The 57,016-nt window shown below is 54.0% G+C and carries 42 protein-coding genes and 1 riboswitch; of the genes, 24 read left to right on the plus strand and 18 right to left on the minus strand.

Annotated elements, in window-relative coordinates; all coding sequences use genetic code 11:
- Positions 1–31 precede the first annotated feature (31 nt).
- From L579_RS19975 to wbaP, 6 genes are all read right to left on the minus strand, one after another.
- Entirely contained in the window at positions 32–784 is a 753-nt protein-coding gene (locus L579_RS19975) for a glycosyltransferase family 2 protein (RefSeq protein WP_021185975.1), read from the minus strand.
- 70 nt (positions 785–854) lie between these two features.
- Positions 855–1,772: a glycosyltransferase family 2 protein gene (locus L579_RS19980; RefSeq protein WP_021185976.1), complete on the minus strand. Its 918-nt coding sequence runs from the start codon at positions 1,770–1,772 to the stop codon at positions 855–857.
- Between the two features lie 288 nt (positions 1,773–2,060).
- A complete protein-coding gene (gene wzc / locus L579_RS19985; protein WP_021185977.1) occupies positions 2,061–4,238 on the minus strand; it encodes a tyrosine-protein kinase Wzc in 2,178 nt (725 codons plus the stop codon).
- A 12-nt stretch (positions 4,239–4,250) separates the two neighbouring features.
- A complete protein-coding gene (locus L579_RS19990; protein ID WP_021185978.1) occupies positions 4,251–4,685 on the minus strand; it encodes an arsenate reductase/protein-tyrosine-phosphatase family protein in 435 nt (144 codons plus the stop codon).
- Between the two features lie 9 nt (positions 4,686–4,694).
- Positions 4,695–5,834, minus strand: a complete 1,140-nt coding sequence (locus L579_RS19995) for a polysaccharide export protein (RefSeq protein ID WP_036627640.1) — start codon at positions 5,832–5,834, stop codon at positions 4,695–4,697.
- Between the two features lie 153 nt (positions 5,835–5,987).
- Positions 5,988–7,421: an undecaprenyl-phosphate galactose phosphotransferase WbaP gene (wbaP, locus tag L579_RS20000; RefSeq protein ID WP_021185980.1), complete on the minus strand. Its 1,434-nt coding sequence runs from the start codon at positions 7,419–7,421 to the stop codon at positions 5,988–5,990.
- Positions 7,422–8,208: 787 nt separating this feature from the next.
- On the opposite strand from wbaP, the gene L579_RS20005 reads away from it, so the two are divergent.
- Positions 8,209–9,780, plus strand: a complete 1,572-nt coding sequence (locus L579_RS20005; RefSeq protein ID WP_021185981.1) for a TerC family protein — start codon at positions 8,209–8,211, stop codon at positions 9,778–9,780.
- 33 nt (positions 9,781–9,813) lie between these two features.
- On the opposite strand, the gene asmA is transcribed toward L579_RS20005, so the two are convergent.
- The 3 genes from asmA to udk all read right to left on the minus strand — a co-directional run bounded on the left by asmA (position 9,814) and on the right by udk (position 12,940).
- Entirely contained in the window at positions 9,814–11,613 is a 1,800-nt protein-coding gene (gene asmA, locus L579_RS20010; RefSeq protein ID WP_021185982.1) for an outer membrane assembly protein AsmA, read from the minus strand.
- Between the two features lie 21 nt (positions 11,614–11,634).
- On the minus strand, positions 11,635–12,216 hold the full coding sequence (gene dcd / locus L579_RS20015) for a dCTP deaminase (protein ID WP_021185983.1): 582 nt from the start codon (positions 12,214–12,216) through the stop codon (positions 11,635–11,637).
- Between the two features lie 82 nt (positions 12,217–12,298).
- Positions 12,299–12,940 carry a uridine kinase gene (gene udk / locus L579_RS20020; protein WP_021185984.1) on the minus strand — a complete coding sequence of 214 codons (642 nt, stop codon included), beginning with the start codon at positions 12,938–12,940 and terminating at the stop codon, positions 12,299–12,301.
- Between the two features lie 239 nt (positions 12,941–13,179).
- Between udk and L579_RS20025 the strand changes: the two genes are divergently transcribed.
- The 3 genes from L579_RS20025 to yegD all read left to right on the plus strand — a co-directional run bounded on the left by L579_RS20025 (position 13,180) and on the right by yegD (position 17,937).
- The gene (locus tag L579_RS20025) at positions 13,180–13,794 is read left to right on the plus strand and encodes a phosphatase PAP2 family protein (protein ID WP_021185985.1); all 615 of its coding nucleotides are present in this window, start codon (positions 13,180–13,182) and stop codon (positions 13,792–13,794) included.
- A 159-nt stretch (positions 13,795–13,953) separates the two neighbouring features.
- A complete protein-coding gene (locus L579_RS20030) occupies positions 13,954–16,518 on the plus strand; it encodes a diguanylate cyclase (protein WP_021185986.1) in 2,565 nt (854 codons plus the stop codon).
- 66 nt (positions 16,519–16,584) lie between these two features.
- The gene (gene yegD / locus L579_RS20035; RefSeq protein ID WP_021185987.1) at positions 16,585–17,937 is read left to right on the plus strand and encodes a molecular chaperone; all 1,353 of its coding nucleotides are present in this window, start codon (positions 16,585–16,587) and stop codon (positions 17,935–17,937) included.
- 82 nt (positions 17,938–18,019) lie between these two features.
- Here yegD and L579_RS20040 read toward each other — a convergent pair whose 3' ends face one another.
- Entirely contained in the window at positions 18,020–19,357 is a 1,338-nt protein-coding gene (locus L579_RS20040; RefSeq protein WP_021185988.1) for a carbohydrate porin, read from the minus strand.
- A 247-nt stretch (positions 19,358–19,604) separates the two neighbouring features.
- Positions 19,605–20,567, minus strand: coding sequence for an aldo/keto reductase (locus L579_RS20045; RefSeq protein ID WP_021185989.1), 963 nt, complete (start codon positions 20,565–20,567; stop codon positions 19,605–19,607).
- 242 nt (positions 20,568–20,809) lie between these two features.
- Between L579_RS20045 and L579_RS20050 the strand changes: the two genes are divergently transcribed.
- The 12 genes from L579_RS20050 to L579_RS20105 all read left to right on the plus strand — a co-directional run bounded on the left by L579_RS20050 (position 20,810) and on the right by L579_RS20105 (position 39,332).
- Complete coding sequence (locus tag L579_RS20050) at positions 20,810–22,054, plus strand: MdtA/MuxA family multidrug efflux RND transporter periplasmic adaptor subunit (protein ID WP_021185990.1); 1,245 nt, start codon at positions 20,810–20,812, stop codon at positions 22,052–22,054.
- Positions 22,054–25,176, plus strand: a complete 3,123-nt coding sequence (locus L579_RS20055) for an MdtB/MuxB family multidrug efflux RND transporter permease subunit (RefSeq protein ID WP_021185991.1) — start codon at positions 22,054–22,056, stop codon at positions 25,174–25,176. Before L579_RS20050 ends, L579_RS20055 begins: the two co-directional genes overlap by 1 nt.
- The gene (gene mdtC / locus L579_RS20060) at positions 25,173–28,250 is read left to right on the plus strand and encodes a multidrug efflux RND transporter permease subunit MdtC (RefSeq protein WP_021185992.1); all 3,078 of its coding nucleotides are present in this window, start codon (positions 25,173–25,175) and stop codon (positions 28,248–28,250) included. The genes L579_RS20055 and mdtC overlap by 4 nt, the downstream gene beginning before the upstream one ends.
- A gap of 15 nt (positions 28,251–28,265) precedes the next feature.
- Positions 28,266–29,675, plus strand: coding sequence for a multidrug transporter subunit MdtD (gene mdtD / locus L579_RS20065; RefSeq protein ID WP_021185993.1), 1,410 nt, complete (start codon positions 28,266–28,268; stop codon positions 29,673–29,675).
- Positions 29,672–31,057: a two-component system sensor histidine kinase BaeS gene (gene baeS, locus L579_RS20070; protein ID WP_021185994.1), complete on the plus strand. Its 1,386-nt coding sequence runs from the start codon at positions 29,672–29,674 to the stop codon at positions 31,055–31,057. Before mdtD ends, baeS begins: the two co-directional genes overlap by 4 nt.
- Before the next feature lie 9 nt (positions 31,058–31,066).
- Positions 31,067–31,774, plus strand: coding sequence for a two-component system response regulator BaeR (gene baeR / locus L579_RS20075; protein ID WP_021185995.1), 708 nt, complete (start codon positions 31,067–31,069; stop codon positions 31,772–31,774).
- Between the two features lie 143 nt (positions 31,775–31,917).
- A complete protein-coding gene (gene yegQ / locus L579_RS20080; protein ID WP_021185996.1) occupies positions 31,918–33,291 on the plus strand; it encodes a prephenate-dependent tRNA uridine(34) hydroxylase TrhP in 1,374 nt (457 codons plus the stop codon).
- Between the two features lie 233 nt (positions 33,292–33,524).
- On the plus strand, positions 33,525–34,424 hold the full coding sequence (yegS, locus tag L579_RS20085; protein ID WP_021185997.1) for a lipid kinase YegS: 900 nt from the start codon (positions 33,525–33,527) through the stop codon (positions 34,422–34,424).
- A 236-nt stretch (positions 34,425–34,660) separates the two neighbouring features.
- Positions 34,661–35,671 carry a Zn-dependent oxidoreductase gene (locus tag L579_RS20090; protein WP_021185998.1) on the plus strand — a complete coding sequence of 337 codons (1,011 nt, stop codon included), beginning with the start codon at positions 34,661–34,663 and terminating at the stop codon, positions 35,669–35,671.
- An 80-nt stretch (positions 35,672–35,751) separates the two neighbouring features.
- Positions 35,752–37,035 (plus strand): MFS transporter, encoded by a 1,284-nt coding sequence (locus tag L579_RS20095; protein WP_021185999.1) that lies wholly within the window; start codon positions 35,752–35,754, stop codon positions 37,033–37,035.
- A 53-nt stretch (positions 37,036–37,088) separates the two neighbouring features.
- Positions 37,089–38,546, plus strand: coding sequence for a mannitol dehydrogenase family protein (locus L579_RS20100; RefSeq protein WP_021186000.1), 1,458 nt, complete (start codon positions 37,089–37,091; stop codon positions 38,544–38,546).
- 99 nt (positions 38,547–38,645) lie between these two features.
- A complete protein-coding gene (locus L579_RS20105) occupies positions 38,646–39,332 on the plus strand; it encodes a GntR family transcriptional regulator (RefSeq protein WP_021186001.1) in 687 nt (228 codons plus the stop codon).
- An 83-nt stretch (positions 39,333–39,415) separates the two neighbouring features.
- On the opposite strand, the gene fbaB is transcribed toward L579_RS20105, so the two are convergent.
- The 3 genes from fbaB to thiM all read right to left on the minus strand — a co-directional run bounded on the left by fbaB (position 39,416) and on the right by thiM (position 42,198).
- Positions 39,416–40,468, minus strand: coding sequence for a class I fructose-bisphosphate aldolase (gene fbaB / locus L579_RS20110; RefSeq protein WP_021186002.1), 1,053 nt, complete (start codon positions 40,466–40,468; stop codon positions 39,416–39,418).
- A gap of 147 nt (positions 40,469–40,615) precedes the next feature.
- Entirely contained in the window at positions 40,616–41,416 is an 801-nt protein-coding gene (gene thiD, locus L579_RS20115) for a bifunctional hydroxymethylpyrimidine kinase/phosphomethylpyrimidine kinase (protein WP_021186003.1), read from the minus strand.
- Positions 41,413–42,198, minus strand: coding sequence for a hydroxyethylthiazole kinase (gene thiM / locus L579_RS20120; protein WP_021186004.1), 786 nt, complete (start codon positions 42,196–42,198; stop codon positions 41,413–41,415). Before thiM ends, thiD begins: the two co-directional genes overlap by 4 nt.
- Before the next feature lie 33 nt (positions 42,199–42,231).
- Positions 42,232–42,328, minus strand: a riboswitch (TPP riboswitch).
- A gap of 228 nt (positions 42,329–42,556) precedes the next feature.
- On the opposite strand from thiM, the gene L579_RS24220 reads away from it, so the two are divergent.
- Together L579_RS24220 and L579_RS20125 are read left to right on the plus strand one after the other, a co-directional pair.
- A complete protein-coding gene (locus L579_RS24220) occupies positions 42,557–42,721 on the plus strand; it encodes a PAAR domain-containing protein (protein WP_235056629.1) in 165 nt (54 codons plus the stop codon).
- Positions 42,722–42,744: 23 nt separating this feature from the next.
- Positions 42,745–43,797: a hypothetical protein gene (locus tag L579_RS20125; RefSeq protein ID WP_021186005.1), complete on the plus strand. Its 1,053-nt coding sequence runs from the start codon at positions 42,745–42,747 to the stop codon at positions 43,795–43,797.
- Between the two features lie 516 nt (positions 43,798–44,313).
- Here the strand turns inward: L579_RS20125 and L579_RS20135 are convergent.
- Positions 44,314–44,502, minus strand: coding sequence for a DUF3606 domain-containing protein (locus L579_RS20135; RefSeq protein WP_036627648.1), 189 nt, complete (start codon positions 44,500–44,502; stop codon positions 44,314–44,316).
- Between the two features lie 490 nt (positions 44,503–44,992).
- Here L579_RS20135 and L579_RS20140 point away from each other — a divergent pair, with 490 nt between their 5' ends.
- From L579_RS20140 to L579_RS20155, 4 genes are all read left to right on the plus strand, one after another.
- Complete coding sequence (locus L579_RS20140) at positions 44,993–46,387, plus strand: chitoporin ChiP (protein WP_021186006.1); 1,395 nt, start codon at positions 44,993–44,995, stop codon at positions 46,385–46,387.
- 51 nt (positions 46,388–46,438) lie between these two features.
- On the plus strand, positions 46,439–49,102 hold the full coding sequence (locus L579_RS20145; RefSeq protein WP_021186007.1) for a beta-N-acetylhexosaminidase: 2,664 nt from the start codon (positions 46,439–46,441) through the stop codon (positions 49,100–49,102).
- A 335-nt stretch (positions 49,103–49,437) separates the two neighbouring features.
- Positions 49,438–49,641 (plus strand): hypothetical protein, encoded by a 204-nt coding sequence (locus tag L579_RS20150; protein WP_021186008.1) that lies wholly within the window; start codon positions 49,438–49,440, stop codon positions 49,639–49,641.
- Between the two features lie 86 nt (positions 49,642–49,727).
- Positions 49,728–50,687: an AEC family transporter gene (locus tag L579_RS20155; RefSeq protein ID WP_021186009.1), complete on the plus strand. Its 960-nt coding sequence runs from the start codon at positions 49,728–49,730 to the stop codon at positions 50,685–50,687.
- Positions 50,688–50,799: 112 nt separating this feature from the next.
- Here the strand turns inward: L579_RS20155 and ahpF are convergent, their stop codons facing one another.
- Together ahpF and ahpC are read right to left on the minus strand one after the other, a co-directional pair.
- Entirely contained in the window at positions 50,800–52,368 is a 1,569-nt protein-coding gene (gene ahpF / locus L579_RS20160; RefSeq protein ID WP_021186010.1) for an alkyl hydroperoxide reductase subunit F, read from the minus strand.
- Positions 52,369–52,446: 78 nt separating this feature from the next.
- A complete protein-coding gene (gene ahpC, locus L579_RS20165) occupies positions 52,447–53,010 on the minus strand; it encodes an alkyl hydroperoxide reductase subunit C (RefSeq protein WP_013509781.1) in 564 nt (187 codons plus the stop codon).
- 225 nt (positions 53,011–53,235) lie between these two features.
- Here ahpC and L579_RS20170 point away from each other — a divergent pair, with 225 nt between their 5' ends.
- The gene (locus L579_RS20170; protein ID WP_021186011.1) at positions 53,236–53,679 is read left to right on the plus strand and encodes a GNAT family N-acetyltransferase; all 444 of its coding nucleotides are present in this window, start codon (positions 53,236–53,238) and stop codon (positions 53,677–53,679) included.
- Between the two features lie 4 nt (positions 53,680–53,683).
- On the opposite strand, the gene apbC is transcribed toward L579_RS20170, so the two are convergent.
- On the minus strand, positions 53,684–54,796 hold the full coding sequence (gene apbC / locus L579_RS20175; RefSeq protein ID WP_021186012.1) for an iron-sulfur cluster carrier protein ApbC: 1,113 nt from the start codon (positions 54,794–54,796) through the stop codon (positions 53,684–53,686).
- A 153-nt stretch (positions 54,797–54,949) separates the two neighbouring features.
- On the opposite strand from apbC, the gene metG reads away from it, so the two are divergent.
- Positions 54,950–56,983, plus strand: coding sequence for a methionine--tRNA ligase (gene metG / locus L579_RS20180; protein ID WP_036627651.1), 2,034 nt, complete (start codon positions 54,950–54,952; stop codon positions 56,981–56,983).
- Positions 56,984–57,016 lie beyond the last annotated feature (33 nt).

A 57,016-nucleotide genomic window follows, 5' to 3' on the forward strand; every position in this document is an offset into this window, starting at 1 on the left:
TTTCCACCTCAAACGTAAATGATGCCAGCTATTAACGATGCTTCAGGGTGAAAAGCACACCATTCACCATATACCAGCCGTAATAGTAATAAATTTTTAAGGGATTGTTTTTATAGATAATTCTTAATAATTCCAGATGCCATTTCGCTGCTTTGTTTTTATTACGAGACAGCGAATCGCCCAGTTCGTAATAGTTCACCAGCGTTTTCTGGATCACCCTGGCTTGCCTGTAGCGGAGAAACAGTTCGTAGAGGAACAGGAAATCTTCATGGCCTTTACGCTGGAAGAAGATGCCCTGCGGGGGACGGCGGAAACAGACGGATGAGAAGCAGACGCGATACTGCTTCTTCACGAAGTTTTCCTGTTGCAGATAGGGTTTGCTGTAGTTGATGTCGTGATCAGCGCTTTGGGTTTTGTAGTGATAATGGGTAATGACGAAATCGTCACCTGCCGCCAGCGCGGCGGCCTGCTCCGCCAGTTTTTCCGGGTGCCACTCATCATCACTGTCGAGAAACGCAATGATCTCTTCCTGCGCGGCGCGCAACCCGACATTACGGGTTTCTGCGGCCCCGAGGTTCATCTCATTGTCCAACACAGTGATGCGCGCATCCTGGCAGTGCTCACGCACCAGCGCCAGTGAGTCATCGGTCGACTTATCGTTGATGAGGTAGATGTGCCAGTCGCTATAGCTTTGATTCATTACCGACTGCACGGCACGCAAAATGGTCTGACGTGCGTTATACATCGGCATGACAATGCCAATGGTGCCAACATGATTTTTCATCTGAATACCCGTGAGAGGAGATGACAGGAACCAAAAAATGCTCCAGAGATCGGAGCCAATAAATACGCAATCAAGAAACGGCTCTGCTGCCGAAAAACCGGGCTTTCACCTTATCCATCAGGCGGCTGAGAAAGTAGGCCTGGTTGTCCTTGTTGGTCAGGAAGAAGTAGCGTGCAAAACTGAGGCTCGCCTGCAATGAATTGCCATCCATTTTGTAGCGCAGTGGCAACTTGAACGCTTTGTAGGTGTGGATATCACGCGCAGTCAGGTAGGGTTTCATGGTGTCGAGCCAGAAGAAGGAGTATTTCACCGACTCCCCTTTATGTTTCGAACCGAATTTGGTCACCAGATGGTAGGTCGCCAGCGGCTTATCGATCATCACAAAGGCATAGCCCATGCGATCGGCGCGGATGCAAAAGTCGTAATCCTGATGGCGGATATAACGGGCATCAAACTTGATCTTTTCAGCATCACCACGTCTCAGCACGATGGTACTGGTCTGAATAAAGCCATAGCAACCAAACAGATATTCAGCCACCGTCTCTTTTTTGCCCGGCGGCTGCATCGGCATGACTTTCAGGAAGCTGCCATCCTGATGGATGTTTACCTGGCTAAAGATGACATAGCGGGATTTGCCCTGCGCCTCAAGGCTGGCGATGGTGCGGCTGACTTCCAATAGCTTGTCCGGATGCCACTCGTCATCCGCATCAAGGAAGCTGATAAAATCACCCGTGGCAAGTTCAATGCCCTTATTACGCGCACCCGCACCGTTCAGTTTGACGTCCGACAGTTCCAGCCGGATATCCAGGTCCTGATAACGATCGCTATGTACCACCTGCGCCAGTTCAGTCGCATCGGCCGATTTGTCATCCACGATGATGACCTCAAAATTGCGATAGCTTTGCGCATTGACGCAATCCAGCGTGGTCACAATCGACTTCGACGCGTTATAGGCGGGAATTACAATTGAGAAACGGATGTCCTGCATTGCCAGCACCTCTTAAACAGCTGTTCCAGGGTTAACGGTAACCTCTGCGGGCTGAAGAGAGGAATTGGCTTTATTCCTAAAAATCATAGCGTTAGTTCCATTCTTCATTTGCAGATACGTACCATTACGGAATTACTTAAGCGTGTGCTGTGTGTAACGTCATGCCAGACGGCATGAAAAAAATGAACGGCATCAATTCATCGCGCATTTAAAAACCAGGGCGCGCGATAAATCGCGCCGCTACATAAAAATGGGGCGGATAAACCGCCCCGGAACTTTGCGTTTTAATTAGCTTTTCGTTTCTTTGCCGTATTCGTAGTTGTAGTAGTCGTAGCCATAACCGTAGGCATTCGACGCTTTACGTACCACGGCGTTGAGGATAACGCCTTTAATTTCGATACCGTTCTGTGCGAAACGACGGTAGCTGACATCCAGTTCCTTGGTGGTGTTGGTCTCGAAGCGCGCCACCATCAGTGAGGTTCCCGCCAGCTTACCGATAATGGAGGCATCGGTGACGGCCAGAATCGGCGGTGTATCGATCAACACCAGGTCATAGTTCTTACCGGCCCACTCCAGCAGCTCACTCATGCGGCGGTGCATCAGTAACTCTGACGGGTTCGGTGGCACCTGACCACGCGGCAGGAAATCAAACCCATAAACACCTTTCTGAATCATGGCTGGCGAGAATTCAGTCTTACCCGACAGCACATTAGACAGACCAACCTTATTCTCCGCACCAAGCAGTTCGTGGGTATAACCACGACGCATATCACCATCGATGAACAACACGCGCTGACCGGCTTTTGACACCAGCGTCGCCAGGTTGGCGCAGATAAAGGTTTTACCAATACCCGGGCTGGCACCGGTGATCATCAGGATGTTGTTCTTCGCTTCCATCATGGCGAAATGCAGGCTGGTACGCAGGCTACGAATCGCTTCGATGGAGAGGTCAGTCGGGTTACCCAGCGCCAGCAACGTATTGTGCGGGTCGCTTTTCTCCTTGTGACCACGACGCGCCAGCGCTTCGGTATCCTTCTTACGCTGCCAGTCCGACAAGGGAACACTGGCGTAGACATTCATGCCCAGCTCTTCCAGCTGTTCCGGGTTCTCGATACCGTGGTGGAACAGCGCTTTCAGCAGCACCAGACCGACTGACAACATCAGACCAACAATCAGGCTGGCGGCGATAATCAGCAGTTTCTTCGGTGCCACAGGTGACGCGGCCGTCTCTGCCTGGTCGATAATACGCACATCGCCAACGGTACTGGCTTTACTGATACCCAGCTCTTGCTGACGGTTCAGTAACTGCATGTAGATTTCCTGCCCTGCCTGCACATCACGGGTCAGACGCAGAATCTCCTGCTGGGTTTGCGGCATCTGGGCAATTTTCTTGTTCAGATTGGCCTGCTCATTTTCCAGCGTTTTGCGTTTTTCCAGCAGCGCGCGGTACGTCGGGTGATCTTTGGTATACAGCTGTGACACTTCCGCTTCACGGAAGGTCAGCTCGTTAAGCTGGCTCTGGACGCTGACAGACGAGTCCAACGCTGATTTCGCTTCCAGCGACATATCCACCGATTCGTTTTCACGGCGGTAAGCGTTCAACTTGTCTTCTGCCACATTCAGACTTTCACGTACTTCGGGCAGCTGATTTTTCAGGAAGTCGAGGCTCTTCGCCGCCTGCTCCGATTTGCGATCAACGTTCTGCAACAGATAGTTGTTCACAATCTGGTTCAGGACACGACTGGCCTGATCCTGGTCTTCGTCCTGGTATTCCAGACCCAGTACGCCGGTATCTTTCCCTTTATCAGCCACGGTCAGGTTAGCCAGCACCGCTTTGATCGCCTGCAGATCGCTCAGCTTGGTGACATCAAAGCTGGTGCCGGTATCAGCCTCAATACCGCTTACCAACATGGTCACTTCGCCGTGCTGCTCCAGCTGGCCCACGCGGCCTTTGAACAACTCATCGCCGTCGCTGGTGACGGTGTAGGTCTGCGGACCAGTCACTTCCAGCTGTACGGTGCGTTTCTCAATTGAGCGCGGGATTTCCAGACGGGTAATGGCGATTTGCGCGGGTTTGTTGCCCATCAGGCGCGACAAACCTTTACCAATAATCGGGAAATAGTTTTGTTGCACCACGGTATCCAGACCGAGGTCATTTACCGTCTTACCCAACACCATGCGAGATTCAAGAATCTGAATTTCGGTATCTGAAGCCGGGGTTGAAGGAATAATGTCCTGTAAGTCATTCAATACCGAGTTGGTATTTTTTTGCTCGACCTGCACCATGGCATCGGCGCTGTAGATCGGTGTCGCGAACAGTGTGTAAAGGGTGCCCGCTAGCATGAAGAAGGCGGTAACAGCGACAATGATCCAGCGATGGTCAATGAGCTGTCCCACAAGATGCGCCAGATCCCATCCATTCGAATCCTCTTTCGGCGCTGTCATAACCTTGTTTTTTATATTCATGGATAATCCCAACTATCGGCTTAGTACGTTGACCCATTTCTGGGTAGCGTTTTCCAGTAACCCGTAAACCTCTTCAAAGGCCTCACGGCTTTTTTTGTACGGGTCCGCTATTTCCTGTTGGTTGAGCCAGTGCCCAAGCAGCATGGTTTTCCCGCGCGCGGCTGGATCGATGCGATTTACCTGTTCAACATGACGCTTTTCCATCACCAGGATCAGGTCATAGTCACGACACATATCTGCCGTTAACTGTTGAGCATGATGTCCCGCCAGCGAGAGGCCATGTCTGGCGGCCACATCACTGGCGGTCTGGTCTGCCGGGGAGCCACGCAAGGCACCCAACCCGGCAGACGCTACCCGGGTTTCAGGTAAAGCGCGTTTGAACAGACGCTCCCCGGTAGGGGAGCGGCAAATGTTGCCGACACAGACGACTAACACGGACGTAATCATGGTTAAACCTTAGTCTGACCAGTTGCGGAAACGCAGTGCTGCGGAGCTTGCATCATCAATACCCACAATGGTCGGTAACAGCGCGGAAATCACACGGTTCCAGCGGGTGAGCGGAGTGGAGGTGACATAAACAATGTCATACGGCTCCAGTTGGAATTCGGTGCCCATCACCATCGACGCCGCATCTTTGGTATTCAACTGATAGATGTTGGCAATCTTGGTGCGGTTGCTGCCACGAATAGGACGAATAACAAATACGCCGGTGGCATCGGCTGTGGTCTGATCCATACCCTGCGCATTGCCCAGTGCTTCGGCTAGCGTCATACCGCTGCGGTCCATCTTCAGCGTGGTCTGCTGCTTCACTTCGCCCATCACGAAAATCTTCAGATCATCGTTACGTGGCACGTAGAGAATATCGCCCGGATACAGCAGATGGTTCTGGCTCAGGTCACCGTTTTGCATCAACGCCTGCAACGAAATACGCTGCTCGCGGCCATTGTGCGTCAGCACCACATTGCGCCAGTCGGCATCGGCGGTCAGGCCACCGGCGGCGTTGACGGCATCCAGCACGGTAAGGGGTACGTTGGTGATCGCCTGCTGGCCGGAGGTGGTCACTGAACCACTGATGTAGGTTTTTTGTGAGCGGAAAGCCGCGACATTCACATCCACCTGTGGGCTTTCGATGTACTGCGCCAGACGACGTGCGATTTCCGCACGGATTTCGGTCACCGTTCGACCTGCGACGCGCACTTTACCGATATACGGATAGAAGATGGTACCGTCTGCCTGCACCCAGTTACCGGTGTCGCTGGCACTACGATACTGACCTGCCGGGGTGGTTAATTCCGGGTGATCCCAGACCGTTACGTTAAGCACGTCGCCAATGCCAACACGATATTCGTAGTTCTGAATTTCGTTCTGCAACATTGGGTTGGCTTGCGCAACCAGCGGTTTCGGGCGCATCTGCTCAACCAGACGCGGCGTTAAAGGAAAGACGTTAACGTATTTGTCGATGTCAAAATTGCTATCCTGTTGTTCAATGACATCTTTTCCGCTAGTGGAAAGGCGCTGACCTGGTTCGATCGTGCACCCGGATAGAATAGTGGCGGATACCAGTAACGGTATCATTTTAATTTTCATTGTAATCATCTGGATCTTCGCTATCAGTTAATGATTGATAGAGGCGAAAACGCCGCTGTGTAAGCGTCTTACAAAACAAAGACTGACGGGTTAAACACCGAAACTGTGGGTCATTATCATTTGCTCCCTATGCTTTCTGTTGTCACCCTGCCCTCGCGTCTATCAATAGGCGCCATCGCGCTTGAGCACTACGCCAACGGTCTTAAACAGAATCGCGATGTCATTCCATAGCGACCAGTTTTTGACGTACCACGAATCGAAATAGACACGCGTTTCATAGTCAACGTCGTTACGACCGCTGACCTGCCACAATCCCGTCATGCCTGGTTTCGCCATCAGGTAATAATCGACATCACCGGCATAACGGCAGAGTTCATCTTCGATAACCGGACGCGGTCCCACGAGGCTCATATCGCCACGGACCACGTTCCACAGCTGCGGCAGCTCATCCAGGCTGGTTTTACGAATAAAGTGACCAACCTTTGTGATGCGCGGGTCATTTTTCAGCTTGAAGTCCTTGTCCCACTCGGCTCGGGCCACCGGATCGGTACGGAGCACCTCTTCCAGCACCTCTTTGGAGTTGATCACCATGGAGCGGAACTTCAGGCATTTGAATTTTCGGCCATTCATACCGACACGTTCATGACCATAAATTGGATTGCCACCGTCACGTCCGACAAGGAACCCTAACACCAGCAGGGCTGGGGACAGCGCGATGATAATGCTGAGTGCACCGACAATATCGAACGCGCGCTTCAGGCAGCGTGAGGTGCGTTTTGCCAGGTTGTTATTAACGCGCAAAATCATCACTTCATGGCTGAAGATATACGCCATATCGGTGCCGTAGAGCGGTACACCACGCAGGGTCGGGATCACTGACACCGAACGGCAGTTGTGCATCGCCAACGTCTTCAACCAATTATCGCGGTACTGACTCTGCTCAAATTCAACGGCGACAATAAACTGCGTTTCATTGTTGGTAAGTTGCCAAAGTTCGTGTTCGCTGCGTAGCACCGGCACACCTTCGATGCTGGCTTGCGGGCAACTGCCATCAACATCGAAAAAGGCAATTACATCAAATCCCATCACCTCTTCGCTTTGCAGCGCCTGCCAGGCTTCCACGGCATTTTTGCTGCTGCCAATGATGATGGTCTGCTTTTTCCACAGTCCAAACCGGTTCAGCACACGTTTTGCAATGGCGCGCCCCAGCGGGATTAACATTAATGCCAGCAGCCAGGTCAGTACCCAGACGAAACGCGACATTTGCCATTGCGACAGTGCGGTAATGGACAAATCGATAACTGAGAAAATAAGAATGGTACGAAAGATCTCTTTCAACTCGAACCAAAAAGGTTTGCGATAGGTGAAATGACGCAGCCGCACCCAGAACCAGCCAACACAAATAATCGACAAACAGATGTGCGTGGCGATTTTTAAATTGAGGTCTTTTTCAGAAATATCTGCCAGTGGGGAATTCGTGAGCGAATTAATGAGTGCCAGAGCAATAAACAACGCCGCGTTGAAACAAATTAAATCCGAGCACGCCAGTAAAATTTTAGTGAGAAGACTTTTATAGGTAAATTCGTTATCGCGCATAATTAACTCTTTATTTTATTTCCCTAATCCTTAACGCCTCTGGCCTGTGTAATAAACGAGCGATATTGAAACTGTCATAGAACAGGCAATCTGCGGGGAAAATCTCTGGCGTTCATGTCAATTCCCTTACCGAGAAAGAAAATTGTGATAAATACCAACAGATTAGTCTGAATTCCTTCAACACTCTTGCAGACCAGATTCCCAGTTTAAAAAGTACTTCGGACACGCTACCGCCCTTGGCTGTCGCTGCCAATACCGCTTTACTTGCCCTAATTTCCCGTCCGTGGTTACCGGTTTGCCATGACAATAACTGGCCTTAACCGGGACACGATCACAATTCTCAACATTAAGAAGCTAAACAAGACGCTATTAACTACATAAGCGCAGACATTTACTAACACGTTGCTATACTAGTTATTACTGGCTTGTTTACAAGTAGACCCCGTGTTCCCTGCTCTCTTTTAGGAAAAAGACTACCAGTCATTAGTATTGATGCCATCCCTTTCAGGCCATTCCCACGTAAAAATCAGAAAAGTTCGATATTCAACTTCTGAGCAATTCGCATTAAAAACGAACGCAGTCACGCCCCGAAAACAATTAACCACAACAAATTCAGGTATGCGGTGTTTATCCATACATTCAACTTATCTGTCAAAAAAACCCTCTCGGATTATTCCTTATTACGCTGCTGCACTACGGAAATCGGCAAGGTCGGGGTATTTGTTCCCCTCACAGGATTAACTATGATAAGACTAAGCTCATTCTCAGACATTCAGGTGATGAAAGCATGTTGGAGTGGATCGCTGATCCCTCGCTCTGGGCAGGATTAGTCACGCTAATCGTTCTTGAGCTGGTTCTGGGCATTGATAACCTGGTTTTCATTGCCATTCTGGTGGAAAAACTACCCCCTGTGGTGCGCGATCGCGCTCGCGTGATTGGTCTGCTGCTGGCGTTGCTATTGCGCCTGGTGCTGCTGGCTTCGCTTTCCTGGCTGGTCACGCTGACCCAGCCGCTGTTTACCCTGTGGCAACACAGCTACAGCGCCCGCGATTTGCTGCTGTTTGCCGGAGGGGTATTTCTCCTTTATAAAGCCACCACCGAACTGAATGACCGTCTTGAAGGCAGCGACGAGGACAACGGTCAAACCAAAAATGGCGCTAAATTCTGGCCGGTAGTCGCGCAAATTGTGGTGCTGGATGCCATTTTCTCGTTGGATGCGGTGATTACCGCCGTGGGGATGGTCAATGAATTGCCGGTAATGATGACGGCGGTGACCATTGCTATCTTGCTGATGTTAATGGCCAGCAAACCCTTAACGCGCTTCGTCAATAGCCACCCCACCATCGTGATTCTCTGCCTCAGTTTTCTGCTGATGATTGGCTTCAGCCTTGTCGCTGAAGGACTCGGTTTTATCATCCCGAAAGGTTACCTGTACGCCGCTATCGGTTTCTCGATTCTGATTGAAATGTTTAACCAGCTGGCGATGTTCAACCGTCGTCGTTTTCTCTCCGCAGGCCGTCCCTTGCGCCAGCGTACCGCCGAAGCCGTATTACGTATTTTGCGCGGAGAAGCACAGCGAGCAGAGCTGGACGCCGATACCGCCTCATTGCTAAGTGATGAAGAAGGCGCGCTGTTTAACCGACAGGAGCGACGGATGATCGCACGCGTGCTGGGGTTGGGACAGCGTCAAATCAGCAGCATCATGACCTCACGTCACGATATCGAGCATATTGATCTGAGTGAAGATCCAGCGGAAATCATGGCCAAGCTCGACCGTAATCAACACACGCGCATTTTGATTACCGAAAAGGGCAATGAACCGCTCGGTGTCGTCCATGTGATTGATTTAATGCATCAGTCGCTGCACGCAAAATCACTGGATTTACGTTCACTCATCCGCCAACCGTTGGTTTTTCCCGAGCGCGTCACACTGCTACAGGCACTGGAGCAATTTCGTCAGGCACGCACGCATTTTGCCTTTGTAGTCGATGAGTTTGGCTCGGTGGAAGGTGTGGTTACCTTGAGTGATGTGATGGAAACCATTGCCGGCAATCTCCCCAATGAAGGGGAAGAGATTGATCCCCGCTACGACATCCAACCCGGCCCGCAAGGCGGGTGGATTGCCAACGGACATATGCCGCTGGAGGATCTGGCGACCTATGTCCGGCTGCCGCTGGATGAAAAGCGCAATTATCACACACTGGCCGGTTTGCTGATGGATAGCCTCCAGCATGTGCCGCAGGAAGGTGAGGAGTTGCAGGTGGGGGATTATCTATTGCGGACATTGCGGGTGGAAAATCATCGCGTCCAGAAGGTAGAGATTGTGCCGCTGGACAGAATAGGCGATCCACTTTCGTAACAGCGCGATAAATCGCGCCGTTACGTTGGTCAATCAGGGTTTCTTCTGTGATGATTGCTGACGATCCAGCCACTGTTCCAGTCGGTTCTTCGCTTCGCTTTGCAATTGCTGGCGCAATACCTGATCTACCGGCAGCGAGTACTGCAAATTATCCCACGGCCCGTACATCCGCAGGGGGATGGTCTGCTCATTCATGACCGCAGCCAGCTTCTCGTCCCCTTTCCAGCCACGCAACATCATATTGATGGTCACATCCAACTGACGGGTAAGCAGATTGATATTCCCCTGGCTCTGTACCGCCAGATGATTGCTGCCGCCCTGTAAATCAGGCAGCGTGACAACACCTTTATTCAGGCTGATGCGGCCACTCAGTTGCTGGATGCTCTGATCTTCACCTTCATCATTGCTGAGGCGATTGCTGACGCGCGCCACGGCACGGCTCACCATCTGTTGCAGATTAAGCTGCGCGAGTTGCAGGTTGGTCGCCGTCAGCTCTGCACTACCCTGCCACTTCTGTTTAGCATCATCAATGCTCAGACCACTGCCGCTCAAATCCCCTTGCAGAGATACCGTCCCCTGAAGCACTTCCGGCAAGGCAAACGCCTTCAGCAATGGCGCAATCGCCACCTGCTGCAATTCGGGTTGCAGTGTCACCGTGGTGATTGGATGACGAATATCGACAGTGCCCGGAATAGAAAATTGCCCGTCACCCAACTTGCCCTGTAATTGACTCAGCGTCATCAACCCTTCCTGGTTGCTCGCCGTCAGTTGCAACTGACTGAGCGTCAGGCCACGCCATACCGCCTGATCTGCCGTCAGGTTGAGCGCCAGATCCATCATATTCAGCGGAGAATCGCTATTGTCACGTTCGCGTGGTTCCGCAATCACTGGCGTGCGTATCACAGTGGCATGCTGCGCGGCACTGCTATCAGTTGCCGGCGCACTGACCATCAGGTTATCGAGGTTAAGCGCCGTCGCATGCAATTTAAGATCAAGCCGCTGCGGCAGCATCAGGCTCCCTTCAGCACTGCCATCAAGAGAACTGTCGTTGGCGCTCAGCTGCAATTTATTTAAGGCAAACTGCTGCCGGTCACTGTTCCACTCACCCTCACCGCTTAACGTCCCTTTAATCCCCTGCGTCGGAAGATTCGCGCCATCAAGGGTGTAATCCAGCGCATCAATGCGCCCACTGAGACGATGGGGGTACTGAGCCGCATCGAACTGCCCTTTCAGACTGACAGTGAAATTACGCTGATTACGTGAAACACGGGTGCTGAGATCGATGCTGGCTTGTTTGCTGGCATCCTGATTCAGGCTGAGATTGAAATCGCGGAAGTTATATTCGTCGCCACCCTGCTGCTGCCAGATAAGCAGGCTATCAGCAAGTCGTAGCTTACCAATATCGAAAGACCAGCCATTGCTGCTGGTAGTCGGCTCGGTATCACGCGGCCCCACAGGTGAGCCAGTGGGTTTTTGCGCATCGCTGTCGGGTGTGACACGAATGATGGCATTCTTCAGCATCACCTGACTGACGCTGAGTTGATGAGAAAGTAATGGCCAGAGATTCACGTCAAGACGCATATTCTCGGCGGTAACCAGCGGCTGGCTGGCACCCGGCGCTGTCAGGCTCATACGCCCCGCGAGAATACTGAGCTGCGGCCATACATGCCAACGTAAATCGCCGTTAACCTGAAGCCGATAACCACTTCGTTGTTCCACCTGATGTACCATATAGGTACGAAAGTCGTTGGGGTTTACCAGCAACACCAGAGCGGTCATTCCCGCGACGACCACCACTAACAGGATGGCCAGCGTGGTTATCAATCTTCTCATTACTTCCTCAAAGTTTGACGATCAATCTTTGTCGATACGGCTGGCATCAGCACCCTGCTGACCGCGATATTTCGCATCTTCACGACGATTGTAAGGACGCGCTGCCGGACCAGAGAGCGGCTCAAAGCTTAATGCCCCAATCAACATGCCGGGACGCAACGCCAGCGGCAGCTTACCCGAGTTGTAAAACTCCAGCACAATCCGTCCCTGCCAGCCGGGATCAATACGGTGCGCCGTAACATGCACCATCAATCCCAGACGCGCCAGTGATGAACGACCATCCAGCCAGCCGACGAGATCATCGGGTATCGTCACCGACTCCAGCGTCACCGCCAGCGCCAGTTCCCCCGGATGCAGAAAGAAGGCTTCCCCTTCCGGCAGCACGATTTCATCGCTCATCACGCGGTCCAGCGCAGCACTCACCTCATGCTTCGGACCACTTAAATCGATAAAAGGTGCAGTGTGACCGCTAAACGTGCGGAACTGATTGCCCAGGCGCACATCTACGGTGGCCCCATTAATACGTTCAACCGGTGGACGCGGTGTGATCGCCAGCTTACCGCTGTCCAGCCAGGTTTCTATATCGCGATCGCATAATCTCATCGCTGTAACTCCATGATTTAAGTGTAGCGAAAGGCTGCCATTTGGTGACAACCTGAGCCGCACACGTCCATCCGGACGCGGTTTATTCGAAGAACTGGTTAATTTTTGCCTTGAGGATATCAATAGCAATACGGTTTTTCCCGCCGCGCGGCACAATAATGTCGGCGTACTGCTTGGAAGGCTCGATAAATTGCAGGAACATCGGGCGCACGGTTTTCTGGTACTGGCTCATCACCGAATCCATCGAACGACCACGTTCATTAACATCGCGTTTCATACGACGCATCAGACAGATATCCAGCGGGGTGTCGACAAAGATGGAGAAATTCATCTCCTGACGCAAGCGTGCATCAGTCAGCAACAGAATCCCTTCCAGAATGATCACTTTTTTCGGCTTCAGATGGATAGATTCAGAGGTACGGGTGTGCTCGACATAACTGTAAACCGGCAGATCAATGTTCTGGCCTGCCTTCAGCGCCTGCAAATGTTGCAGTAACAAGTCATGATCCATCGCGCTGGGATGGTCATAATTGGTTTTTACCCTCTCTTCCATTGTGAGATGACTTTGATCTTTGTAGTAGGCATCTTCCGGGATCACCCCGATATGCTCGTCACCGACCTGGTCACGGATTTCACGGTAGAGCGTGCTGGCAATAAGACTTTTTCCGGATGCGGATGCACCTGCAATGCCAACGATCACGCACTGATGAGACTTGTCAGTCATACTTTTTTAAGACCTGATAACTGGAGCCTGTTGAAGCATATGCTTCGACGGGCCGATAATGAGAGGGTTTGGTTGGCGGCAATTATAGGGATTTCACCGGTTTGATGCCAGAGAAATGCAGCCGACACCTTTTCAGATTATCCCCTTTTGCAGCGGGGCGCATAATCGATACACTGTTCTTCATGCCGACGCGGTATGCAGCGTTGCGCCTGTTCGATTGTAAGCCCGCAAGGAGAAGTATGAGCTGGAAAACCCTGACGTATTTCGGTGACAGTATGTTGCTGATCCCCACCGCGGTGATCATCGCACTGGTGTTGCCGTGGAAAAGCGACAACCATCGTACCGTCTGGTACTGGTTGCTGGCATTTGGCCTCGCGGGTTTGCTGGTCAGCATCTCGAAAATCATGTTTCTCGGCTTTGGCATCGGCAGCGCCAGATTTAACTTCACCGGATTCAGTGGCCACAGTGCCATGTCAGCGACGCTCTGGCCGGTGATGATGTGGCTGGTGTCCGGTCGCTGGTCTGGTTTCTGGCGGCTGTGCACCATTGGTGTCGGCTACCTGATTCCGATGATGGTCGGATTCTCGCGTTTGGTGATCCATGCGCATTCGCTCAGTGAAGTGCTTGCCGGCCTGATGCTGGGCTTTACCCTCAGCAGTGCGTTTCTGCTCAGCCAGCGCGACACCGCACTTAAAGGTTTTAGTCTGCCGCAGATGGGTATCGCATTTCTGGTACCACTGTTACTGATGAGCCACGGGCGGGTTGCGACCACCCAGCAATTCCTTGAACGCTTCTCCGCTGACCTCGCCGGGCTGGAAAAACCTTATACTCGTGCGGATCTTTTTCGTCAGTGATCAGTCAGCCCTTTGTTAATAAAGGGCGATTCAATGCGTTGAATAAGGTAGAAAAGTGAATTCGCGGCAGACATCTTTTCCAGATGTGCTAGCATGCCAGTTAGAGAATGACTGGCGCATTTTTCGTCGTGTTGCGAATGCGCGCTGCTGGATTCGTGCATGACCCTCGAAATTTTAACCTCGCAGGATGGCTCAAAGAAACATTGGCTCAACGCCCTCTACCTGGGGGTAGTTGCGTTTGTGCTGACGTTATTCTGTCTGGAACTGATCATTGTCAGCGGGCGTATTTCTCCGTTGTGGTTCTCCACCGCATTAATGACCATTGTGGTGTTCCGCGCCCCGGTGCACCGCGTGCCGCTGTTATTATTAGGCTGCATGGTGGGTACTGCGTTAGCCAACCTCCTGGTGATTGGCCCGGCGGTCAGCAACCTCAAATTTGCCCTGCTTAACATGTTACAGGCGCTGATGGGCGGCATCATGCTGCGTGTGCTGCTCGATCGGCGCGCGCCCCTCGACTCACTGCTGGACTGGGGCCGTTATGTGGTCACTGCCGGTATTATCGCGCCTTTTGTCGGCGGCTTGCTGGCACTGTGGTTGTTAAGCGTCAGTGGCACCGCCTCGCTGCCGTTTTTCTCCACCTGGGTGATTTCTGAAGTCATTGGTATGCTGGCGCTGGGTCCGGTGTTGCTGCTGTGGCCGTTAGGAAAGCAGGAAAACCCGGTTGCGCGCCATCGCAGTATAGAAACAGTCCTCACCCTGGCCTTTACCCTGCTTGCCAGCTACCTCAGCCTGCGTTATCTGCCGTGGCCCTTCACCTTTATTGTGGTGATCCTGTTTTGGTGTGCGATACGCTTACCCAAGTTCGAAGCCTTTTTACTGTTCCTGCTCAACTCCAGCTTTATCTCGCTGCTGCTGGCATTCAACCTGGTCAATCTCGGTCACGATGACCGTATGCTGGGTCAGGCTGGAACCTGGCTGCCCTTCCTGTTGGTGCTCATCCCCAGCCACGTTATGGCGCTGGTGATGGATGCATTCCAGCGTGAAAAAAATCATATCGCTGAGAGCGAAACCCGCTTCCGTAACGCTATGGAGTATTCCGCGATCGGCATGGCGCTGGTTTCCCCGCAGGGTAATTGGTTGCAGGTCAACCAATCGCTGTGCCGAACCCTGGGCTTTCCGGCGGAAGAGTTGCGTAAGCTCACTTTTCAGCAAATCACCCACCCTGACGATCTGAATAACGATTTACAGCAACTCAGGCGGCTGCTGGAGGGTGAAATCATGACTTACACCCTGGAAAAGCGTTATTTCCGCAAAGATGGCGAAACGGTATGGGCGCGCCTGACCGTGTCAGTGGTGCGGGATGCCCAACAGCAACCGCTATATTTCATTTCACAAATCGTTGATATCTCTGAGCTTAAGCAGAGTGAGCAAGTGAATCGACGCCTGATGGAACGCATTACCCTCGCCAATGAAGCGGGCGGCATTGGCGTGTGGGAATGGAACCTGGTGACCGGTGAGCTGATGTGGGACAAACGCATGTATGAGTTGTTTGCGCTGGCACCGCATGAAGTCCCTACCTATGACCTGTGGTTACAACGGGTGCACCCGACAGAACAAGAATATGTCGCGCTGACGGTGCAGCAGGCGATTGAACGCCGCAGTGCGTTTCATATGGAATACCGCATCGGATTATCGGAGGGGATTCGTTATGTGCGTACCGAAGCCAACCGTATCCTCAGCCAGGATGGGCAGATCGAACGTATGCTCGGTATCAGCCAGGATATTACCCACCTGCGCGCACTGAACGATGCCTTATTCCAGGAAAAAGAACGCATGGCGATTACCCTGGATTCGATCGGTGAAGCGGTGATCAGCACCAACGATGAAATGCAGGTCACCTTTATGAATCCGGTGGCAGAAAAGATGACCGGCTGGACACAGGATGCCGCAGCAGGGATGGCAATCTCCGAGTTGCTCAACATCACGCATGGCCCTGCCGGAGCGCGGATCCACAATCTGCTGTTGTGCCAGCTTCCGGCAGAAAAAACCACGCCAGACCTGGAAGAAGAGCTGGTGTTGCACACCGCTGACGGGGGCGTATTCGAAGTCCATTACAGCATCACCCCACTGAAAACGCTGACTGGCGAGAGTATTGGGGCAGTGATGGTCATTCAGGACGTCAGCGAATCACGCAAGATGATGAAGCGTCTGAGTTATAGCGCCTCTCACGATATGCTGACGCGTTTACCCAATCGCCTCAACTTTGAAAGACAGTTGAAACGTTTGCTGAGTGATGCGGCGGTTAACCAGCATCAGCATGTGCTGGTATTTATCGACCTCGACAAATTTAAAGCGGTGAATGATACCGCGGGCCATGCTGCCGGAGATGCGTTGTTGCGCGAGCTTAGTGAGCTGATGCAACACCATATCCGTAGCAGTGATTTCCTCGCCCGCCTCGGCGGTGACGAATTTGGCTTGCTGTTGCCGGACTGCGAGGTCGATGACGTGCGCGAGGTGGTGCAACGGTTGGTGACGGCGATCAATCAGTATCGTTTTATGTGGCTGGACAGTATCTATCAGGTCGGTGCCAGCGCCGGTATGACGCAGATTGACGAGCATAATTGCATCAGCAATCTGGTGATGTCCCAGGCCGACGTTGCCTGCTACAGCGCCAAACACGCCGGACGCGGGCAATATCATGTTTATCAGGAAATACAGATGTAATCTGCCTTGCCTGCCCGCGCGAGCTGCGCTAAAGTCGCCCCCTTTTTTCCGGCATGGGGGACAATAATGTTTATCGGATTCGATTATGGCACCGCCAACTGTTCCATCGCAGTCAGCGATGCGGGCACACCACGGCTGCTGACGCTGGAAAATGGCCAGCGCCTGCTTCCCTCCATGATTTGCGCACCCACCCGCGAAGCTATCAGCGAATGGCTTTACCGTCACCATCAGGTGCCGACTCCCGATAGCGAAGGTCAGGCGTTGCTGCAACGCGCGTTGCGTTTTAACCGTGAAGAAGACATCGATGTGACCGCCAGCAGCGTCCAGTTTGGGCTTACTGCGTTGCAAAACTATATGGTTGACCCGGAAGAGGTGTGGTTTGTTAAATCGCCCAAATCCTTTCTCGGGGCCAACGGCCTGAAACCGCAGCAGATCGCGCTGTTTGAAGATTTGGTCTGCGCCATGATGCTGCATATCCGCCAGCAGGGTGAAAGCCAGCTCGACCAGCCAATTGATCAGGCGGTGATTGGTCGTCCGATTAACTTCCAGGGTCTGGGCGGAGATGAAGCGAATGAGCAGGCGCAGGGGATTCTACTGCGTGCGGCTAAACGCGCCGGTTTCCGCGATGTGGAATTTCAGTTTGAACCGGTGGCCGCAGGTTTGGATTTTGAAGCCACACTGACCAAAGAGACACGGGTGTTGGTGGTCGATATCGGCGGCGGTACTACCGACTGCTCGATGCTGTTGATGGGACCGGAATGGCGCAATAAAGCCGATCGTCGCGCCAGCTTGCTGGGGCACAGCGGTTGCCGCGTGGGCGGAAACGATCTGGATATTATGCTGGCGTTCAAAACCCTGATGCCGCTGCTCGGTCTTGGCGGTAACACGCAGAAAGGCATCGCCCTCCCCGCCCTGCCGTGGTGGAACGCGGTGGCGATCAACGATGTTCCGGCACAAAGCGAGTTTTACTCTGCCGCCTGCGGCAAGCTACTGCGCGACCTGGTACGTGATGCCCAGGATCCTGATCAGGTCACATACCTGCTGAAGGTATGGCAACAGAAACTGAGCTATCGGCTGGTGCGTGCGGCGGAAGAGAGCAAGATCGCGCTTTCCGATCAACCGGTTACCTCCGCTTCGCTGACATTTATTGCTGCGCAGTTGCAGACGGAAACCAGCGCGGCACAGCTGAAAGAGGCGATCAATCAACCGCTGGAACGCATTCTGGAACAGGTGCATCTGGCACTGGCGACCTGTGAGACCAAGCCGGAGGTGATCTATCTGACCGGCGGCAGCGCCCGTTCACCGGTGCTGCGTGCAGCGTTACAGCAGGCATTACCGGATACGCCCATTGCCAGTGGCGATGATTTTGGCTCAGTTACCGCAGGTCTGGCCCGTTGGGCCGAGATTATGTTCGGTTAACCAAACATAATTTTCGTCGCGGCGCGATTTATCGCGCAGAATTGGAGGCGTCCCACCGGACGCCTCTTTGGTAAGTGATTAATCAGAAATTGATATTCGCCGCGATACCGCCGATAAACGCATCTTTCACTTCGCTCACTGCCCCCGGCGCTACAACATATTGCAGGTTTGGACGCAGTTGCAGCCATTTGGTCAACTGAGCGTTGTAATAGATTTCATAGTTATATTCAGAACCATCCTGAATCGGCAGATAGGTCGGGCTGTTGTAGTCCGTTTCACCATTCGCCGCATTTTGCTGACGTAATGCAGTGGTATAGGAGCTGTTTACGTGGATACGTGCTGCACCAATACCAATTTCGTCGGCAGGACGCGCATCAAACGGTCCTTTCCAGGTAAAGCTGATGGATTGATAGTTGTCGGTTTTTGAGGTTTTGTGATCGTTCATCACCGCCTGAACCGTGACGCCCAGACCACGGCTGGCATCGCCGCCCTGCGCCGTCAGCTGTTGTTGCAACAGGACATAACCACCATAGGCATGCGCCTGATCCTGGTAAGCGCCATTACGCCAGCTGCCATACACATCGCCATCAACTGACGAATAGTAGTAACCGATACGGTAGTTACCCGGCAGTTTGTCCGGGCCAAAGGTCGGTTTCCAACCCAATTCCACCGGCACCATGTTGCCGAGTGAATTGTTCATATCAAGGCGGAAGCCATTGCCGGTATCGTAGTTTTTCGGGTTGTCGTTATAGAAGCCCACCTGGAAGAACACTTCCGGCGTAATGTTAACTTTGATACGACCGCCCCATTGTGAAACCGGCCAGTTGTACCAACGGTCGCCACGCCAGTTACCGGCCTGGCCACTGCCGAACGCCAGGTTCTGGAATTTGCTGTCGAAGTTATCGAAGTCTTCACCCACGGTGACACGACCCGCTTTGATATCGACCACGTCATTAAATAGTCCCTGGCGTAACCAGAATTGGGTTAAACGCCAGGTCTGACCGCGACCGTACACTTCCTGAACGGAAGAGAGCGTGCCAGTACGCGGATCGCCCACCTGATCAGAGATGTTCTGGCCATTACGATCGGTAATGGTCATCTGGAATTCGGCATCCTGCCAGTTCAGCAGTTTTTCCAGATCGAGATTGACACCAAACGCCCACTGATCGCTGTAGCGCATCGAGGTGTTTTTGTCATAACCGCCACCAAGGTTAGAGGCGCTTTCCATGGTGTAGTTAACGTCAAATTTGACGCCATCGTTCTCAAGCTGCGTTCGGTAACCGCCCCAGTCACCAAACATATAGGGAGAATCGTAGCTGAATGCATCTGCTGCCACGGCAGATGCGCTCAGCAGAGCGAACATAATCGTTCCCGCGGCCAGACGGCTCGGGATGCGTTGCACTGCTTCTTTTCTGTTCATAATGATTATTCTTTTGTGAGTTACTGGAAAGATCGAGCAGAGAATAGTGCTGAGGGTGGGGTGATTTTTGCAAATATGTGCTCAGAGTTCCCTGATGTGACAGTTAATTAATGCAATTGTGACAGCGATCTATGAATGAATATCTTTTGACAAAAATGGCATTTTTTGACTGGAAAAAATTACGCTCCGGTTAATTTCAGTAACCCATTGTTGCGGCGCGATAAATCGCACCGCGACGAAAGGATAATTAACCGGCACTGGCGCGCGACAGTTCTTCAATCTCTTGTTTACCTAACCTGAGTTGCGTTGCCTGCACCAAATCATCAATCTGCGCTAACGAGGTCGCGCTGACAATCGGCGCGGTGATGCTCGGGCGGGCAATCTGCCATGCCAGGGCGACCTGAGTGGGTGACGCATCATGGGAATCGGCCACGGTGTCCAGCGCATCAAGAATGCGCAAGCCGCGCGGATTAAGATATTTTGCGACCACGCCCTGTCCACGCGCACTTTTGCTGGCATCTGCTGCGGTACGATATTTGCCGCTGAGGAAGCCACTGGCCAGTGAATAGTAGTTAATCACGCCCAGCCCATGTTCCACTGCAACTTGCTCCAGACCGCTTTCATAGCCCTGGCGATCATACAGGTTGTACTCCGGTTGTAACGTTTCATAACGTGCCAGCCCCTGCTGCTCGCTGATGTCCAGCGCTTCCTGCAACCGTTCGGCGCTGTAGTTGGAGGCACCTATCGCCCGTACCTTCCCTTCTTTGATCAATGAATCGAACGCGGCCAGCGTGTCAGCCAGCGGCGTATCCTGATCATCGCGGTGCGCCTGATACAGGTCGATATAATCAGTTTGCAGACGACGCAGTGAGTCTTCCACCGCCTGGCGAATATATTGCGGTTTCAGGCCGGTTTTATCCGGTGACATCTCCATACCCACTTTGGTTGCCAGCACGATACTGTCGCGTTTGCCGGTTTTTTTCAGCCATTTACCAATAATGGTTTCCGATTCACCGCCCTGATTGCCAGGCGCCCAGCGCGAATAAACATCGGCGGTGTCAATAAACCACAATCCCTTCTCCACCAATGCATCCAGCAAGGAAAAGGACGTTTTCTCATCCACGGTCCAGCCAAACACATTCCCACCAAAAGTAAGAACCGGCACTGCTATACCCGTGTCGCCAAGCTGGCGAGTTGATTGTTGACTCATTTTATTTCTCCTTAATTGAAACGAGACGGCTCAGCTCTCCAGCTTAGCAAAGGGCAAAACCGGCTTATGAAAAAATCCTGATAAAATTCGTACAGAATATGAATACTTAGCGTGCACAGGACGATATTCTTATTTCCTTCAATTTTCGCCCATGCCTGGCGACTACAATTCTTTCGTTTGCGCTCCGGCAGGTTGGGCGGCGCATTTTGGGAAAACGAATTCGCTGGAGAGCACATAACTTCATGAACACCCGACGTCCATTGTTGAAAAAAAGCCTGATTACTCTGGCGATCGTCGCTGTACTGGCGGGCGGTTATTACTGGTGGCAACATCCGGCTGAACCCAATAAACAGCCACAGGCCGAAGGACAACGCCATCATGGACGCGGCGCGGGTGGTGCGAATGGCGCTAATCGTCGACCACTGGCCCCGGTTCAGGCCGCCACCGCCACCTTACAAAGCGTGCCACAGTATCTGACTGGCCTCGGCACCGTCACCGCTGCCAACACCGTCACGGTGCGCAGCCGGGTCGATGGTCAGTTAATGGCGCTGCATTTCACAGAAGGGCAACAGGTTAACGCTGGCGCGTTGCTGGCCGAGATCGACCCGCGCCCTTATCAGGTGGCGCTCACCCAGGCACAAGGACAACTGGCTAAAGATCAGGCCACGCTTGCCAACGCCAAACGCGATTTGGCCCGTTATGAAAAGCTGGCAAAAACCGCGCTGGTTTCACAGCAGGAACTGGATACCCAACGCTCGCTGGTGAGTGAAACCCTCGGCACCATCAAAGCCGATGAAGGCAACGTCGCCAGCGCGCAACTGAACCTGACCTACAGTCGGATTACCGCCCCCATCTCCGGGCGCGTCGGCCTGAAGCTGGTCGATGTTGGCAACTACATTACCTCTGGCGACACCACCGGTCTGGTGGTGATCACGCAAACGCATCCGATTGATGTGGTATTCAGCGTGGCCGAGAACAATATCAGTCAAATCCTCAAGGCACAGAAAAGCGGCCAGCCGCTGGTGGTGGATGCCTGGGATCGTAGCAACACCAGCCTGCTTGCCACAGGTTCGCTGCTGAGTATTGATAATCAGATTGATGTCACCACCGGTACCATCAAATTAAAAGCGCGTTTCAGCAATGAAGACGACGCGTTATTTCCCAACCAGTTCGTCAATGCACGCCTGAAAGTCGATACCTTGCAGGATGCGGTGGTTATCCCTGCCGCTGCGTTGCAAATGAGCAACGACGGCCATTTTGTCTGGGTGGTGAATAGCGAGAACAAGGTGAGCAAAAAACGCGTTACCGCCGGTTTGCAGGATAGCCAGAAAGTGGTGATCAGCGCCGGGCTGGAAGCGGGTGAACGTGTGGTAACCGACGGTCTGGATCGCCTGACTGAAGGCGCAACCGTTGAGATTGTCGCACCGCAGAGTACCGCCACCCACAGCACACGCGCTGCGCAGCCAGCACGCGGAGAACGTCAATAATGCAGGTTATGCCTCCCGACACCAGCGGTGGACCGTCACGCCTGTTTATTCTGCGCCCGGTGGCAACCACCCTGCTGATGATCGCCATTTTGCTGGCCGGTATCCTCGGTTATCGCTTCCTGCCGGTTTCCGCGCTGCCGGAGGTGGATTACCCGACCATTCAGGTCGTTACCCTTTACCCCGGCGCCAGCCCGGATGTGGTGACCTCGTCAATCACCGCACCGCTGGAGCGCCAGTTTGGTCAGATGTCGGGGCTGAAGCAGATGGCTTCGCAAAGTTCCGGTGGCGCATCGGTGATAACGCTGCAATTCCAGCTCACGCTGTCGCTCGATGTTGCCGAGCAGGAAGTGCAGGCGGCAATCAATTCCGCAACCAATCTTTTGCCGAGCGATCTGCCCAATCCACCGGTCTACAGTAAAGTTAACCCGGCCGATCCGCCGATCATGACCCTTGCCGTCACGACCACCAGCATGCCGCTCACCCAGGTGCAGGATATGGTGGAAACCCGTGTGGCGCAGAAGATTTCTCAGGTCAGCGGTGTCGGCCTGGTGACGCTCTCCGGCGGGCAGCGTCCCGCCGTGCGCGTGCAGATGAACGCGCAGGCGCTGGCAGCATTGGGGCTGACCAGCGAAACCGTGCGTACCGCCATCAGCAACGCTAACGTCAATTCGGCGAAAGGAAGCCTCGACGGCCCCACTCGTTCAATCACCCTGTCAGCCAACGATCAGATGACCTCTGCCGAGGATTATCGCCAGTTGATCATCAGCTACAACAACGGTGCACCGGTGCGTTTGGGCGATGTTGCCACCATCGAACAGGGCGCGGAAAATAGCTGGCTCGGTGCCTGGGCGAACCGTCAGGCCGCCATCGTGCTCAACGTACAACGCCAGCCAGGCGCTAACATTATCGCCACGGCAGATAACATTCGGGCGCTGCTGCCATCCCTGACCGCTGCGCTGCCGAAGTCGGTTGAAGTGAAAATGCTCACCGATCGCACCACCAATATCCGTGCCTCAGTGGCCGATACCCAGCACGAGCTGATGCTGGCAATTGGCCTGGTGGTGATGATCATCTATCTGTTTTTACGCAATGTCCCGGCCACCATTATTCCGGCGGTAGCCGTTCCCCTGTCACTGGTCGGCACCTTCGCCGCGATGTATTTTCTCGGTTTCTCGATCAACAACCTGACGTTAATGGCGCTGACCATCGCCACGGGCTTTGTGGTCGATGACGCCATCGTAGTGATTGAGAACATCTCCCGCTATCTGGAGAAAGGGGAAAAACCGCTTACCGCGGCGCTGAAAGGTGCCGGTGAAATCGGCTTCACCATTATCTCCCTCACCTTCTCCCTGATTGCGGTGCTGATCCCGCTGCTGTTTATGGGAGATGTGATTGGCCGTTTGTTCCGTGAATTTGCCGTCACCCTGGCTGTGGCGATCCTCATCTCCGCCGTGGTATCGCTGACGCTGACGCCGATGATGTGCGCACGCATGCTCAGTGCCGAATCCTTACGCAAACAGAACCGTTTTTCACGCGCCAGTGAAGCGATGTTTGATCGAGTAGTCGCCGGTTATGGCCGCTGGCTGACGCGGGTGCTGAAACATCCGTGGCTGACGTTGTCAGTCGCGCTGGGCACCCTGCTACTTACCGTTTTGCTATGGATCGTTATCCCCAAAGGATTCTTTCCGCAACAGGATAACGGCATCATTCAGGGCACCTTGCAGGCGCCACAGTCGGTCTCCTATGCCAACATGGCGCAACGCACCCGCGATGTCGCCTCGATCATCATGAAAGATCCGGCGGTGCAGAGTCTGACTTCATTTGTCGGGGTGGACGGCACCAATGCCGCCCTGAACAGCGCACGGCTGCAAATCAACCTCAAACCGTTAGCCGAGCGCGATGATCGTATCCCGGCAGTGCAGAAACGGTTGCAGGATGCGATCGCCAGCGTGCCGGGCGTGTCGTTGTGGCTGCAACCGGTCCAGGATCTCACCATCGATACTCAGGCCAGCCGCACCCCGTATCAGTTCACGCTGCAATCCGGCTCGCTTGATTCGCTGAGTACCTGGGTGCCGGCGCTGCAAAACCTGCTCAACACCCTGCCCGAACTGCGCGATGTCAGCAACGACTGGCAGGATCAAGGGTTAGAAGCCTTTATCCGTGTCGACCGCGACAGCGCCAGCCGTCTGGGTATCACTATGGCGGATGTCGATAACGCACTGTACAACGCCTTCGGTCAGCGTCTGATCTCAACCATTTACACCCAGGCCAATCAATATCGCGTGGTGTTAGGACAGAACAATGAGGCCACACCCGGCCTCGCCAGTCTGGACGGCATTCGTCTGACCAGCACCGATGGCGGCAGCGTGCCGCTGAGCGCGATTGCCAGAGTGGAAGAACGGCATGCGGCGTTGAGTATCAACCATCTCGACCAGTTTCCCTCAGCCACGTTCTCCTTTAACGTGGCCGACGGCTATTCACTTGGCGACGCCGTCAAAGCGGTCAGCGCAGCTGAAGATCAGGTCGGCATGCCTGCCGAGATGATGACCCAGTTCCAGGGCAGCACGCTGGCATTTGAAGCGGCGCTCACCAGTACGGTGTGGCTGATCATCGCGGCGGTGGTGGCGATGTATATCGTGCTGGGGGTGCTGTACGAAAGCTTTATCCATCCGGTGACCATCCTCTCAACGCTGCCTACCGCCGGGGTGGGGGCGCTGCTGGCGCTGATGATCAGCGGCAACGAACTGGATATTGTTTCGATCATCGGCATCATCTTGTTGATCGGTATCGTGAAGAAAAACGCCATCATGATGATCGACTTTGCGCTGGCGGCGGAACGGGAACAGGGTATGCCGCCGCGAGAGGCGATTTATCAGGCCTGTCTGCTGCGTTTCCGTCCGATCCTGATGACCACATTGGCCGCTCTGCTGGGTGCGCTGCCATTGATGCTGAGTACCGGCGCGGGGGCGGAGTTACGTCGGCCGCTGGGGATTGCTATGGCTGGCGGCCTGATCCTCAGCCAGATCCTGACGCTGTTCACCACTCCGGTCATCTACCTGTTGTTTGACCGCCTGGCACAGATCACGCGTCGCCGCTTCCGTCGCCCGGAGACGCAGCCGTGAAGTTCTTTGCCCTGTTCATCCACCGCCCCGTCGCCACCACGCTACTGACGCTGGCGATTGCGCTGGCGGGGATTCTCGGCTTCCGCCTGCTGCCGGTCGCGCCGCTACCGCAGGTTGATTTTCCGGTGATCGTGATTTCCGCATCGCTGCCGGGTGCCGCGCCGGAAACCATGGCCTCTTCGGTTGCGACGCCGCTGGAACGTTCGCTCGGGCGGATCGCTGGCGTCAGCGAGATGACCTCCACCAGCTCGCTGGGCAGCACGCGTATTATCCTGGTGTTTGATTTTGACCGCGACATCAACGGTGCCGCGCGCGATGTGCAGGCGGCAATCAACGCCGCGCAGAGCCTGTTGCCCACCGGGATGCCAAGCCGTCCGACTTACCGTAAGGCCAACCCTTCCGACGCGCCGATTATGATTCTGACGCTGACCTCGGAGATTTATAATCCCGGTCAGCTGTATGATTACGCCTCAACGCAACTGGCGCAGAAACTGTCGCAGATTGAAGGCGTTGGCGATGTTACGGTGGGCGGAAGCTCGCTGCCAGCGGTGCGTGTCGAGTTGAATCCGCAGGCGTTGTTCAATCAGGGCGTGTCACTGGATGCGGTGCGCACAGCCATTGCTAACGCCAACCAGCGCCGCCCACAAGGCGCGATTGATGACCATCAGCAACGCTGGCAATTGCGAACCAACGATGAACTGCAAACCGCCAGCGATTATCAGCCGCTGGTGGTGCACTACAACAACGGCGCGGCAGTACGGCTGCGTGATGTGGCGAACGTGCAGGATTCGGTGCAGGATGTGCGTAACGCCGGGATGACCAATGGCAAACCGGCGGTGCTGCTGGTGATCCGCAAATCCCCGGAAGCGAACGTCATCGACACCGTGGACCGTATTCGTGCCGAACTGCCGGAGCTGCATGATGTCATTCCGGCATCCATCGACCTGCAAGTGGCGCAGGATCGTTCGCCCACCATCCGCGCCTCCTTGCAGGAGGTGGAGCAGTCGCTGATCATCGCCGTCGCCCTGGTGATTCTGGTGGTGTTTTTCTTCCTGCGTGACGGACGCGCCACGTTAATCCCCGCCGCCGCAGTGCCGGTGTCGTTGATTGGTACCTTTGCCGCCATGTATCTGTGCGGCTTCAGTCTGAATAACCTGTCGTTGATGGCGCTTACCATCGCCACCGGTTTTGTGGTGGATGATGCCATCGTGGTGCTGGAGAATATCGCGCGCCATGTCGAAGCCGGGATGAAACCCTTACCGGCGGCGTTGCAGGGGGTACGTGAAGTCGGTTTTACCGTGCTGTCGATGAGCCTGTCCCTGATTGCGGTATTTCTGCCGCTGCTGATGCTCGGCGGTATCATTGGCCGCTTCTTCTCTGAATTCGCGATAACCCTCTCGGTGGCGATCCTGATCTCGCTGTTTATCTCCATCACCCTGACGCCAATGATGTGCGCATACCTGCTGAAACCACATGCTCCCCGCGCACAGCCGCGTCTGCGCGGTGCCGGACGCGTGCTGATGGCGGTACAGCATGGCTATGGTCGCTCACTCGGTTGGGTGCTGGATCATGCGCGCTGGGTCTTGCTGGTGCTGCTGGCCACCGTCGGGCTGACCATCTGGCTGTTTATCTCGATTCCCAAAACCTTTATGCCAGAGCAGGATACCGGACGACTGACCGGCTTTATCTCTGCCGACCAGAGCATCTCCTTTCAGGCGATGCGGGGGAAATTGCAGGACTTTATGAACATCATCAAGGCCGACCCGGCGGTGGATAATGTCACCGGTTTCACCGGTGGCTCGCGCACCAACAGCGGCTCGATGTTTATCTCCCTTAAGCCGCTTTCCGAACGGAGTGAAACCGCCCAGCAGGTGATTGCCCGCCTGCGTACCAAATTGGCAAAGGAGCCGGGCGCTAATCTGTATCTCAATGCGGTGCAGGACATCCGTATTGGTGGACGCGAGTCAAACGCCAGTTACCAGTACAGCCTGCTGTCCGATAACCTGGCGGATTTGCGCACTTGGGAGCCGCAGATCCGTAAAGCGTTTGCCGCCCTGCCGGAGCTGGCCGACGTCAACTCTGATCAACAGGATAACGGCAGCGAGATGGCGCTGACTTACGATCGCGAGAGCATGGCGCGGCTGGGGATTGATGTTTCCGCCGCTAACGCCTTACTGAATAACGCCTTTGGTCAGCGGCAGATTTCGACCATCTATCAACCACTGAACCAGTACAAAGTGGTGATGGAAGTGGAACCACGTTACACCCAGGATATCAGCGCACTGGAGCAAATGTTTGTCATCAACAGCGACGGAAAAGCTATCCCGCTGAGTTGGTTTGCCCGCTGGCAACCGGCCAATGCGCCGTTGTCCGTTAACCATCAGGGCTTATCTGCCGCTTCGACTATCTCTTTTAACCTGCCGGAAGGCGTATCCTTGTCGCAGGCGTCCGATGCGATTGACCGCACCATGACGGCACTGGGTGTCCCCAGCAGCGTGCGTGGCAGCTTTGCCGGTACGGCGCAGGTGTTCCAGCAGTCGCAATCCAGCCAGCTGTACCTGATTCTGGCGGCAATTGCGGCGGTGTATATCGTGTTGGGGATTTTGTATGAGAGCTATGTCCATCCGCTGACTATTCTCTCTACCCTGCCCTCCGCCGGAGTCGGTGCGCTGCTGGCGCTGGAGCTGTTTAACACCCCGTTCAGCCTGATTGCGCTGATCGGCATTTTGCTGCTGATTGGCATCGTGAAAAAGAACGCGATTATGATGGTCGACTTTGCGCTGGAGGCGGAACGAAACGGCAACCTGACGGCGCGTGAGGCAATATTTCAGGCGTGCCAGCTGCGTTTTCGCCCGATTCTGATGACCACACTGGCCGCGCTGTTTGGCGCACTGCCGTTGGTACTGACCAGCGGCGATGGCGCAGAACTGCGGCAACCGCTCGGCATCACCATCGCTGGAGGCCTGGTCATGAGCCAGCTGCTGACGCTCTACACCACACCGGTGGTGTATCTGATGATGGATAAGCTGCGACGCAGGAAGCGCCCGGCGCTGATCAATATTCAGGAGAATTAACGGGATGAAGAGACCATGACCACTCAGAACGCGACGGTGCGCTGGCAATTGTGGATTGTCGCTTTTGGCTTTTTTATGCAGTCGCTGGATACCACCATCGTCAACACCGCCATTCCGTCGATGGCGCGCGACCTCAGCGTCAGTCCACTGCATATGCATTCGGTGATTGTCTCCTATGTGCTGACGGTGGCCGTCACCCTACCGCTAAGTGGCTGGCTGGCTGACCGTTTTGGTGTGCGGAATATCTTCTTCACCGCCATCGTATTATTCAGCATTGGTTCAGTGTTCTGCGCCTTCTCCGGCACGCTGGATCAACTGGTGCTGGCGCGTGTTATTCAAGGGGTCGGCGGCGCGATGATGGTGCCTGTCGGGCGCTTAACGGTGATGAAAATCGTCCCACGCGAGCAATATATGTCGGCGATGACCTTTGTTACCCTACCCGGCCAGGTCGGTCCGCTGCTCGGTCCGGCGCTGGGCGGTATTCTGGTACAGTACGCCAGTTGGCACTGGATCTTCCTGATCAACATCCCGGTCGGCATCATTGGTGCCATTGCCACCCTCGCGATTATGCCCAACTACACCATGCAAACCCGACGCTTCGACTTTCTCGGCTTCGGTTTACTGGCCGTAGGCATGGCGACCCTGACGCTGGCGCTTGATGGACAGCGAAGCACCGATGGCTCTGCGCTGCTGCTCGGTCTGCTGATCCTGGTTGGCGTCTTTTCCCTGCTGTTTTATTTGATGCACGGTCGTAACAACGACGATGCCCTGTTTAGCCTGAAATTATTTGATAACCGCATCTACTCCATCGGTTTGCTCGGCAGTTTTACCGGTCGCATCGGCAGCGGCATGCTGCCGTTTATGACGCCGATTTTCTTGCAGGTGGGCCTCGGCTTCAGCCCGTTCCACGCGGGGCTGATGATGATCCCAATGGTGCTGGGTAATATGGGGATCAAACGCGTGGTGGTGAGGATCGTGAATCTGTTCGGTTACCGCAATGCGTTGGTGGGTGGCACCTGCGCGCTCGCGCTGGTGGTGCTGCTGTTCCCGGCGGTCGCGTTGCTGGGCTGGACCTGGCTGCTGCCGGTGGTGTTACTGCTTCAGGGGATGGTCAACGCCATTCGCTTCTCATCCATGAACACCCTGACGCTGAAAGAGCTGCCAGATGAACTGGCGTCCAGCGGCAACAGTTTGCTGTCGATGATCATGCAGCTCTCCACCAGCATTGGTGTCACCATCGCTGGCCTGCTGCTGGGTGCTTTCGGTCATGGCGCCATCGCCAACAGCGCAGCAGCCCACCAAACCTTTATCTACGCTTACCTCAGCATGGCGCTGGTGATTATTCTGCCTGCGCTGGTGTTCTGGCGTGTGCCGAAAGATGTGAGCAAAAACGTCGATCTGCGACGCAAAAGGAGTGAAGGATGAAGCGCGCGCTGAAACTCGGCATTGGTCCCAAGCTGTTTATGGCGATTTTTTCCACCTGCATGCTGGTGATTATCATCATGCACTGGGGGGTGCGGCTCAGCTTTGAACACGGCTTTGTCGATTACATTCGTAAAGGGAATGAACAACGTCTGACGCTGCTGAGCGATGCGCTTGCTGACCAATATGAACAGCACGGTAACTGGGATTTCCTGCGCAACAATGACCGGCTGATTTTTTCTATCCTGCGTTCGCTGGAGCAGAACCCCGGCAGCGGTAACCTGCTGCCGCCACACGGCTGGCGCACCCAGTTCTGGATTATCGATCAGCAATACAAGGTACTTTCTGGCCCGCGATCCCCGGTCCCCCCTGAAGGGACAAGACGCAATATCACCACCAGCAATGGCAAAGTGGTTGGCTGGGTGATCGGCTCACCTGCTGAACGCCTCACCCGCAGCACTGACATCAATTTTGACCAACAACAGCGCCGCACCAGTTGGATCATCGTAGGCTTTACGGCACTGATGGCAGCGCTGGCGACCTGGCTGATGGCGCGCGGCTTGTTGGCCCCGGTAAAAAGGCTGGTGGATGGCACCCACCATCTGGCCGCAGGCGATTTCGCCACGCGGGTAGAAGTGGGCAGCAGCGACGAACTCGGCCAGTTGGCGCGCGACTTTAACCAGCTTGCCAGCTCGCTGGAAAAAAACGAGAGCAACCGCCGCGCCTTTATGGCGGATATCTCCCATGAACTGCGCACGCCGCTGGCGATCCTGCGTGGCGAGCTGGAGGCCATGCAGGATGGTGTGCGCAAACTGACGCCGGAAGCCATCTCTTCGCTACAAAGCGAAGTGGTGGTGTTGACCAAGCTGGTGGATGATTTACATCAGTTATCACTCTCTGATGCCGGTGCCCTTGCCTATCGCAAGCAGGCGGTGGATTTGGTCCATCTGCTGGAGGTGGCGGCGGGTAGCTTCGGCGAACGCTATCGCAGCCGCCAGCTGACCTTGCAGCTGACATTGCCAGCAGAAGCGCCGAGTTTCGGCGATCCCGATCGGCTGATGCAGCTGTTCACCAACCTGCTGGAAAACAGCCTGCGCTATACCGATGCCGGTGGTCAGGTGCGCCTGACCATGAAAAACCTCGGCGACAGTTGGCAGCTCTGCTTTGCCGACAGCGCGCCTGGTGTGGACCCGGCCCATCAGGCCCGGTTGTTTGAGCGTTTCTTCCGCACGGAGAGTTCACGCAACCGTGCCAGCGGCGGCTCGGGTCTCGGTCTGGCGATCTGCAAAAATATTGCGGAAGCGCATGGTGGCAGCATTAGTGCAGATCTCTCTGATTTAGGTGGTCTGCAAATCACGCTAAACTTGCCTTATGTTCCCCATTAAGCACAGCCTATGAGCACGGAAAAGCACGACCCTTTAATCCTTGTTGTTGAAGACGAGCCGAAACTGGCGCAGCTGATGATTGATTATCTGCAAGCGTCCAACTATCGAACCCACCATATTGGCAACGGCAGCGAAGTGTTGAGTTATGTGCAGCAGACGCCGCCGGATTTGATGCTGCTGGATTTAATGTTGCCAGGCCGCGATGGCTTAACCTTGTGTCGCGAAATTCGTCGTTTCTCCGAATTACCGATCATCATGGTAACGGCGCGCACCGAAGAAATTGATCGCCTGCTTGGCCTGGAAATCGGAGCCGACGACTATATCTGCAAACCCTTCAGTCCGCGTGAAGTGGTAGCGCGGGTGAAAACCATTTTGCGCCGCGTCAAACGGACGCCGGAAGAGGCGCAGCAGGCGTCACATCTGGTGATCGATGAGGGGCGTTTCCAGGCCACCTGGCGTGAACAGCAACTGGAGCTGACCCCAGCCGAGTTTCGGCTGTTGAAAACGCTGGCGCTGGAACCCGGTAAAGTGTTTTCGCGTGAACAGTTGCTCAACCATCTGTACGACGATTATCGCGTGGTGACCGATCGCACCATCGACAGCCACATCAAAAATCTGCGCCGTAAGCTGGAAAGTCTCGACGCGGAGCAACCGTTTATCCGCGCGGTATACGGCATGGGCTATCGCTGGGAGGCCGATGTCTGCCGCATCCTGTAGCAATCAGCGCCTTACCTTGATCCAGGTCAATTTACTTCGTGAGTGGCCCTGCCTAAAATTCCCCACCTTTTGCAGGGCCGTCTGATACGGCCACTGCACCTGCCATCGTCGATGGCATGCTGACCTGACATCAGTGAGATCCCATGTTTAAACCTGAACTGCTTTCTCCAGCGGGAACGCTGAAGAATATGCGCTATGCCTTTGCCTATGGCGCTGACGCGGTGTATGCCGGGCAACCGCGCTACAGCCTGCGCGTGCGCAATAACGAATTCACCCATGAAAACCTCGCCAAAGGCATCGATGAAGCCCACCGACTTGGCAAAAAATTCTATGTGGTGGTGAACATCGCACCGCATAACGCCAAACTGAAGACCTTTATCCGCGATCTGACTCCGGTGGTGGCAATGCAGCCGGACGCGTTGATCATGTCCGATCCCGGCCTGATTATGCTGGTACGCGAAGCCTTCCCGGCGATGGCGATCCATCTCTCGGTACAGGCTAACGCCGTCAACTGGGCGACGGTGAAATTCTGGCAGCAGATGGGGTTAACCCGCGTGATTCTTTCGCGCGAATTGTCACTGGAGGAGATCGGTGAAATTCGTCAGCAGGTGCCGGCAATGGAGATCGAGATCTTCGTACACGGCGCGCTATGCATGGCCTATTCTGGCCGTTGTTTACTGTCCGGTTATCTGAATAAACGCGATCCCAACCAGGGGACCTGTACCAACGCCTGCCGCTGGGAATATAAGGTGGCGGAAGGCCAGCAGGACGAGGTCGGCAATATTGTCGGTTTCCACCAACCGGTTGAGGTTCAAGCAGCCACACCGACGTTGGGACTGGGTACGCCAACGGATCGCGTTTTTCTGCTGGAAGAGAAAATGAAACCGGGCGAAACCATGAGCGCATTCGAGGATGAGCACGGCACCTATATCATGAATTCGAAAGATCTACGCGCCGTGGCACATGTTGAACGTTTGAGCCAGATGGGCGTGCATTCGCTGAAGATCGAAGGCCGTACCAAATCGTTTTATTACTGCGCCCGTACCGCCCAGGTGTATCGCCGGGCCATCGATGATGCCGCCGCAGGTAAACCCTTCGATCCTTCGCTGCTGGAAACCCTGGAGGGTCTGGCACATCGTGGCTACACCGAAGGTTTCCTGCGTCGTCATACCCATGACAGCTACCAAAACTACCAACAAGGCTATTCGGTGTCGGAACGCCAGCAGTTTGTCGGTGAATTTACCGGTGAACGCCGTGGCGAGTGGGCGCAGGTGGCCGTGAAGAATAAATTCTTGCTGGGTGATGAGCTGGAAATCATGACCCCCAATGGCAATCTGAATTGTCGGCTGGAAGCGATGCAGAATGACAAGGGAAGCGCCGTTGATGTGGCACCGGGGGATGGTCATCGTGTCTGGCTGCCGGTACCCGAGCACGTCGATCTCGCTTTCGCATTGTTACTGCGTAACTTTTCCGCTGGCGATAGCACGCGCGATCCACACGCCAGCAACCACACTTAATGAAAAGAAATGGGTGAAATTAGAACAGGATCACAGACCGCCGTTTCGCCCTGGCGTAAACTCGCTTTCGCTGCTAACGAGTAACAATAATCAGCAGGTAGTACCAGGAACCACCTCATTCACCCGCCCGGCTCCCCCGTGCGGGTTTTCTTTTTTTCATCCCCGCACCGATAAAGTTCCTGTCCCGGCTATGCTATAACCACTTTTATCTGTAATGCCTCAGGGAATGGACGATGCAAAACCAACCACTTACCTTATTGATTTTGAATGGCAAAGGTGCCGGAAATGAAGAACTCCGCACCGCGGTAAATAAATTGCGTGATGAAGGCTTTAATCTGGCCGTGCGTGTCACCTGGGAAAAAGGCGATGGCGACCGCTACGTGCAGGAAGCCGTCCGTTTGCAGGCGGAAACGGTGGTAGCTGGCGGCGGCGATGGCACCATCAACGAAATTGCCACCGCACTGGCAGCGCTACCCGCAGACCACCGTCCTGCGCTGGGCATGCTGCCGTTGGGTACCGCGAATGATTTTGCCACCAGCGTCGGTATTCCGCTGGAGATGGAACCGGCACTGCGTCTCGCGGTGCTCGGCAAGGCTACCGCCATCGACCTGGCGCGCGTCAATGGCGATCGCTACTTTATCAATATGGCGACCGGCGGTTTTGGCACTCGCATTACTACCGAAACACCGGAAAAACTCAAATCCGCGTTAGGTGGTGTCTCCTATTTTATTCATGGCCTGATGCGTGTTGATGCCCTCAAACCGGACCGCTGTGAAATCGCAGCACCTGGTTTTAACTGGCAGGGGGATGCGCTGGTCATTGGTATTGGCAACGGACGTCAGGCAGGTGGCGGCCAAAAATTGTGTCCTGACGCGCTGATTAATGATGGCCAGCTCAATCTGAGCATCGTCACCGCCCAGGAACTGCTGCCGACCCTGTTGCATTCGCTGACGCGCGATGATGAAAACCCCAACATTGTCTCAGCGAAGTTGCAGTCACTGAATATCCGCTCTCCCCACGAGATGACATTTAACCTGGACGGCGAACCCCTGAGCGGTAGCGAATTCCAGATCGAGGTGCTGCCCGGCGCATTGAGCTGCCGTCTGCCGCCGCAGTGTCCGCTACTGGCGTAATTTGTCTCTTCCGCGTAGCGGCGCGATTTATCGCGCGAGGTTTTCTGCCAGCATGCACAGAACCGCGCGATAAATCGCGCCGCGACGTTCCGATCCCTCCTTTCCCGAGCTGTGACCCTCTTCACAACTCTGTTAAGTCGACTTGTATGGTAGTATTTGCAAGCGTATTTTTTCATCATTGATTTCCCGTTAAAGCCCCTCGACCGCGAATGACGGCCAGGGCAAAGGAGCTGATGATGAAAAGTGTGGTGATTGAACAACCGGGTGAACTGGTACTGGCAGAGCGTCCCTTACCGCAACCTGCTGCCGGTGAAGTTCGCGTGAAAGTCCAGTTTGCCAGCATCTGTGGTTCGGATGTGCATATCTGGCACGGCCACAACCCTTTTGCTAAATATCCTCGCGTTATCGGGCATGAATTCTTTGGGCTGATCGACGCCGTCGGCGAGGGCGTCGATGCACAGCGTGTTGGCGAACGCGTGGCAGTCGATCCGGTTGTCAGTTGCGGTCACTGCTATCCCTGCTCGATTGGTCGCCCCAACGTTTGCAAGGAACTTCAGGTGATCGGCGTGCATCGCGACGGTGGTTTCAGTGAATTCGCGGTCGCCCCAGCCAAAAACGCCTTCCGTCTGCCTGATGCGATTCCCGATAAGCTCGCCAGCATGGTTGAACCCTTCACCATCGCCGCCAACATCACCGCGTTCCTGAAACCACAATCACAGGATGTGGCGCTGATTTACGGCGCAGGCCCAATGGGACTAACCGCCATTCAGGTACTAAAAGGCGTCTATGGCGTTGAACAGGTACTGGTGGTGGATCGTCTGCCAGAACGCCTCGCATTGGCGCAACAAAACGGTGCCGACCAGGTATTCAACAACAGCGAGATCCCGCTGGCGGCGCAACTGGAAGGGCTACAGCCGACACTGATCATCGATGCCGCCTGTCACCCCAGCATTCTGGCGGAAGCGGCCGCCCTCGCCTCTCCGGCCGCACGCATCGGCTTGCTGGGCTTCTCCGGCGAACCGTGCAGCATTACGCAACAAAGCCTGACCAGTAAAGAACTGTCGCTGTTCACTTCACGTCTGAACAGCAACCGTTTCCCGCAAGTGATTGAGTGGATGGAAAAAGGCCAGATCCAGCCAGAGAAGCTGGTGACGCACTACTTCCCGCTGGCGGACATTGAACGTGCCATGACGCTGTTTGAAAAAGACCCACGCACCTGCTGCAAAGTGATTCTACACATGGGTTGAGTTAACCTTCACACCAGGTGTCCTCTTGCCGGTGCGTACCCGCCGGCAATAATACAATAAAGCAAGATGTCGGAGTTTCTATGTTAAAGAACCTGCGCTGGACCCTCGTACTGCTGTTATTTCTGGTTTATATGATCAATTACCTCGATCGTATTGCCCTGTCCCTGACCGTACCGCTGGTAGAAAAAGATCTGATGATCAACGCTGAACAGTTCGGCATGATTTTCGGCAGCTTCTTCTTCGGCTATGCGCTGTTTAACTTTATTGGTGGCCTTGCGACCGATAAATTCGGCCCGACCATTGTGCTGGGCACCGCTGTGGGTATGTGGTCGCTGTTCTGCGGTATGACCGCACTGGCGACCGGCTTCTGGTCAATGATGATTCTGCGCGTGCTGTTTGGTATGGCAGAAGGCCCAATCTGCGCCTCGGCTAACAAAGCCATTAATGGTTGGTTCCCGAAAAAACAAGCGGCTACCGCGATGGGCCTGCTCAGTGCCGGTTCACCGCTGGGTGGTGCCGTCGCCGGCCCAATTGTTGGCTATCTGGCGCTGTCATTCGGTTGGCGTCCCGCTTTCGTGGCAATCTGCCTGATTGGTCTGGTATGGATGGCGTTCTGGTTCTTCTTTGCCGCTGATAATCCGGCGAAAAGCAAGCGCGTCTCCGCGGAAGAACGTGCGCTGGTGGAAAAACTGAAAGCGGAGCAGCCCGGTGAAGAAACCGATCTGTCCGGTGCTGTACATGGTATGGGTTACTACCTGCGCCAGCCGATCATCCTGGTCACCGCTTTCGCCTTCTTCTGCTACAACTACATCCTGTTCTTCTTCCTGAGCTGGTTCCCGGCCTATCTGGTGCAGGCGCATGGCCTGGATATCAAAGCCATGAGCATCACCACCATGATCCCGTGGATTGTCGGTTTCGTCGGCCTGGCATTGGGCGGCTGGATCTCCGATAAAATCTTCAACATTACCGGTAAGTTACTGTTGTCACGTAAAATTGTGCTGGTGGTCTCACTGCTGGCCGCCGCAATTTGTGTCGCGCTGGCCGGTACGATAAAAGAGGTGAATTCGGCGGTGATCATGATGTCGATCTCCATCTTTTTCCTCTACATCACCGGCGCGATTTACTGGGCGATTATTCAGGACGTGGTGCACAAAAGCCGTGTCGGCAGTATCAGCGGCTTTATTCACCTGGTGGGTAGCCTGTCAGGCATTATCGGTCCCATCGTCACCGGTTTTATTGTCCAGCACACCGGCAAGTTCGATAGCGCCTTTATCCTGGCGGGTGTGGTTGCGGGACTGGGCGCGCTGCTGGTGCTGTTTGTTATCCGCAGCCCAAAAACCAGTAACAAACCGGTCTCAGCCTAAAAAATTGACCATTGCGGGGCGGCTTTACGCCCCGCCTGCTAAAAGGAATGATTATGTTAGAGATTGGCAGCCTTCCCGCCGATGTTCAGCGTCCAGGCTATGATCGCAGCCGCCTGAAAACCCGCATGGTCCACATCGGGTTTGGTGCCTTTCATCGTGCCCACCAGGCACTGGCAACGGACAAGCTGGCGGAACAGGGCAGCGACTGGGGTTATTGTGAGGTGAACCTCAACAGCGGCGCGTTGATTCAGGCTTTGCGCCAGCAGGATTTGCTCTACACCCTGACTGAAATGGCTGATGACAGCCTGCATACCCGGGTGATAGGCGTGGTGACTGGTGCGCTGCACGGTAAAGGGGACGGTATCGATGCGGTTATTGAGGCAATGTGTCAGCCGGATGTGGCGATTGTTTCGATGACCGTCACCGAAAAAGGGTACTGCCACCTACCCGCCAGCGGCAATCTCAACCCTGATCATCCCGATATCGTGCACGATTTGGCGCATCCGCAGGAGCCACATTCGTTACCCGGCCTGATTCTGGCAGCGATAATCCGTCGACGCGCAGGCAATCTGCCGCCCTTTAGCGTGATGTCCTGCGACAACATGCCAGAGAATGGTCATGTGACGCGCAACGTGATTGTGCAACTGGCGGAGCGACACAGCTCAGAACTGGCCGACTGGATCAAAAACCATATCACCTTCCCTTCCACCATGGTGGACCGCATCGTCCCGGCGATGACCGATGCCGCTTTTGCCAACCTCACTGCGCGTCTCGGGTGCGAAGACCCGGTGGCAGTGGAAGCGGAACCCTTTTTTCAGTGGGTGATCGAGGATAACTTTGTGAGCGGGCGTCCGGCGTGGGAAAACGCCGGAGCAGAACTGGTCAGCGATGTGCTGCCGTTCGAAGAGATGAAGCTGCGAATGCTGAATGGCAGCCACTCGTTCCTCGCGTATCTCGGCTATCTGGCGGGTTATGAACATATCAGCGATTGTATGGCCGATGCGCACTATCGCCATGCCGCCCGTGCCCTGATGATGCAGGATCAGGCTCCGACACTGCGTACTACCGGGGTGGATCTGGCCGCGTATGCCGATTCGCTGATCGCCCGATACGAGAATCGCGCCATTAAACATCGCACCTGGCAAATCGCCACCGACGGCACGCAAAAGCTGCCACAGCGAATGCTGGACAGTGTGCGCTGGCATCTGCGCAATGGCTCTGACTGTGACTTTTTGCTGTTGGGTGTGGCAGGCTGGATGCGTTATGTCAGCGGCGTTGATGAGCACGGTCAAGCCATTGAGATTCGCGACTCGCTGAAAGAGGAACTGGCGCGCATTGTAGCGACCAGCGAAGAAGGCGCGCCGCGTGTCCGGGCGTTGCTGGGGCTGAAAGCGGTGTTCGGTGACGATTTGCTGCAACACCCAGGCTTCGTGAGCCGGGTGACAGAACTTTATCAGCAGTTGTGTGCCGAAGGGGCGCGTGCCACGGTGCATGCCCTCAGTCAGGAGTAACGCCGCAACAAACTGGTAGCGCAGATGCAGCGTGCTGATTAGACTGAATCTTTCCCATAAAGGCTGGTCAATACCAGCCATAAATACGGATATTGCTGCATGTCAATTGCCTATACCATCACCACCAGCGAACCGGTGAATCAGCAGATCTATCGCTATTTGCGCCGGGACATTGTCACCTGCGCCATTCACCCTGGCTCGCTGCTGTCGGAAAAAGAGGTTTCTGCGCGCTTTAACGTCTCTCGTCAGCCGGTGCGCGAAGCTTTTATCAAGCTGGCTGAAGCCGGCCTGGTGCAGGTATTGCCGCAGCGTGGCACCTTTGTGCGAAAAATCTCTGCCCAGCGCGTTGCTGATGGTCGTTTTATTCGTGAAGCGGTGGAAATTGCCGTGGTCCGCCGGGCCGCGCAGGAAATTACGCCTGTCGCCCTGATGGCGCTGGAGCATAACCTGCAACTGCAACGTTTAGCGGCCGAACGCCACGACAGCCAGGCGTTTCTCGCCCTCGACGATGAGTTTCATCGCCTGATTGCGGAAAGTATCAACTGTCTGCTGGCCTGGGAAACGGTGGAAAATATCAAAGCGACCATGGACCGGGTGCGTTTTCTGACACTAAGCGAAGTCTCACCGCCGGAGAACTTGATCCAGCAGCATGAAGAGATTTATGCGGCGCTGAAAGCGCACGACGTTGAGGCTGCGGAGTCGGCAATGCGCCGCCATTTGCAGGAGATGATTATGACAATAACGCCGATTGCAGAACGTAATAGCGAGTGGTTTGAAGCGCCTTAAGCAGTGTGACATGCCGTAGCGGCGCGATTTATCGCGCTGTTTTTTTGCGGCATCATGCGCAGAATTGCGCCGCTACGGTTTAATTATGCGATCGTCACATCTTTGGACAAATACACATCCTGCACCGCGTTAATCAGCTCCACGCCCTCTTTCAGCGACTTCTTAAACGCTTTGCGTCCCAAAATCAGTCCCATACCGCCGGCGCGTTTGTTAATCACCGCCGTGCGCACTGATTCGGCCACATCGGTTGCCCCCGCAGCCGCACCGCCAGAGTTAATTAACCCGGCGCGCCCCATATAACAGTTCGCCAACTGGTAGCGTACCAGGTCGATAGGGTTTTCGGTGGTCAACTTGCTGTAAACGCGATCATCGGTATGGCCGAAATTCACCGCGGTATAACCCCCGTTATTCTCTGCCATTTTTTGCTTCACGATATCCGCGCCAATGGTCGCGGCCAGATGGTTAGCCTGACCGGTTAAATCGGCGCTGGCATGGTAATCCACGCCATCTTTCTTGAAGCCGTTATTGCGCAGGTAGGCCCACAGCACCGTCACCATACCCAGCTCATGCGCACGTTCAAACGCGGCGGAGATCTCTTCAATCTGGCGACGTGATTGCTCAGAACCGAAGTAGATGGTGGCCCCGACCGCAATGGCTCCCATATTGAACGCCTGCTCGACGCTGGCGTACAGCGTCTGATCATATTGCGTCGGATAGCTCAGCGTCTCGTTGTGGTTCAGCTTCACCATAAACGGGATCTTGTGCGCATAACGCCGCGCCACCGAGGCCAGCACACCGTAAGTGGAAGCGACGCAGTTGCAACCCGCTTCAATCGCCAGCTCAACAATATTTTTCGGGTCGAAGTAGTGAGGATTGGCGGCAAATGAAGCGCCGGCGGAGTGCTCAACCCCCTGATCAACCGGCAAAATCGACAGGTAACCCGTCCCCGCCAGGCGACCGGTGTTGTACAGCGTTTGCATGTTGCGTAATACCACAGGAGAACGATTGTTATCGGTCATTACGCGATCAACATAATCCGCGCCCGGTAAATAAAGGCTTTCCGCTGGAATGGTCATGCAGCGATGTTGAAGAAGGCTATCCGCTTCTTGGCCCAATAACTGAACGATGTCCGTCATACTCACTCCTGATTAATGGCTGGATTGGAACCGGCACCTGCCGATTCGCCCCCAACAGCCTGGACCGGGATCCGCCAGGCTGGCAAATTGCTGACTCCATTTTTCAGACAGATACGCAGGCAAAAAATGGCAATTCGGCGTTACGCACTACCACCAACGATGAAAATGGTGCACCGGTCCAATGCCTTTTCCGACTTCCAGAGAATCGGCATGCAGTAACGCTTGTTGCAACCAGGCTTTAGCCTCGGAGAGCGTCGCAGCCCAGTCATCATGGCGTGGACGTAGCGCCGCCAACGCAGCTGACAGCGAACAACCGGTGCCGTGGGTGTGGCGAGTATTGACGCGTGGCGCGGTAAAACGCTGACGTCCGTTGCGGGTGATAAGCCAATCCGGGCTCTCCGCATCACTCAGATGTCCGCCCTTCATCAGTACCGCTTCACACCCGAGATCCAGCAATGCATCCCCCTGCATCAGCATCGTCTTCTCATCCTGCGCCACACTGCGGCCAAGCAGCGCCGCGGCTTCTGGCAAATTCGGCGTAATCAACGATACCTGTGGTAACAACAACTCACGCAGGCTGGCGATGGCATCCGGTGATAACAACGCATCGCCACTTTTGGCAATCATTACGGTGTCCAGCACCACGAACGGCAGGCTGGCACGCTTCAGCTTGTCAGCAACAATTTCCACCACCGCCGTTTCCGCCAGCATGCCAATTTTTGCCGTATCGATACGCACATCATCGAGCACCGAATCCAGCTGCGCTCCGACAAAATCTGGTTCGATACGATAGACCGACTGCACACCACGGGTATTCTGGGCCACCAGCGCGGTAATGACGCTGGTGCCATAGGCACCCAGCGCGGAGAAGGCTTTGAGATCGGCCTGAATTCCAGCACCACCGCTGGGGTCAGTACCGGCAATAGTCAATGCATTAATACGTTTCATGGCGTCACCTCCAGCGTCCACAGCGCATCCAAAAAGGCAGCAACAAAGCTGCCCGGCCCCTGGATCTGGCGTGCCGCCCGTTCACCGGCCAGTGACATGACCCGACAAGCTGCCGCCACATGTTGCAGACGTTCACCCGGCAGGCTGGCAAAAGCCGCCACCACTGCCGACAACGCACAACCTGTCCCCACTACGCGTGTCATCAGTGGGCTGCCGCCCGGGATGGCAAAGGTATGCTGACCATCGGTGACGTAATCCACTTCGCCGGTTACCGCCACGATGCTGCGGTAATCGTGCGCCAACTGTTGAGCAGCGCTGAGTGCGGCGTCAGCCTGATGCAAACTGTCCACGCCACGCCCGCCCGCCGCCTGGTTCGCCAGGGCAAGGATTTCCGAGGCGTTGCCACGGATGGCTGCCGGTTGCAGGGTCAATAGCTGCTGACAAAATTCGGTGCGAAAGGTTAACGCGCCCACCGCGACCGGGTCGAGCGTCCAGGGCGTGCCGGCACGGTTTGCCGCCTCTACCGCAGCCTGCATGGCGACGCTGCGATCGCGCGTCAGCGTGCCCACGTTGATGAGCAGAGCATCGGCATAACCGCTGAACTGTGCGGCCTCATCAGCGTCGATCACCATGGCAGGTGAGGCGCGCAGTGCCAAAAGGACATTAGCGGTAAAGGTCTGTACCACATCATTGGTCATGCAATGTACCAGCGAAGCATGTTGATGCAGTAACTGAAGCGAGTGCGCGAGTTGCGCGGAGGAAAGAAGGTCAGGTTGTTTCATAAAGCTCCCAACCGGCGATCAAGAAGGCGAATGCGGTCAGGCATCTGACTTCCCTACGCTGGCATTATCCAGATCAGGTGGTACGGGTATTTCTCAGCCTTCACAAGGAAGGGCACCCCGAGTCATTTATATGACTGGCAGATTAGGGCAAGTGACTTGCTGACGCAAGCCCGCCCTGCTCAATATACCGCTGGGCTTTTTCCCCCATACGTTGCGTAGCGGCGCGATTTATCGCGTAAAACTTCAAGTTCGTGTGATAAATCGCAGCACTACGATTGAAAACAAATACACATTGCGCATGTGGTCGTTGCTTGTAAAATGACCACCGAGATTATTCCCACAACAAGACGAAGGATTTATGACAAAAGGAATTGTGCTTTGTCAGGGAGACAGGACGTCATGCGGCGGCAAAATCACCGCAGGTTCTGCTCATGGCTTTAATTTACAAAAACCGCAGGCGCAAGAAGGCGATCCTGTTACCTGTGGGAAAGAAGAACCCCTGTCTCGCGAGAGACTGGTTTAGCGGCTTCGGCTCCAGCCGCATTAATGCCAAAATTTCAGTCAGAACCAGAACAACATGCACAAACAACCAGGCCGAAAACAGGGGTTGATGCGGGTTTTACCGTTATCCCTTATGGAGGGACTACAGAAGTCTGGCAACGTCTGCTATTCACTGAAAACCCGCCAACAGGAGCCACACAACTGTTCGCCACACTGAACGGTGCAAATGAAAAGTATAAAGCCGGTTCAATTATGCTTCTGGTTGATCCTGATAAGCAGGACGATGAACAGATCGCCTACTTGCTTCAAGCCAAGGCGCGGGTTGATGCAGCTCTGGAACCTCTGACACAGGAGGAAGCCAATTTCCTGCATCAGCACTACGCTACTATTGCCAACTTCACGAATATTGCCGAAAAAGGTATTGGTCTTGCAGCCGAACCGGTTGGTAAATACTTTGAAAACATCGAAAAGCTCCTGAAAGAGATTCAGGAAACTTACAAAAACACCTACATGACGCGCGGGGCATTAATTGGTGAGCACTTCTATGTGAAGCGAGCGCAGTTATTTACGGAGCTTGAACGGATCCTTAAAATTGGCTTTCTCAATAAAGCAATGAAACTTGGTGAATACACCAAAATAAAAAATGCTCTCGGTTTGTCTACCAGCTCGATCACGCATAAATGGAATGAAACCGGGATCAAAGACATTGAAGGCTACGCAACCCACATTGAGCGTGCTGCTAAATACGTGAAAGCCATGCGCTATACTGGCTATATCGGAATCGCCTTTAGTGCAATTCACTCAATTAATGAAATCAATGAGGCTTGCTCAATTGGCCGGGAAGATGAATGTTCTAAGAAAAAATACACCGAGATTGGTCGCTTCTCTGGAGGACTGTTAGGTAGCTATGCTGGCGGTGCATTAGGCATGGGATTATGTACACTTATCTTAGGTGGCGCAACGATAAAAATTGGTGGGGCTGGTGCATTAATGTGTGGCGTAATATTGGGTACAAGCGGAGGTTATTTGTTCGGCCAAGGAGGTTCTGATTTAGGTGCGACTTTAGGTGACTCAATATATGAAACTGTAGGTAAATAACGTGCATACTCTTTTTATGATATTAACACCAGCAGGGATGCTGACCATCCTCATTTCTTTCATATATTCAACATTAAAAAACAAACAACACAAAATATTATGCAACGAATTCTATAAGGAATTCGGCTATTACCCAAGTGACATCGCAGCGTATGAAAGAGGTGGCATGTTATTTACATTCCAGAAAGACATTCATTTCATTATCGCACTATCATTCAAAGAAAGCAGTTTCTTTGTGCGAAATATAAACAAGGATCTGTATAAGTTCATTCGTGAACAGCCGAAAAATAAAACATCCTGGATAAAAATAAAATTTTTCCTCTTGCTATCTGGAGTAATTATTTTAACAGTAGACTATGTTATATTTTCTCTGCTCATTAAGAGTTCTCATTGAACGATAGCCAGCAGATTACTTGCTGGCAGCCCTCCATTCATAATGGGGATGATAAACCGGTGAGTCCGCAGCAAGAAAAAACCCCGCAGAACGGGGTTAGTCAGTTATTTTCTTCCTGAAAATCACTTTCGCTGATATTGATTCAAGTACTGCTTAACTTTCTCAGTACCATTACCTACGTTAGCAACAGCGGTACGCAATTGTGTCGCACTCACTTCCAGGGTGTTCGTCCAATACTCAACCTCCCAGGTTTCAGTAAGACTAATAAAGCGTTTGTCTTCCGGTTGTTTTCTCTTTAAATCATCAGCCATTTTGCAGCTCCTGAGGTTAATCCTGAAAACATGACTATCGCTTCTTAAGAAGAGTAACTCGTTAGCTTAACCGAAGGATGTTAGCCGTCCGGTGATTGCCATACAGCCCCACTTAAGGCCAGGAGCCAGCACAGCGCTGGCTTCCGGAAAAAATCCTAGACAATATGGCTGACGATATCAAGGTATAGCAACTACACCAAAGAACAACAGAACAAAACTTTTTTGCTGCATCTAAAGGCTGAATGTTGTTCCCGGTTTTCTGCTAATCAACAGGATCAAGTACTGACAAACAATTGACTCACAAAAACAACAAAACAGTAACATTATGATTTTAGTGAATTAAATGCTTATTTTTGCGTCCTGCGTCATAAATCGTACTCATCGTCATTGATAATTCGCGTCACGAAAAATAGCATCTGCGCACTGGTTACATGAAGTAACAGTAAATGGAAAGCATCATCACACAAGGAATTATCACGGAGGATTTACCATGCACAGGACAGTTCGCACGTCGCTATCCACAGCCATCGCCACAGCACTTCTCATTACATCATTTATCCCTGCCCCTGCTTTAGCAGCCGGTTTCATTGATGACTCATCCCTGACCGGTGGCCTCTACTACTGGCAGCGGCAGCGCGATCGCAAAGAGATGGATCCGCAACAGGGTAAATACGGCCAGTATGATGCCAACCTGCATCATGCAACAGGCAATGCCAGCCTCGATTTCTCCTCAGGCTATCTGGCGGACGTCATCGGCCTTGACCTTGCTGCGTATGGCGCGCTGGAGCTGACTCATGGTGGTCCGGCTGCACCCAACGAAATCGGGTTCAGTGATGCCAGTAGCCGCTGGGATGAAAAATGGACCGGTGATAAAAGCGGTGCCAGTCTGTACAAAGCTGCGCTAAAAACCCGATGGCAGGATTACTGGCTGCGTGCCGGATACCTACAACCCACCGGCCAAACGTTACTGGCACCGCACTGGAGTTTCCTGCCAGGAACTTACCGTGGTGTCGAAGCGGGAACCACCTATGACTTTGGTGATACGGGAGCCCTTTCCTTCTCATGGATGTGGACCGATCAATACAAAGCGCCCTGGTACCAGCATATGTACAACTTCCGCAAAGCAGACGGCACTACGGATGTACCGTGGCTGCAATCTTTCGGCGCGAAGTACGATTTTAAAAATAGCCTGGTCGTGGAAGGGGCTTACGGCCAGGCCGCAAACTACATGGATCAATACTTCGCCAAAGCGTCGTATCAACTGCCGTTGGCCGGTTCGCCGTTGCGTACCAGTTATCAATTTTATGGTGCACAGGATCGCGAGGGAGGCGGCGCCAGCAACGTCAACAATGTCTATGACGGTTTAGCCTGGCTCCAGGCGATGACTCTCGGCTACACCCTTGGCGCATTTGATTTCCGCCTGGAAGGCACCTGGGTAAAAGCAGAAGGTAATCAGGGCTTCTTTTTACAACGCATGACGCCCTCGTACGCCAGTTCCAATGGTCGCATGGACGTCTGGTGGGACTCGCGTTCAGACTGGAACGCGAATGGTGAGAAAGCCGTGTTTGCTGGCGTGATGGCCGATCTCGCACACTGGCAATTGCCGGGTTGGCAGGTTGGTGGCTCCTATGCCTATGGCTGGGATGCGAAGCCTTCCACCAATCCCATATACAACCAACAGCAGCGCCTGACAGAATCCGCCTGGAGCCTTGATCTGGTGTACACCTTGCAGGAAACACGCGCTAAAGGGACGCAGTTCAAATTGCATTACACCCAATATGACAACCATAGCAACCTGCCGAGCTACAGCGGTGGCTACGGCAACATCTTCCAGGATGAAAAAGACATCAAATTTATGGTCATTGCTCCCTTTACTATTTTCTGACGCTAAGCGGGCTGGACCCCGCTATTGTCATCCATGCACAAGGATAACCGCATGAAAAAGTTACAGTTAAGCTTTCTGGCACTCAGCATGATGGGCATCACCGCCTGTAGTGCCGTACCGCAAAATCAGCAACAGGTCGTCGATCAAATCAGTCAGTTTGGTGTGCAGTACCAGGTCACGGATAACCAGGCTGCCAGCCACGGCGTGGATTGCGCCCAGCTTGGTGCTGACTGGGCATCCTGCAACCGGGCAACCATCAGATTGACCAACCACGGTCCGGCCATCACCAGCAAAAACTGGGCGATTTATATGAGCAACGTGCATGAAACCCTGCGCGTTGATAATGACCAGTTTAAAATGACGCATATCGTCGGTGATTTAACCCGACTGGAGCCTACGGATAAGTTCACCGGATTTGCTGCCGGGGCCACGGTGGAGATCCCCATCGTCAACGAATACTGGCAACTGTTTATTACCGATGTAATGCCGCGCTGGTACGTCACTGCCGCAGGGGCATCGCCCAAAATTATCACCAGCACCGACACGGAAAATTTAACCGATTTTGTCATGCCGTTTGGCGAACAGTGGAAACGTACCGCAGATGACAAAAACGTGCTGATGCAACCGGTCAGCCGCTTTGAGAAAAATGCCGATATCAAGCTGCTGCCTGCTGTTTCGCTGCGTGGACAGATCACCCCCACGCCGCGATCGGTGAAAATTCATACGGCAGATGTCGATCTGAGTCAGGGCGTCGCACTCCAGTTGAATACCCTGACGGCTGACCAGGCGGCGGCCGTGCAGCAACGCTTTGCCCTGCTGAATATCAAGACGAACCCAACCGGTTATGGCATCGCAACGCAAATCGATGCCGCACGCTTCAAGGGAGAAGAGGCCGTGTCCGGGGCGTATCATTTAACCATCACCCCACGCGGCACTGACATCGTCGGCTATGACTCTGCGGGCGTTTTCTATGGACTGATGTCGCTGCTGTCACTGGTACCGGCAGAGGGTAAACCGCTGATCGCCACCCTCGAGGCCCAGGATGCCCCCCGCTTCGCTTACCGTGGTGCATTCCTGGATGTGGCGCGTAACTTCCACAGCAAACAGGCGGTACTCAGCATGCTCGACCAGATGGCGGCATGGAAGATGAATAAATTCCATTTCCATCTGAGCGACGATGAAGGTTGGCGCATTGAAATCCCCGGACTGCCGGAACTGACTGAGGTTGGCAGCAAACGCTGTCACGACATGGATGAGCAACGCTGTCTGGTGCCACAACTGGGTTCTGGTCCGTTTAGCGATAACAACGGCAGCGGCTACTTCAGCCGCGCCGATTATATCGACATCGTGAAATACGCTCAGGCACGCAACATTGAAGTGATCCCGGAAATTGATATGCCCGCGCATGCCCGTGCTGCGGTTATAGCGATGGAAGCGCGTTATAACACCCTGATGAAGGCCGGTAAAACCCGTGAAGCGAGCGAGTTCCGCCTGGTCGATCCCACCGATACGTCTAACACCACGTCAGTACAGCTGCACGATCGCACCAGCTATCTCAATCCCTGCCTCGACTCGTCGCAACGTTTTGTTGATAAGGTGATTGGAGAGATCCAGCGAATGCATCGTGAAGCCGGTCAGCCGCTGAACACCTGGCATTTTGGCGGTGATGAGGCGAAAAACATTCGCCTTGGTGCCGGTTACACCGACATCTCTAACCCGGAAGCTGGCAAGGGGGTCCTGGACCAAAGTAAAGAGGATAAACCCTGGGCGAAATCTCAGGTCTGCCAGGCATTGGTGAAATCCGGCAAGGTACAGGATCTGGAACACCTCCCCAGCCACTTCGCGTTGGAGGTCAGCCAGCTGGTCAAAGCGCACGGCATTCCAGTGATGCAGGCGTGGCAGGATGGTCTGAAAGATGCAGCTAATGCGCAGGCCTTCGCCACGTCCCGCACCCGCGTTAATTTCTGGGATACGCTTTATTGGGGCGGGTTTGACAGCGCCAACGACTGGACGCAGAAAAACTACGATGTGATCATCTCTAACCCGGATTACGTCTATATGGATTTCCCGTATGAGGTCAATCCTCTGGAACGCGGTTATTACTGGGGCACCCGTTTTAGTGATGAACGCAAGATGTTCAGCTTCGCACCTGATAACCTGCCGCAAAATGCTGAAACCTCGGTTGATCGTGATGGCAATGCGTTTGCCACTACCTCGGAGAAACCCTGGGGTGGCGCATATGGTCTTTCTGCCCAGTTGTGGAGCGAAACCGTACGTACCGATCAGCAGATGGAATATATGATCTTCCCGCGTTTGTTATCCGTGGCCGAACGTAGCTGGCATCGCGCCAGCTGGGAACTGGATTATCAGCAAGGTCGCAACTTCAAAGGGGGAGAAACCCAGCATGTAAACCAGAAGCAGCTCAAGCGCGACTGGCAACGTTTTGCCAATCTGCTGGGGCAACGCGAACTGGGTAAAATGGATAAAGCCGGTATCCACTACCGTCTGCCGGTGCCTGGCGCACGCATTGTCGAGGGTAAGCTGGAAATGAATGTCGCCCTACCTGGTTTGCCGCTGCAATATAGCCTCGATAACGGCAACAGCTGGCTGGATTATAACCCGCAAGACCGTCCTGAGATTGGCGTAAACGACAAGGTGATGGTGCGCAGCCAAAGCCCGGATGGTACACGGATAAGCCGCGCAGAAGCACTGTAAATCGCGAAATTGCGCTGGATCAATTCAGGCTGGTAATCAACCACACCGGTCTGACTGATCCAGCGCAAATTTTCCTGCCAACGCTAAATCAATCAAAATAGAGGCGCCGCATTAAATAACCAATAAGAGTTACGTGAATGAAATTAAATAAATAACAAAGATCAAAATAATTAAAATAAAACCATCATCCCCAGCGGGGTATTTTTATCTGCAAATAAGAAATAATATCAAAATGAGACCGACATCACTGCAACTTGATTAATATCAAGCCGCCACCAGGAAAAAAACGGCCTAATTTCATTCCGGACTAAAAGCTCATAATTCCGGTAAACACAATGAAATTAAAATTATTCAGTTTTATTCCGCACGCACACAAATGGCGCAACATCACAATTTCACGTAAAGGCGCAGTTTCACCAGGCGGCCGCCACTATCACTCCACGCATGTTCAGGCTCATTGCAAAAGGTGTGGCGAACGCATTCATCGCGTTTATTATCGTGATATCAGCGATGCCGAAGCGCGTCGTTGGTTAGGATAATCGTCTTAATATCAGCGGATTGTATGTTGCAGCCCTTGGCTGGCATGTTACCCTGCAAGCATTGACCTCTTGCCAATATTGCAGCTATGCCTGATTTGCTTACAACATTGAGTCATCAGATCTACCTCTCGGCCCCATTATTTATCCTTATTTTTCTTGGCTACTGTCTGACCCGTATTGGCAAATGGCCGGCCAGCATCAGCGAAGGGATGAATCGGTTTGTTTTCAACGTTGCCCTGCCCTGCATGCTGTTTGATGTAATGAGTGACTTTTACAAAAGCCCACCCGTGGATTTCCGTCTGCTGCTGGCATTTTTTGGTAGCTGTTTGCTGGTGTTTATTGTCGGGCGCATCATCGCAGCAAAAGTGTTTCAGTTGGAAAGCATCGCCGGGTCGGTGTTTGCACTGGGCGGTATTTTTTCCAATAACGTGATGCTGGGTATTCCGATTGCCACCGTGCTACTCGGGGAGCAGGCGTTGCCCTCGGTGGCGCTAGTGCTGGTATTCAACAGCCTGATCCTCTGGACATTACTCACGGTTTCGGTGGAGTGGTCAAAACACGGCAGCTTCTCACTTCAGGGTCTTGGCCGAACGGTGATCAGCGTGCTGAAGAATCCGTTAATTATCGGCATCCTGAGCGGCACGGCATGGAGTTTCCTGCAACGACCGCTGCCTCTGATTGCCGCCCAACCAATTGACATGCTCGGCACCATCGCAGCACCGCTGTCGCTGGTGACGCTTGGCATGAGTCTGGCCCATTACCGGGTACGTGATGGCCTGAAGGAGAGTTACAGCATCTGCCTGTTGAAACTGATTGTGCAGCCGATGTGTATCTGGGCGATCGCATGGCTGACCGATCTCCCGGCGTTGGAAAGTAAAGTGGTGGTTTTACTCGGTTCGATGGCGGTCGGGGTCAATGTTTATCTGATGTCGCAGAAGTTTCAGGTACTGACCGGTCCCGCAGCAGCCAGTATGTTGTTTTCAACGCTATTTGCCGCAGTGACGACCCCAGTGTGGATGATGCTGATGACGCTGGCCGGTTATTAAGTTGCCACCTCGCGTAATGCTGCGTAACAGCGCGATATATCGGGGAAATTTTCACAAAAAAAAGCCCCGCAACACAGGTTGCAGGGCGGTTGCGTGGCTATCGCAAGAAAACTTATTCAGCCGGTTTGGTACGGATCAGATAGTCAAAGGCGCTCAGTGACGCTTTCGCCCCTTCACCGCTGGCAATGATGATCTGTTTGTACGGCACCGTGGTGCAGTCGCCCGCAGCGAATACGCCTTTCAGGCTGGTTTCGCATTTGGCATCAATAATAATTTCACCCATGCGGTTGCGCTCCACCGCACCTTCCAGCCAGGTGGTATTTGGCAGCAGGCCGATCTGGACAAAAATACCGCTGAGTGCAATTTCATGGCTGGTCTGGGCGTTGCGGTCAATATAAGACAGACCGGTCACTTTGCTGCCGTCACCTTTCACTTCAGTGGTTTGCGCGTTCAGGATCACATCCACGTTTTTCAGGCTGCGCAGTTTATCCTGCAACACCTTGTCGGCACGCATTTCACTGGCGAATTCCAGCAGCGTCACATGTTCAACGATACCTGCGAGGTCAATCGCCGCTTCAACGCCAGAGTTACCTCCGCCGATGACTGCCGTACGTTTGCCTTTGAACAGTGGGCCGTCACAGTGCGGGCAATAGGTCACGCCTTTGGTGCGATACTCTTCTTCACCCGGCACGCCCATATTACGCCAGCGAGCCCCGGTCGCCAGGATAATGCTGCGAGATTTCAGCACTGCGCCAGATGCCGTTTCAATCGCATGCAGGCCACCCTCTTTGGCGGCAGGGATCAGTTTGATCGCGCTCTGGGTGTCAATAACATCCACATCGTAATCATCAACGTGTGCGCGCAGTGAACCGGCCAGCTTCGCGCCTTCGGTTTTCGGCACTGAAATGTAGTTCTCGATGTCGACGGTATCCAGTACCTGACCACCAAAACGCTCGCCCATCAGGCCAGTGCGGATACCTTTACGTGCGGAGTAAATGGCTGCCGCTGCACCCGCCGGGCCGCTGCCTACGATCAGCACTTCATAGGCATCACGTTTGTTCAGCTCTTCCGCCGCGCGTTTTTCAGCGTTGGTATCCACTTTGCCGACGATCTCTGCCAGGCTCATGCGGCCCTGGCCGAACTCTTTACCGTTCAGGAACACCGCCGGTACGCCCATCACGTTACGGTCGGTGATTTCATTCTGGAACATGCCACCGTCAATCGCGGTGTGGCTGACGTTCGGGTTCAGGATCGCCATCAGGTTCAGCGCCTGCACCACATCCGGGCAGTTGTGGCAAGACAGGGAATAATAGGTTTCGAAATGGAACTCGCCTTCCAACGCAGCGGCCTGATCCAGCAGGCTTTGTGCTTCTTTAGAAGGATGTCCACCGGTTTGCAGCAGTGCCAGCACCAGTGAAGTAAATTCGTGGCCCATCGGCGAACCAGCAAAACGCGGGCCGCTGTGGCTGCCAGGGTTAGTAATCAGGAACGAAGGTTTACGTACCGGGCGATCGTTCTCTTCGCGGAAGCTGACTTTGTCAGACAGGCTCGCGATATCTGCCAGCAGGGTCCGAATCTCTGAGGATTTGGCGCCATCATCCAGTGTGGCAATTAACTCAACCGGTTTCGTTAATTTCTCAAGGTAAGCCTTGAGTTGGGTTTTTAAATTGGTGTCGAGCATAATAAGTTCCTGTTGCTGGTCGAAAAATCGGGTGCCGTAGCACCCGATTGGAGAAAAATCGAAGAGCTGGGAGGTTGCTTAGATTTTGCCAACCAGGTCCAGTGATGGAGCCAGAGTTGCGTCACCTTCCTGCCATTTAGCCGGGCAAACTTCACCTGGGTGAGAAGCAACATACTGAGCCGCTTTCACTTTACGCAGCAGGTCAGATGCGTCACGGCCAATGCCTTCTGCGGTGATTTCGATAGCCTGGATGATGCCTTCCGGGTCAACGATGAAAGTACCACGATCTGCCAGACCTTCTGCTTCACGCATGATTTCGAAGTTACGGGTCAGCGCACCAGTCGGGTCACCGATCATCGCGTATTTGATTTTCGCGATGGTTTCAGAAGAACCGTGCCAGGCTTTGTGGGTAAAGTGGGTGTCGGTAGAAACAGAGTAGATATCTACGCCCAGTTTCTGGAATTCTTCGTGATGATCAGCCACGTCGCCCAGTTCGGTCGGGCAAACGAAGGTAAAGTCAGCTGGGTAGAAGAAGAAAACACTCCATTTACCCTCAACGTCTTTCTCGGTTACGTCGATAAATTCGCCGTTTTTGAATGCTGCGTTTTTGAACGGTTTAATTTTGGTGTTAATGATAGACATCGGGTGACCTCCGTTAAAAGATGTGATGCAGGTTACATAATTTTCGGGCCAACATCTAATATGCAGCCGTTATCAATTGGATAAACAAAAGCTATCAAACGCGGTAAGGCCCGAGGGGTGCGGCCTGCCGCGGCATTCTACACAGAAATCACCCTGATTTAACGTGGTTTATCTTTTTGCCGCATCGCTGCTACTTTTGAGTTAACCGCCTGCTGGAGTTTATCTGTGCAAATCCGATTTTTTCAGGAAGCTGATCGCCCTTTTCTGCGCACGTTGTTCCTCGCCGCACGCCGTTGCAACTGGACCTGGCTTAAGGGGGATGACTGGCAGTTGGAAGATTTTGACCGGGTGATCCTCGGTGAGACGGTGCTGGTGGCCGAGTTGAACGGACATCGCGCCGGGTTTGCCGGGGTGCTGGATAATGATAATTTCCTGCACAGCCTGTATGTTGACCCGGCTTTTCAGGGCCAGGGCGTTGGCAGTGCATTGCTGAAAGCCGTGCAGGCACGTTTTACCGGCACCGGCGCGTTAAAATGTTTGCTGCTGAATGTGCCGGCGCAACGCTTTTATCTGCAACATGGCTGGCAAAAGGTGGCGCAAGGTGAAAGCGATCAGGGGAAATATCTGTTGATGCACTATCCGCTGGCGACACGCACCAGCGGAACCTGAACCCTTAAACCGCGCGGAAGGCGATATCACCAGGGATTACTTCCCCCTGCCAGTAAAGCTGCGCGGCGACACGGCCCGCCAGTTGGCGATACAACGCGGTAAACTCGCTATCGGGACGGCGGATCACCGTCGGCTCGCCATCATCCAGATCCTCACGCAGATTAATATGCAAAGGCAACTGGGCCAGCAGACGGGTGTTGTAATCCTGCGCCAACTTTTGTGCCCCGCCAGTGCCAAAGATCGGCTCATGATGACCGCATTCGCTACAGATATGAATGCTCATGTTCTCCACCACGCCAAGTACCGGCACGTTGACCTTCTCGAACATCACAATCCCTTTGCGTGCATCAATTAACGCAATGTCCTGGGGCGTAGTGACCACCAGCGCACCCGTGACTGGCACATTCTGCGCCAGCGTCAGCTGGATATCGCCAGTGCCGGGCGGCATATCCAGCACCAGATAATCCAGATCCGGCCACAGGGTTTCATTCAGCAACTGCATCAGTGCCTTGCTGGCCATAGGGCCACGCCACACCATCGCGTTGTCATCCGTCACCAGATAACCAATCGAGTTAGTCGCCAGCCCGTGCGCCATTATCGGTGCCATATGGGTGCCATCTGGCGAGGTCGGTCGTTGGTTTTCGGTGCCGAGCATATTCGGGATCGACGGACCGTAAATATCCGCATCAAGGATGCCGACGCGCGCGCCTTCCGCCGCCAATGCCAGTGCCATATTCACCGCGGTACTCGATTTACCGACGCCGCCCTTGCCTGAACTCACGGCGATGATATTTTTCACTCCGGTGGCTCCGGGATGATTTTTCACCCGCTTCAGCGTGGCGATATCGTGCCGTAGCCGCCAGTCAATGGCATCGCTCTGCGTCAGTCGCAGCAGCTCGCCACTGGTCTGTGCTTTCAACTCTTCAAACGCACTGGCCCAGGCGAAAGGCATCACCAGTTCAAGATGCAGTTTGCCATCCAGTAACGCCACATGGCGCAACGCTTTCAGGGTGGTCAGATTGTGTTGCAGTGTCGGGTGTTCAAAGCCACTCAGCACGCCCATCACCACGGCACGTAGGGCCTCGGGTGAATATTGTTCCCGGGATAGTGAAGTCATCCCCGCTCCTTACTCTTTATTCTGACGCTGAATTTCAGCGATGTGTTTTCAATAATATCAGATAGGCGCTAAATGTGACCGTGGTTGTCCCCAGAGAGTGCTTCGGTTAACATCTTAAGCCCGATTTTTCATTTACAGAAAGCTACGCAAACTATGACTCAAGTCGCTAAAAAAATTCTGGTAACGTGCGCTCTGCCATACGCGAACGGTTCAATCCATCTCGGCCACATGCTCGAGCATATCCAGGCAGACATTTGGGTGCGTTACCAGCGAATGCGTGGCAATCAGGTTTACTTCATCTGCGCTGATGATGCGCACGGCACACCGATCATGCTGAAAGCCCAGCAGCTCGGTATCGCGCCTGAGCAGATGATTGCTGAGATGAAGCAGGAACACGAGACAGATTTCGCCGGCTTCGACATCAGCTATGACAACTATCACTCGACGCACGGCGATGAGAACCGCCAGCTGTCGGAGCTGATTTATCGCCGTCTGAAAGAGAACGGTTTTATTAAAAATCGCACCATCTCTCAACTGTTCGACCCGGAAAAAGGCATGTTCCTGCCTGACCGTTTCGTCAAAGGTACCTGCCCGAAATGTAAATCGCCGGATCAGTATGGTGACAACTGTGAAGTCTGTGGCGCGACCTACAGCCCGACGGAATTGATCGAGCCAAAATCCGTCGTCTCTGGTGCGACACCGGTGATGCGTGATTCCGAACACTTCTTCTTCGACCTGCCGTCTTTCAGTGAAATGCTTCAGGCATGGACCCGTTCTGGCGCGTTGCAGGAGCAAGTGGCGAACAAGATGCAGGAGTGGTTCGAGTCTGGCCTGCAACAGTGGGACATCTCGCGTGATGCCCCGTATTTCGGCTTCGAAATCCCTGATGCTCCGGGCAAATATTTCTACGTATGGCTTGATGCACCTATCGGCTATATGGGTTCCTTTAAGAACCTGTGCGACAAACGCGGCAATATCGATTTTGACGAATTCTGGAAACAAGATTCCACTACCGAGCTGTATCACTTTATCGGCAAAGATATCGTTTATTTCCACAGCCTGTTCTGGCCAGCGATGCTGGAAGGCAGCCAATACCGTAAGCCGACTAACCTGTTTGTACACGGCTATGTGACGGTAAACGGCGCGAAGATGTCGAAATCACGCGGCACCTTCATCAAGGCCAGCACCTGGTTGCAGCACCTGGATGCCGACAGCCTGCGTTACTACTACGCGGCGAAGCTCTCTTCACGCATTGATGATATCGATCTGAATCTGGAAGACTTCGTCCAGCGCGTCAACGCAGACATCGTCAACAAAGTGGTGAACCTGGCGTCACGTAACGCGGGCTTCCTGACCAAACGCTTTGGCGGCAAACTGTCGGCTGAGCTGGCGGATCCAGCGTTGTATCAGACCTTTATCGATGCTTCAGAGAAGATCGGCGAAGCCTGGGCCAGCCGTGAATATAACCGCGCAATCCGTGAAATCATGGCGCTGGCGGATCTCGCCAACCGTTATGTGGATGAGCAGGCACCGTGGGTGGTGGCGAAACAGGAAGGCCGTGACGCTGACCTGCAAGCCATCTGTTCAATGGGTATCAACCTGTTCCGCGTACTAATGACCTGGCTGAAGCCGGTACTGCCGTCGCTCAGCGCGCGTGCAGAAGCCTTCCTGCAAAGCGAATTGAGCTGGGATGCCATTCAGCAACCGCTGTTGGATCACAACGTGGCACCGTTCAAAGCGCTGTATGGCCGCATTGAGATGGCTAAAGTGGACGCCCTGGTTGAAGCATCAAAAGAAGATGCTGCCGCGGCCAACAAACCGGCTGTTACCGGACCTTTAGCTGACGCGCCGATTGGCGATGCCATCACCATTGATGATTTCGCTAAAGTCGATATGCGCGTGGCGCTGATCGAGAAGGCTGAGCTGGTGGAGGGTTCGGATAAATTGCTGCGTCTGGAGCTGGATCTCGGCGGCGAAAAACGTCAGATCTTCTCGGGTATCCGTGCTGCCTATCCGGATCCGTCCGTGTTGGTCGGCAAGATGACCATCATCGTTGCCAACCTGGCACCGCGTAAGATGCGTTTTGGTATCTCGGAAGGCATGGTGCTGTCAGCCGGACCGGGTGGAAAAGACCTGTTTGTGTTGTCGGTGGATAGCGGCGCGCAGCCTGGGATGCCGGTAAAATAATACGCCGCTGTTACCCTCACCCCGGCCCTCTCC

The sequence above is a fragment of the Pantoea sp. AS-PWVM4 genome, assembly GCF_000468095.1.
GTDB lineage: Bacteria > Pseudomonadota > Gammaproteobacteria > Enterobacterales > Enterobacteriaceae > Pantoea > Pantoea phytobeneficialis.

Excerpts from the sequence above, each read along its gene's own strand:
- baeR (WP_021185995.1), top strand. The coding sequence starts at position 31,067 with ATGAGCACGGAAAAGCACGACCCTTTAATCCTTGTTGTTGAAGACGAG.
- apbC (WP_021186012.1), bottom strand. The coding sequence starts at position 54,796 with ATGACTTCACTATCCCGGGAACAATATTCACCCGAGGCCCTACGTGCC.
- yegD (WP_021185987.1), top strand. The coding sequence starts at position 16,585 with ATGTTTATCGGATTCGATTATGGCACCGCCAACTGTTCCATCGCAGTC.
- udk (WP_021185984.1), bottom strand. The coding sequence starts at position 12,940 with ATGACTGACAAGTCTCATCAGTGCGTGATCGTTGGCATTGCAGGTGCA.
- L579_RS19990 (WP_021185978.1), bottom strand. The coding sequence starts at position 4,685 with ATGATTACGTCCGTGTTAGTCGTCTGTGTCGGCAACATTTGCCGCTCC.
- L579_RS20005 (WP_021185981.1), top strand. The coding sequence starts at position 8,209 with ATGTTGGAGTGGATCGCTGATCCCTCGCTCTGGGCAGGATTAGTCACG.
- L579_RS20150 (WP_021186008.1), top strand. The coding sequence starts at position 49,438 with ATGAAATTAAAATTATTCAGTTTTATTCCGCACGCACACAAATGGCGC.
- L579_RS20125 (WP_021186005.1), top strand. The coding sequence starts at position 42,745 with ATGCCAAAATTTCAGTCAGAACCAGAACAACATGCACAAACAACCAGG.
- L579_RS20135 (WP_036627648.1), bottom strand. The coding sequence starts at position 44,502 with ATGGCTGATGATTTAAAGAGAAAACAACCGGAAGACAAACGCTTTATT.
- thiM (WP_021186004.1), bottom strand. The coding sequence starts at position 42,198 with ATGAAACAACCTGACCTTCTTTCCTCCGCGCAACTCGCGCACTCGCTT.
- baeS (WP_021185994.1), top strand. The coding sequence starts at position 29,672 with ATGAAGCGCGCGCTGAAACTCGGCATTGGTCCCAAGCTGTTTATGGCG.
- L579_RS20040 (WP_021185988.1), bottom strand. The coding sequence starts at position 19,357 with ATGAACAGAAAAGAAGCAGTGCAACGCATCCCGAGCCGTCTGGCCGCG.
- asmA (WP_021185982.1), bottom strand. The coding sequence starts at position 11,613 with ATGAGAAGATTGATAACCACGCTGGCCATCCTGTTAGTGGTGGTCGTC.
- L579_RS20045 (WP_021185989.1), bottom strand. The coding sequence starts at position 20,567 with ATGAGTCAACAATCAACTCGCCAGCTTGGCGACACGGGTATAGCAGTG.
- L579_RS19975 (WP_021185975.1), bottom strand. The coding sequence starts at position 784 with ATGAAAAATCATGTTGGCACCATTGGCATTGTCATGCCGATGTATAAC.
- L579_RS20025 (WP_021185985.1), top strand. The coding sequence starts at position 13,180 with ATGAGCTGGAAAACCCTGACGTATTTCGGTGACAGTATGTTGCTGATC.
- L579_RS19995 (WP_036627640.1), bottom strand. The coding sequence starts at position 5,834 with ATGATTACAATGAAAATTAAAATGATACCGTTACTGGTATCCGCCACT.
- L579_RS20095 (WP_021185999.1), top strand. The coding sequence starts at position 35,752 with ATGTTAAAGAACCTGCGCTGGACCCTCGTACTGCTGTTATTTCTGGTT.
- L579_RS19980 (WP_021185976.1), bottom strand. The coding sequence starts at position 1,772 with ATGCAGGACATCCGTTTCTCAATTGTAATTCCCGCCTATAACGCGTCG.
- metG (WP_036627651.1), top strand. The coding sequence starts at position 54,950 with ATGACTCAAGTCGCTAAAAAAATTCTGGTAACGTGCGCTCTGCCATAC.
- L579_RS20145 (WP_021186007.1), top strand. The coding sequence starts at position 46,439 with ATGAAAAAGTTACAGTTAAGCTTTCTGGCACTCAGCATGATGGGCATC.
- L579_RS20050 (WP_021185990.1), top strand. The coding sequence starts at position 20,810 with ATGAACACCCGACGTCCATTGTTGAAAAAAAGCCTGATTACTCTGGCG.
- fbaB (WP_021186002.1), bottom strand. The coding sequence starts at position 40,468 with ATGACGGACATCGTTCAGTTATTGGGCCAAGAAGCGGATAGCCTTCTT.
- L579_RS20090 (WP_021185998.1), top strand. The coding sequence starts at position 34,661 with ATGAAAAGTGTGGTGATTGAACAACCGGGTGAACTGGTACTGGCAGAG.
- ahpC (WP_013509781.1), bottom strand. The coding sequence starts at position 53,010 with ATGTCTATCATTAACACCAAAATTAAACCGTTCAAAAACGCAGCATTC.
- mdtD (WP_021185993.1), top strand. The coding sequence starts at position 28,266 with ATGACCACTCAGAACGCGACGGTGCGCTGGCAATTGTGGATTGTCGCT.
- wzc (WP_021185977.1), bottom strand. The coding sequence starts at position 4,238 with ATGAATATAAAAAACAAGGTTATGACAGCGCCGAAAGAGGATTCGAAT.
- yegS (WP_021185997.1), top strand. The coding sequence starts at position 33,525 with ATGCAAAACCAACCACTTACCTTATTGATTTTGAATGGCAAAGGTGCC.
- L579_RS24220 (WP_235056629.1), top strand. The coding sequence starts at position 42,557 with ATGACAAAAGGAATTGTGCTTTGTCAGGGAGACAGGACGTCATGCGGC.
- L579_RS20140 (WP_021186006.1), top strand. The coding sequence starts at position 44,993 with ATGCACAGGACAGTTCGCACGTCGCTATCCACAGCCATCGCCACAGCA.
- L579_RS20155 (WP_021186009.1), top strand. The coding sequence starts at position 49,728 with ATGCCTGATTTGCTTACAACATTGAGTCATCAGATCTACCTCTCGGCC.
- yegQ (WP_021185996.1), top strand. The coding sequence starts at position 31,918 with ATGTTTAAACCTGAACTGCTTTCTCCAGCGGGAACGCTGAAGAATATG.
- thiD (WP_021186003.1), bottom strand. The coding sequence starts at position 41,416 with ATGAAACGTATTAATGCATTGACTATTGCCGGTACTGACCCCAGCGGT.
- wbaP (WP_021185980.1), bottom strand. The coding sequence starts at position 7,421 with ATGCGCGATAACGAATTTACCTATAAAAGTCTTCTCACTAAAATTTTA.
- L579_RS20100 (WP_021186000.1), top strand. The coding sequence starts at position 37,089 with ATGTTAGAGATTGGCAGCCTTCCCGCCGATGTTCAGCGTCCAGGCTAT.
- dcd (WP_021185983.1), bottom strand. The coding sequence starts at position 12,216 with ATGAGATTATGCGATCGCGATATAGAAACCTGGCTGGACAGCGGTAAG.
- L579_RS20105 (WP_021186001.1), top strand. The coding sequence starts at position 38,646 with ATGTCAATTGCCTATACCATCACCACCAGCGAACCGGTGAATCAGCAG.
- L579_RS20030 (WP_021185986.1), top strand. The coding sequence starts at position 13,954 with ATGACCCTCGAAATTTTAACCTCGCAGGATGGCTCAAAGAAACATTGG.
- ahpF (WP_021186010.1), bottom strand. The coding sequence starts at position 52,368 with ATGCTCGACACCAATTTAAAAACCCAACTCAAGGCTTACCTTGAGAAA.
- L579_RS20055 (WP_021185991.1), top strand. The coding sequence starts at position 22,054 with ATGCAGGTTATGCCTCCCGACACCAGCGGTGGACCGTCACGCCTGTTT.